The organism is Vibrio sp. R10-SF1-ISO8, assembly GCF_059833805.1.
The window spans coordinates 1,038,089-1,095,759 of record NZ_JCBDHL010000021.1 but is presented as its reverse complement, the minus strand read 5'-3'; the positions used below and the strand labels follow the sequence as shown (position 1 = coordinate 1,095,759).

The window sequence follows — 57,671 nt, the reverse complement described above, 5'->3', positions numbered from 1 at the left end:
ACATCTGCAAGTACTGCAAGTGCTTGTGGCGTTACTTCACCACCAGCCATACGTGGAATAACAGAGTACGTACCATCTTTTTGCATGTTACCAAGGAAGTTATCGTTGGTATCGTGCAGTTTAACCAGAGATGGCTTCAGGATATGGTCACCCCAGCAGGACGCAAGGATAGAACCTGCTAGTGGTTTACACACTTCACAGCCGTAACCTTTACCGTGTTTCTCTAGCAATTCTTCATACGATTTGATTTCGCCAATACGTACTAGATGGAAAAGCTCTTGGCGAGAGTAAGCAAAGTGCTCACATACATCCGCTTTAACTTCAACGCCTGCTTTTTCAAGCTCAGCGTTTAGCACTGACGTGACAAGTGGGATACAACCCCCACAACCCGTGCCCGCACCGGTTACTGCTTTGATGTCGCCAATAGTGTGGTGACCTTGTGCAACTGCTTCAGCGATTTTGCCTTTAGTTACATCAAAACAAGAACAGATAACTGCAGAATCAGGCAGAGCATCGGCGCCTAGCGTTGGTTTCTCAGCACCCGCGTGTGCAGGTAGGATAAGTGCATCTGGGTGTTCTGGTAGGTCAATTTCGTTAAGCATCAGCTGAAGAAGATCGCCATAATCAGACGTATCACCGACCATTACCGCACCAAGCAGCTTCTTGTTATCTTCAGATACGATCAAGCGTTTGTACACTTCCTGCTCTTCGTTCTGGTAAACGTAGCTCTTACAACCAGGAGTGCGGCCGTTAGCATCACCGATAGAACCAACTTTTACGCCTAGCAGCTTAAGCTTGGCAGACATGTCAGCACCTTCGAACTTGCTGTCGTTACCCACAATGTGGTCAACCGCTACCGTTGCCATCTTGTAACCTGGCGCTACTAATCCGTAGAAGGTTTCATTCCAAGAAGCACACTCACCAATAGCATAGATGTTATCATCAGAAGTCTGACAGAAGTCGTTGATGGCGATACCACCACGTGGTGCGACGTCTAGCTGCATGTCACGAGCAAGCTTATCTTGTGGACGAATACCCGCAGAAAATACGATGAAGTCTGTTTCTAGCTCAGTACCATCAGCAAAGCGCATCACGTTACGAGCATCTTTACCCTCAGGAGCGATTTCAAGTGTGTTTTTGCTGGTGTGAACCTTAACACCCATACTCTCGATTTTTTGGCGCAGTTGATTACCGCCCGCTTGATCGAGCTGTTCAGCCATTAGCTTAGGTGCAAACTCAACAACGTGAGTCTCAACACCGAGTGCTTTAAGTGCACCAGCGGCTTCCAGACCTAAAAGACCACCACCGATAACCACACCGATTTTGCTCTTTTTCGCACAAGCTTCGATAGCTTTGAGATCTTCGATGGTACGGTAGACAAAACAATCTTTACTTTCGCGGCCCTTAATAGGTGGAACAAATGGGAATGAGCCAGTCGCCATGATCAGCTTGTCGTATTGAATTTCACGACCCGTACTAGAATGGACAATGCGTTTCTCACGGTTAACGTTAATCGCACGTTCACCAATCAACATGTTTACACCATGCTTGTCGTAGAAACCTTCTTTAACCAAAGATAACTCGTCCGCTGTGTGGTGAGAAAAGTAAGAAGAGAGGTGGACACGGTCATAAGCGACACGCGGTTCTTCACAGAAAACAGTAATGTCATACTGGGATGCATCTGCCTTCTCTACTAGGTCTTCAATGTAACGGTGTCCTACCATACCGTTACCGATAACAACCAGCTTCAACTTGCTCATAATACTTCCTAAGGGTTAGGTTCTTTATCTGAGCCAATTGTTAATTGTGAAAGAAAATTAATACATGATGTAAATCAATTACAGTTTTAAACTACCCTAAAGGGGTAGGAACACAATTTAACCGATTGCAAAACGTAATTATTTTACACTCTTGATGAGGAGTGCTCATTTAAGTGCAATATTTGCACTCATCCTTTTATAGTTCTAAAAATTTTCAAATATGTGTCGCAACTTCAGCCTAAATTTTGGCTTCAAATCGAGACGTAGAGCCTCTATTTATACGAGGCTCTGATAATTTAATTAGACTTAAAAAAACTCAGCTTGCTCTGCTGCCTCTCAGACAATTCTGAAAGAAACGAGGCTGCTTCAGCACTTTGCTTAATACCCTGCGCATTTTGGCTAAGACTATCATCGACTTGATGGATACTATCGTTCATAGACGCGATCGCCTGATTCTGCTCGTTAGCAGCCAAGGACATTTCATTGTTTTGTTCGATGATCTTGGTTATTCCTTCAAGCAAGGAACGCATATCGTCTTCGCTTTGTTTCGCTAGCGTTGCGTTCTCAGTAACTTTTTCCAAACATACGCTCACTGAAGTCACCATATCTTGTGAGCCTTTCTGTAAAGAACGAACGAGTTCTTGAATAGATTCGGTATTGTTCGATGTTTTCTGAGCGAGCACTCGGACCTCATCGGCAACAACGGCAAAACCACGACCACTTTCACCTGCCCTTGCAGCCTCTATTGCAGCATTGAGTGCCAACAAATTGGTTTGTTCAGCCACATTCTCAATCAAGCTAACAAACTCTGTCACTCTGGTAGATAGTTGCTCTAAGCTTCTAGCAACTTCAGAGGTTTGATTCAGCTCTACAATAAGCTCATCTGACAGGCTCGCTCTAGTTTGAGCCGCCGCCGCTCCTTCTTTCGCAATTTCTATTCCCTGCATAGCGTAAGTTTCTGCATCGTTTGCAGTACTTGCCACTTGTTCCGAACTCGCTGCAAGCTCGGTGCTAGTTGAGGCGATTCTCTCTATTTGCGCCTTTTGCTCCAGAGCATTACCTTCAAGTTCAACCATAGTCGAAGCAAGTTCTGTCGCTGAAGAGGCAACATCTGAACCGACTCCCCTAAGTTCACTCACGGTTTGATCTAAGGTTTCGAGAGTTTTATCGGTATTCGCGCCCAGACGCCCAATTTCGTTGTTGCCACTTAAATTTGCCTTTTGGCTAAGCACGCCAGAAGACATACCATCAATGGTTTCACTCAGTGAACGTATGCTAAGGTTAAGGCGTTTGGCAATCCACACTGCTAATGTCAGCGCTATAAGTGCCGCTAATACTGAAGAGGATATGAGAGCCTTCTCCGAGGTATTGGTAAGAGAAATCCCCCTCTCAAGAGATTGTTTGTTCTGCTCTTCTAAATCGGTAGACAACGTTGCTAACATTTCTCGTAACAAAGTGCCCTGCTTACTAATTAAAGCCACCTCATTCGTCAGCGTTAGGTATTCATCTTCTAGTGTCGAAATTTGTTTCGCGTAACCGGTGAGTGTCTTTTTGAGCGTGATAGAGCTCTTCAAACCAAAAGACGCTAAGGATTGCTCAAACCTCTCTAAGTTAAGGCGGATTTTATTGAGATATTCCTTATTTGCACTGCGTTCTAAGCGAATAAGGTGTTGCTGGATTTGACTTGAAAATGAGTAAAGCTCTGACAACAAATTTAGCCACTCTTGGCGCTGCTCAAAACTGACCACTTTGTTTGAAGCATGAAACTCGTTGTTCGCCAGTGCTAAAGCTGAATTCAAATCAGGCAACGATTCCAACAATACCTGAATGGAGCTCAAACGTTCAGCCAAAGCCGTTTGTGTCAAACCATACTCACTAAGCTCATTGATTATGTTATCTTTCAGAGCTGTGTTGATCGTCAACTCGCCATCGCCACTATCTAGTTCTGCGAGTCTTCGATTAACTGTCTCGCTGCGTTGCTCAAATTGTTTTCGAGCATCATCCCATGTAATTTCGCCATAAAAAGCGCTAGCAGAAGCCATACGTATTCGGTAAACGTTGCGCTGTGCCGACATTAACTTAGACACATTGTCCGAACTCACCAGTGACACTTGACCACTCAACTTTGCTTCTCTAAGGAGAACGTCTGACAAGATAGTAGATGCGGCAAATAGAAAAACCGCGATTAGCACAGGTGCTACGATTTGAGCCATTATGGGTAGATTGTTGAACTTCATGACATCCACCACTGAGCTGTTTTACTTTTTAGCATCAAATCAGTCTCTCTCGCGATAACGGCGAGAAGCAAGTAGAGTTGGTTTTCTTGTTTTATCTTATCTAGGCTAGTGATTAGAGTCGTCAATCGGCACTGGAGCTTACTCATCGTAACAATTACATCATCCGGTGGCTGTTGCGGAAACATTAAGAATGCATTTCTAATCTGCATCTTTGCGCATTGCAGATTCCATATCGCTTCCTCTAGCTCATCACACTCTAAATCTGAGTGTGTTTTAAGGTAGCTATCGAGCACTGTTTGAACAGACAAGCATGATTCGCAAAAAGGAGTGCTACCCGATGAGGTTTGGCAAGTCCCTCTTGAACACCTACAGCCTATCTTCTCTTCTCTACTCCTTATCGGAATAATATTATCTTCGGTTTGACTATCTAATGTTGAATTAGATTCTCTGTACATGCTCATTCCAATTACCTCCAAAGCTATATTTTGCACGCTTGGTAATTGGTAGCTGTTAGCAAGAGATTGTTGTTAATTATTAATAGTTAAATTAGCGCTGGAAAATCGCATAGTCCCGCATTTTGAATGACATTTAGTTATAGAGAACATAGATAAGGTAAATTGAGACACCGGAGTTTTGACACTGCTAGCTTTAAAGCTCTTTACCAGATCACTTAAGCAAAGCATTACTTGCACGCGATTGGTCGTAATATTAAAACTTGATCCGATGACATATATGCTTGCATCTTTCGCTACCATTCAAAGGTTGAAAGACCCCACCGAAAACGAGAAGTTTTATAGCGATAAAGCTGGTAGTTCCAAGTTAATTGTTAGCACCAACAACATCCAAAACCCAACTCTCGTTATTTTTAAAAATCAATCCTTTCATTAACTTAGTTGAAACATTCCGCAATATTGTCGTTCACAATGTAAGCTATCATTTGAATAGCGTGATCTCTATTCAGATTTTACCTTGATTCCACCTATAAAAAGCATATGATGAAGGTCATATTCAAGCTTTGGCATATTTAATTTTTTACAAAGGCAACAAGGATGGAGCTAGACATTTTTAATCCTTCTCGGCAGTTACGTCGAGCAGTGTTATTTTGGCTAAGTACGCTGCTAGCATTCATCTCCAGCGCAACCACTGCATATAATCTTGTTATCCAGCAATACAGTCCTCACCATTACATAGAAACTGCATTTGGACTTTTGTCTCTTTATATTGCTTATCACACATACCATGAAAGCATCTCTAAACCTTTTACTGTTGCTTATGTTTTTAGCTTGATTGGAGTGACAAGTTTAGCGACCTATGAGTATCCGATTGAGTTTGGTGTATTTATTTGGGCCTGTTTGTTCCCCATGATGTTCTATTTAATTTTAGGCCGACGAGCCGGAATGTTCGCAACAAGCATTGGCTTCATCAATCAAATTGGGATTATTTCTTATAAACTATGGAACGACGGAATTGACGGTAATTCTCAGCTTGCAGTTAACTTTTCACTCGCATTTATGACCATTTGGCTAACCTCTCACGTACTCGAGGTCAAAAGACGATTATCAGAGGCGTCACTAGGCCAACTAGCTTCCCGCGATGCCCTAACGGGTGTCTATAATCGCCATGCCCTCACCCATAACTTTGAACGTTACCGGAATGAAAGTATTAAACTTCCCCTGTCACTTCTGATCTTAGACTTAGATTTCTTTAAAGCGGTAAATGATCAATATGGTCATGATGTGGGTGATACGGTATTAATCCAAACCGCTGCACTGATTGATGGATTGAGTGATGAGCACCTCGTCTACCGAATCGGAGGAGAAGAATTTTGTATCGCTCTCCACAACACCAATGTAAAGTCGGCGAAAGAGAAAGCGGAACAGATTCGCAATGCTATTGAAGACTACCAATTTAATGATAAATGCAGCCCAATTTCTCTTACGGCGAGTATAGGCGTTTACCAGTGCGATCATTACGCTAATCTTGAAAGTGTTCTTAAAGAGGCAGATAAAGAACTTTATCGCGCTAAACAAAACGGCCGCAACCAGGTCATGGTATGCAGCCACCCTTCTAAAGCCGAATTAAGTTTTAATTCAATCTAGATATCGCTGTCTTCGTCTTCAAACACCACATTGTAGTTTTCTGTATAGGTACATTGCGGCTGACGGCTACAAGTAAAGAATCTCCGGCCCTTATGTTCACCCTGACTTGCCGTTTTTATCGTCATTGGGCTGCCACAACGCTTACAAAAGCGAATTTCTTTGTCTGGTTCAATTAAGTCTATGTGCGCGGCTAGAAGGCGGCGTAAACGCCCGACTTGGTAACTGTGTTTGATGTTCGCGCCAATCAGAGGAATGCCCGCAGATTTACTTACGTGAATGAGTAGCTTTTGCCTATCGACTTTGCCTTTATTAAGCTCTTTGCCATCGTCAAGCTCAATCGCAACACGAACTTCAAATGTACGTGGGTCGCATACCACATAGTCATAGTAACTTTTAGAAATACGATTATTGGCAATGAACCACTGTTTCTTGTCTGTTGCGAGCGGAGTGATCACATTTGACAGGTTAACTTTACTCATTACAACACCATGCTGACCTACAGCAGTGATCAAAGCGTTGTAGAAAGCTGACTCTTGCGCATTGAGCAAAGGCCCTTTCTTTTTGTATGCACTATCTTTCAACTCATCTTGCTTCAGATAGCGCTTTTGAATTACAACAAAGAAAATGACCAGTATGGCGACGACGATAAAAACACTTTCCATTTACGTTTGACTAACCTTAAATGAGTTCAATTATTTGATTATTCGATATTATACGCTGAGGGCAATAGGACATTAACGTTTTTGAGATGTGTGATTCGGTAACTCTAATCTGATGACGACTCTTTGGTCTGGTTTTATCTTCTGGAAGCTTTCACCCCAGTGCTTTCTGACAAGTTGATCGAGCAAACCCGATGTTTTGGCTTTGTCTAACGCATTTTGTATCGCGGGCTGATATTTTGCCATTTTTGGTGACAAGTAGAATTTGAAATCGCGGTCGTAAACAAGCAAGAGCCTTTGCTCGATAGCCAAGTGTTTATTTTGCGCTGCTTCAGCGCTAATTTCATTCATTCCCCGAGGAAAATAATTAACGTTTCCATCCGTTGTGAGTTTATTGTAGAGCGTTCGCCACTCACCATCTTCTTCATAAACTTTCAGTCCATTTGCTTTCCAAACATCGACATCAAACCAGTTTATCCCTAACCCCGCTATGAGATTAGCCTCTTTAAGATCTTGAAGTGTATTAATGTTTTTTAATTTAGATTGCAGTTCGGGGGGGATAAGCATAACCCGCTTACCAATTAAGCCGTTGGTCAGGGGCATATCTATAGCCAGATATTTGCTGTCTCTTTCTGGTGTTGCAAGTAGCCAAGTTAAGCTTAACTGTCCGCTTTCAACCATTCTTATCACGCGTTTTTGAGGTATATGTTCACTTGGTACCATGATTTTGACGTCATAGCCGCTTCTCGATAGCGCTTCAAACAGCAGCTCGTGGTAAAAGCGATGTCCGCCATCCATCTGTGAAGCTAGAGTTAACGTAATTGATTGCTGAGCAAAACTTTGACATGTAATAACAAGTAGCAAAAGACCGCTAAATCTCATCAAATCTCCTTATTTGTACTTATGGAGTATTTCTTGATAAACGCTAGCTTCACCCTCATTTGTGGTTTGCTTGATGGCGTCTATACCTTGCTGAAGTTGTTGAACCAGTCTGCTATCTGTTTCCAAGTTAAAGGCAAAATATAGATCCCCTTCACTAAGTACATAGACCGCTTCAAACTCTTCCGTATTATAGCCGCCTCGTTTCAACCACCATTTGGCAACATTCTCTTCATATGCCCATAAGTCTATACGATCTTTGACAAACTGATTGGCGAGTGTTTCTGGTACTGAACTTTCAACCATAGAATCTCTTGGAACACCTAGCTCTAATAAAAGCTGTTCTCCCACGTCATCGCGAATCACACCTATGCGGTACTCCGCCAAGGCCATTGGTTGACTCACGCTGATGTTCTTGCTTTTTTTTGCCAGTACTACGATTCTAGTTTTACTAATTGGCCCCGCCCATTGAAAAATGTGCTCTCTCAATTGCGTACGAGTGGTTGAAAAAAGGACGGTGTTGGGCTTAATTAACGCGCTACGATAGGCACGTGGCCAAGGTTGAACCTGTATTGACTCAAGCGAAACTTGACTGCGAGCTTGTTCACTGGCCGATCTAAGGACATCAATGGCGATGCCTTCAACCCCGTTACCCTGATCGTAGTTATAAGGCGGGTATTGCTCTGTGAGATAACTCAGCTCACTTAGCTCTTCGCTATATGCTACGTGAACAAACGAGCTAGAGATGAAGAGTAGTAATATAAAAAGTCGCATGGGACGACCTCTAATAAATTCGTTTATAGCCTATAAACAAATGTAGAGGTCAATCACAATTACGTCTAGAACAGCTGACAGTTTAGTTACTAGATTTTCGATAGGTCCTTTCCGGGCGACCCACAGTTCCATAATTTAAGTCGGCTTCAAGCTCACCCGTGCTGATAAGATATTCCAAGTAACGTCGGGCGGTAGTGCGACTTGCACCAATTTGTTCCCCGGCCTCATCCGCCGTCATATGCTGATTATCAACAAATAGCGCTTTAATTTTCTCTAATGTCACACCATCTATGCCTTTAGGTAATCGATTTTTCGGTGAGTCATTGGTGTTCGCCGCTTGAAGCATTTTATCTACAATACTCTGATCGAGATCGTTTGCATGGTTTAGTTGATGCTTTTGTAGTACATATTTTTTTAATGCTGCTTCTAGTCTCGGAAAGACAACTGGCTTGAGTAAGTAGTCAACCACCCCACCACGCATTGCTTGTTGTAAGGTATCGACATCCCTCGCGGCGGTGATCAAAATGACGTCACAACTGAGATTCTTGGTTCGTAAATCTTGGAGTATTTCTAGACCGGTACCATCAGGCAGGTAAACATCTAATAACAGTAAATCAGGCTGAAGAATGTCTAACTGCAGGTTTGCCTCAAGTTTCGTCGTCGCGATACCTATCACTTCGTAACCACCGATTTGTTCAAGGTAGCGTTGATGTAATTGGGCGATAGCAAGATCATCTTCAATGATCATCACTCGAGTTACTGTCGTCATATCTGCTCATCCTTAGGTAGATATACTGTCATCCTTGCTCCATAGTTTTTGTTATTCATCATCTCAAGCTCGCCGTGATAACGGGAGGCGAGTTGATTGGTTAAATACAGGCCGACGCCACGAGTTGACGAGTCTTTACTCGATACGCCGCGCTCTACTAACGAGTCTACACTGACGTTGCCAGGTAAGCCGCAACCTTGATCAACCACTTCCAATATCACTTCGTTGCCATAATCACTGATTGAAACTTCAATCAGTCTCCGATCAGCAGGAAACAGAGGATCTCGTGTAATCGCATCTCGTGTCGCATCAAAAGCGTTATCTATCAAGTTACCTAAAATTGTGACTAAATCTTCAGGGTTAATGCGTTGTGGCAAGGGCTCAAGGCGCGATCCCTCTTCAACTACAAGCTGTAAGCCAAGCTCGCGCGCTCGTTCAGTCTTACCTAATAGCATGCCTGCAATCAGCGGCTCTTTGATTGTTTCTCTTAAGAACTCAATTAAAGCTTGGTAATGTGCGGTTTCTTGGCCAATTAAATACTGTACGGCTTCCAGTTCGCCCATTTGCACCATACCACTGATGGTATTGAGTTTATTGCGATGTTCATGGGTCTGCGAACGCAGCATTTCGGCATATTCTTTGGTTTTCGCTAGCTGTTCAGTCAGCTCGGTTAAATCATCGCGGCGGCGGAAACTTGAAACAGCGCCCACGACTTTGCCATCGACAATAATTGGGCTTCGGTTGGCAATTAATCGCTGCTTATTTAAATAGAGGTTGATATCGTGATCAGTACGCGCAGTTTGAATCACAGTGTGTAAGTCACTGTCAGGCAAAATCTCACTCAATGGTCGGTTGATACTTTGCTCTTTGTTTAGATTAAGTATTTGGCATGCACTTCGGTTAATTGAACGTAACTTCCCTTGATCATCAATAGTGATAATTCCTTCCTTAAGGGTTTCTAATGTTACATCCAGTTCAACGTATAATCGCCCTATCTCTTCTGGTTCAAAGCCTAGAATAGCTTTCTGAAAACGGCGTGACGCATAGCTAGACACAATTGCATTGGCACCAACGACAATAAAAGCCATCAGGACGAGGAAAATAATAAAAGGTTCGATACGATCTTGCAGGCGATCAATCAAATATCCGACAGAGACAACGCCAATAATTTCGCCCTGTTCATTGAATACAGCCGTTTTACCACGAACAGAATAACCAAGTGAGCCTTCTGCAACTGATATATAGGCTTCTCCACCCACGAGCGCACGATCATTGTCGCCACCTTTCATTGGCTTCCCAATACGTTCGTCGAGTGGGTGAACAAGGCGAATACCATCCTTGTCACCAATAACAATGAAGGCCGCGCCAATTAGGTTAGTCAAACTACGATAACGTTGCTGACTCTCACTATCAACGCCATTCTCAATAGCACTAATGACATAGGGTGATTTGGCCAGAAATGAAGCGACACCTAGAGCTTGATGCCCCATTTCGTCTTCCTGAGCTTGCTTAATATAGATAAATCCTGCCGCGACAAGAATTAACAGCTCGATCAAACCTGATAGTGTCATGATAATCAGCATTCTCTTACGAAAGCTGATACTGCTCCATTTCATACATTCTCCTTTGTGCATTTGCAGAATAACATTCGTCTAACATGACAACGATTGGTTGTTGAGTAATTTGTGAAGCTTACAGAGGTAATTTATTCCTATCGGTTATTAGGCGAGCACCGCTTATTCTTTAATCGATTACTTTTAGATCTAATTAGGTATTTCACATATAAAACCAGTGGAATAGTTGATTTGGATCACATGAGTTTTAGAACATTTTTTATACTAACTACTCACAAGTCTCGTATAATTATTGAGCACACAAAAATGTGTAGGGACGTTTAAATCGGCCGTCAAAGACAACATAACTATTCAACCATAATTATGACGGCTCACTTGTCAGAGGGAAAGACGATGAAACGGGACGTTTTTGGTATTTGTTTGTCAAAGGGTATGCTGTCAAATAACCTATCGAGTACGTTTACGCACGTGCGGGCTTACCAAAAGTCTGAAGAAAGCGAGGATGTAATGGTTTTACACGCATTCCCGCAAATGTCTGGTCAAGAGTTACTGACCAACATGAAAGAAACAAAAAGACTTTTGTGGCGTGCTGAATATATATGCTCAGGCATCAAATAGTTCTGCTTTATGTAAAACCAAGAGGGAAGCACATCTGCTTCCCTCTTTTTCGTTAGCTAGTCGTCTGGTTTTTCGATTGTCGTAATTGTGTTAAATACTTAATCCAACTCTTTGCTTGAGATGAGGGTTCAACATTATTGGCATGTTTAGCTTCGATTAAGGCTTTCTCTAGTTGATCCAATTTGTAAAACGCGCGAGTTTTGGCAAGAGCAACATCCGCCTTCCTACCCTTAACTTTTGATAAAACGCTCAGCGCAGGTTGGTAGTATCCTTGCTGAACCATCAGTTGGGCTACGTTCCAATGATATTTAGAGTCTTGCTTAGCGGCTAACTTCCAGATACCTAGAGCTTTATCCCACTCTTTGGCCAACTGCCAATACGTAGCTTGCTCAGAAAGCAGCTGTACGTCTGTGTCGGCACCATCAAGCTGACTAATCTCAATGGCTGCGCGTTCTGGCACACCACGTTTGGCATATAGCTGAGCGAGCATGCGGCGATCACTTTGACTTAAATCGAGCTTGTTTAGCTTAGCCAAAGACAAAGTGTCTAACGCATCACGGTCTTTGCCTATCCTTAACTGCAAGCCAACAAGCTGTCGCCACCAATTGATTTTGTCAGGTTGCAAAGCAATAAGCAGCTCCAAAGTCGGAATCGCCTGCTTCCATTTTTTAAGTTGCAGCTGGGCACCGAGCTTTAATGATAAAGGCTGAAGCGGGCTTTCTTTACTTACCTTCAGGTACTCATTAGCAGCAGGGATAACTTTTGACCATTGCTCTAGCTGATAATGAGACTGCGCGATACGAAGCCAAATATCATCAGCTTTCTGCGTGGTGGGTACTGTCTTTTGCAGCACATAATAGTGCTTTAAAGCTCGCTCAAACTGCTGTTCGTTCAGATAAAGATCAGCTAGCATTCGCTCAGTAATCCAACCTTGTTCATCTTGCAGAAGGCCACCGGTTACTGCTTTTTCTAAATGCTTGATCGCCTGTTTAGGCTTGCCGTCTTGCCAATAAAACACACCCAGCATACGAGCAACAAAAGCCTTATCGTATTCACGGGAGGTGTCTATCTCACTCAGCATGGTAATGGCTTGTTTCACCTGCTCTTCTTGTGCAAGTTCGTGCGCCTTTTGTACCCTGGTCGCGGTATATTGACTAAGCTCTTGTGCAAACGAAGTACTGGAAGCCAATATAAGAGGAACTAACAATAATCGTTTAATCATTTCGCTATCTTAAACTCCAATCTTACGGTTTGACCAAGCTGAGAAATGGCTCCCCCATCCACCACTTTTGGTTGGTACTTCCATTTTTTCAGTGCCCGGATTGCTTCACGTTCAAACATACGCTTAGGGTTGGCTTCCACCACTTCGACATCAATCGGTTTACCTGCTGGATCGATGGTAAATTTCATCACGACATACCCTTCGGCACCACGTTTTAACGCCTTTGTCGGATAGCGAGGTTCAACACGATACAATGGCATCGCCTGTTGATTGACACCGAAGTCACCGAACGTAGGAGCGCTAATAGCCAATCCATCTACCGCCGTATCTAAGCCTAGCATTGGTTGAGCGATAGGCGACACTTGAGTTAGCTGAGTATTCGCCTGTGACGTTGGCATCTGCTCTGGCACTTCTGGAGCTTGAGGCTGCTCAGGTACAGAGCGTTGACGCCTTTGAACGTCTTGTTCGTTTTCTACCATCACCATATTGAAACTTAGTGCTTCACTCGGTTCAGGCGCACGGCGGTGGCTAATATCGACCATCCACGCCATCAAGCTGAAAATAGCCACAACGCACGATAACGCAATTGGTGTGGCAATGAGCAATCGACCCACTAGATCTTCTCCGCAGCCAAAGCTATATTCTTCACCCCAGCCCCTTTTGCCGCATCCATCACCTTAACAACCGTACCGCTATAGGCGTGTTCGTCCGCTTGAATAACCAAGGAAGCATCGGGTTTATCGAGCATTAGGTGCTCTAACGTTGCTTCAACCCGCTCAACATCAACCATTCGTTTGTCGATATAGATATCATTTGCAGAGGTTATCGCAACGAAAATACCTGCTTCCTTTTGACTCACCACATTTGAAGCTGTTGGCCTGTTTACTTCTACACCAGATTCACGAACAAATGAGCTCGTCACGATGAAGAAGATCAACATAATAAATACAATATCAAGCATTGAAGTCAGGTCTACCTGAGCTTCATCTTGTTTATGGTGGCGTCGACCGAGTCTCATCGTTGACTCCTTAAAGATTTTTCCAATTTAATTTCTTTCATTTGGCATACTTTGACTAATCGCGCGTGGAAGAACATGCCAGTAAGTGCAGCAACCATACCCGCCATAGTCGGCAAGGTCGCCAGTGAAATACCCGATGCCATCAGTTTCGGATCGCTACTGCCTTGATTCGCCATTACATCAAATACTGAAATCATGCCTGTCACCGTGCCTAGCAGACCAAGCATTGGGCAGATCGCCACCAGCACTTTAATCACATTGAGATTCTGGTTTAGTAGCGAGTGCGCTTCCGATAACCAACCTTCGCGGATCGAACGTGCATACCAAGAGTGCTGATCACTGCGCTGCTTCCAAGCGTCTACCCACTGGTTACGTTGTTTAGGAAATTGAAACCACAGAAAGACGATGCGCTCAATGATTAGCAACCAGCAAACCAACACCACACCGGATAGCCACCAAAGCACCTGACCACCTTGTTGCATAAAGTATTGCAACGAAGTCATCCAATTACTGGTGGCAATCACCTCAGGAAATAGAGCGAATATCGCTTCCATTACGCCGCATTCTCCAAGCTGTTGTCGCTGATTAACGTCTCTTTCTCCGCTTGCTCAGCAACAAGCGCAATACCTTGTTTCTCTAGAATGTTGCGGATGCTTTCCGCTTGAGAGCTCAAAATATTGTGAGCAAGTAACAATGGCATCGCAGCGATAAGTCCTAAGACCGTTGTCACAAGTGCCATAGAAATACCACCCGCCATCACTTTAGGATCGCCGTTACCGAACTGGGTGATCACTTGGAATGTTTCAATCATCCCGGTTACCGTGCCCAAAAGACCTAGCATAGGCGCAAGCGCTGCCAATAACTTAAGCATAGAGAGACCTTTTTCTAGCCCTGCTTGCTCATCAACCACAGCTTCAAGAAGACGCAGTTCCAATGCTTCAACGGTCTGATTCTTTTCTTTACTATAAACAGCTAGTACACGACCAAGTGGGTTATCCGTTGGCGTTTGAGGCATTTTCAGTTGCTTGCGAATCTTTTGGCGTGCTACCGAAAGGCTAACACCTCTAACCAATGAAATAATTAGACCAATAACAAGCAGGCCCAGAATGACTTTACCAACGACACCACCAGCTTGGAGTCTGTCCATTAAGCTAGGAGTCAACGCTAGTTGTTCAAGCATAATGCCACGCGAAGGATCAACAATAAGGTTGGTGCGCTCACCAGCTAATAAGCCCGTCAAAGACGATGTCGTCGGCCCGTTTTCTGGCTGTTTAATGTAAGCCGTAGCGTCTTGTTTAGCACCGTTCCAATTTAGATAGCCTTGCTCGCCAACTAAACCGAAAGCACCAAGGCGTTGCGCTGTCACATCGTGAGAAAGGCCTTCACCGTCGACAAATTTAACTTGAGTCGGCTGTACCTGACCCGTCGCTTTAATTTGTTCTTCTAGCGCTGACCATAAACCTGTTAATTGCGGCATAGAAGGTAGCTTGGTTGCAGCAACAATGTCTTTAATAGTATCAGAATGGGTTTGAGCACCCGCGCCGGTTACTGAATGAGAAAGCTCAGTTTCAAGTTCCTTTGCATGCTGGCGAACTACACCAAACACCTCACCTAGGCTTCCCGTTTCGAGGCGAAGCTTTTCTTCGAGTCTAGCTAACGTGTCTTCGTTCTGGCTAAACTGGGCAGCAAGTCGATCGTTTGCTTTCTGTAACGTTTCTCTTTGTTGAACCAGTTGCGCTTTTAGTGCTGCCAGTTCACGCTCGGTTTGCTTAAAACCTGATTCGCGTTGAATATTGTGTTGCTTTTGAACCTTCGCGTCAGCTTTAGCCGGAGAAGCTAAATCAGCTGCAATGCTGTTAAACGATAGAGCGGTAAATGCAATTAAAGAGGCAATCAGTGTGCGTTTCATTATTTTGCCTCCGCCACTTTTAAAGAAATAGGAAGAGTAATTAGGCTTGGTGCTGTTTGTTTCGCCGCAATGCTAAACGCTTTATCTAGATCTGATTTAAGCGAAGAATCAATATCTAACCATTGACTGGATTTTTGATCCCAAGACCAAAATTTGCTGCCATTTAAGCTACGTGCAACTAACGAAATACGACCTAAGTAAAGCACATCCGCTTCTCTGCTCTCAGCATTAACGGTGATTTGACCTTGATACAAACCAAGTTTAGTACCGTAATCTAGCTCGATTTGATAAGCCTCTAAGATACGACGATACTTTTCCGCATCACTCACATCCGCTCTGGTCATCATAGACTCAAGCTTAGCGATTCGCTCTTGACGTTGATCCAATTTGATGGGGACATCATCAGCAACGATCTGTTTTAGACCGTCGACCATTTGATACATCAGCGGAACAATACCTTGACGTGTAGACTTAATCTCTTCTATCTGGCTATCTAAACTAGCTACCTCTTGCTCTTGGCTTGAAACCAAAGCATTCAGGTGATCGCGATACACTTTTAGATTTTTCACTTCTTCTTCAAGCTGTTCAATTTCAGCTTTTAGGGTCAACGTCTTTTCTGCACTGGCGTCGATACGTTTTTGACTTGAGGCAGAAGCCGCATTGGTTTTACTCTGGATAGATTGAGCGGAGTCAAGGCTATTCGCCAAGGTATTCGATGTTGACGTAGCAAGGATGAGCGCCAAGCTAGTTTTAAATAAATTCATAACGTCTATTATTCACTGATGCGATATACGATTGAGAAACACTCTCATTTTCACTCGCGACATAGTACCGCGATTGGGTAAAATTGCAATTGTCCTTACACTTTATACAAAAATAGGGGAAAGGCTATGCCTCTCCCCTATTAAAACTCAAGTCAGTTTATGACTCTTGTTATTAGTATTTGATTTGTAACGTCGCCATGTAGTTGCGGCCTTCACCAATCACTACGTCTTCTGCGTAGTTGTGCTTTGAAGATGTAGAACCACCGCCACCTAAGTATTCAGTATCGAACACATTTGCAACCGTTAAGCGCGCAATCATATCTAGGTTTTCATCGTACTTGTGAGTGTATGCCACACCCATGTCTACACGGGTGTAACCGTCTTTCTTAAATGTATTCGCGTCATCACCGTAGCGAGAGCCTTCATAAATCACACCTACATTTAGATCGACTTGATTAGTTGCGGCGTAATTTGACCATACACTTGCAGCAAATTCTGGCACATCAACAGGACGGTTACCTGCGTAGTTTTCATGGTTTTCAATTTTTGCATCTAAGTACATCGTCGAGCCCGTAAGAGACAACTTGTCTGTCACAAACCCTTGGGCTGTTAGCTCCACACCACGGTGCACTTGTTTACCGTTTTGCGTCTTCGTCCAGTTTCCAGATGCAGCATCTTCAACATCCATACTGATATTATCTTTGGTAATGTCGAACACAGCACCCGATACGAACAAACGACTGTCTAATAGCTCCCATTTGGTACCCAATTCATAGGATTTACCCAAAGCAGCATCAAGCAATGCCCCATCATTGGTGTACGTCCTGCTTCCACTTGAAACTGTGCCCTGCGGCTCAAAGCTTTCTGAGTATGAAGCATAAATGCTGCCATTGTCGGCTGGATGGAAAATGATGCCAAGCTTAGGCGATACGTTTTCTTCAGCAACACCGTTAGCTACCTTACGGTCAAAACGTAACCCAGCAAGTACCTGCCATTGCTCGCTAAGCGTTACCATATCTTGAGCATAGAATCCCCAAGTATCGTAGCTCGAGTGGCTAATTTTAGGGTCACCACTGCTGAATGTTGGTACGCCAACAGACTCACCAGGAGCAACATTTTGGCTGTTGAAGCTTCTTTGATAGCGATCGTAACTGTATCCTAGCCAATTAGAGCCAAACAATAGTTGGTGATTCATGCCAGCTAACTCTAGATTACCTACAAAATCTACATATGCAGTTCTAAAGCGCCACTTATCATGACGGTTGCTACCACCATGCTTTACCGTACCGTTAGAATCTAATGTAGAAAAATCCGGATAGCTTTCAACATCGGTACGTTCAAAATCTTGGTAGTTAAAGCCACTCTTTATCGCCCAAGCATCCGTCAGGTTGGCATTAACGTTGAAACCAACGTTTTCTACATCATTTTCAATTTTTGACCACTGCGCATCCCAGATATGTTCTTCACTACCTACACGCTGGCCATCTAATGTATAAAGTGCTCCTGAATCAACACTGCCATTATCGTTGGTCTTATCGTAGTGGAATGAAACCGTCACATCCTCATTGACGTCATAATCTACAAACAGACCCGCAACTAAACGTTCAGTTTGAGGCTTAGAGCCATCACCGTAGGTTCTCCATGAGTTATAACTCTCTTTGGAAACAACCGTGCGTGCTCTTAATGTTTGATCATCATTGAGCGAACCGCTTACATCGACCATTGTACGTGAACGGTCATTTGAGCCTACATCTTGGCTAACATTTACTTTAGTGTCGTAAGTTGGCTTTTTTGAGACCATATTGATCAAGCCACCCGGTGCAGAAACACCATAAAGTAGACCTGAAGGCCCTTTAACCACTTCTACGCGTTCTAGTAGTTCAACAGGCTGACGATAATGCGACCAGTGTTGATGTCCGTCACGAAGAAAACCAGATGAGCTTTGTACTTCGAAACCTCGTAGTGAGAAACGCTCACGATTTCGGCCCGTACCACCAGCACTGACACTTGCATCATTCTTTAGTACTTCACCAAGAGTGCTAGCACGTTGCTCGTCAATAAGTTGCTCGTCAAGAACAGTAATCTGTCCTGGAGTTTCCAATTGTGAAGCTTCCATACGCATCGCTGTTGAGTTTGTGTCAGCTTTGTAGCCATAGTCACGGCCTTCAACCACCATGTGTTCGTCAGTTTCAACACTTTCAGCAACCACTGCTGGAGCAGCTAATACAGCACCGATGACGAGTGCTAACTGGCTCTTTGTGAACATATTTTTCTCCGAATATTTCGTGCAGAGCTAACTTGCCCTGTTGAGTTATTTATAACGAAGCGAAATATAAGTGATAACCAATATCATTTGCATTAAATTTACAATCTTTGCATTCGTAAACAATTGTTATCATTCTTAAACCACAAAAAAAACGAACACCTATGATGTTCGCTTCCTCAAGAATCAAAAATGTAGAGCTAAATAGGCAGTGTCAACTGAACCCTTAATCCCTTCTCTTTACGGTTTGATGCTCTCACTTCCCCTCCAAGTAGTTTCATTGACTCTTTGACGATCGCAAGGCCTAAGCCATATCCCCCACTCTTTTTATCCCTTGCGGACTCAAGTCGCGTGAATGGTCGGAAGATATCTTCCAATTGAGCTTGCGCTATTCCGGGGCCGTCGTCAGCGACTTCGATACACACTGAATTTTTGGAATAGTTACGTAGCTCGTAAATAGAAATTTCAATCTGTGCATCTTCGCCAGCATACTTGATCGAATTTGAAAGTAAGTTACTGAGGCATCGCATTACCAATCGTTCGTCTGTCATCACGACTGGGATTGTCGAACCCATCGACAGGCATATGCTCTGCCCTTTCTTGAGTTGCAATCGGCTCTGCTCAATTTGAGTAGATGTTAGACTTTCCAAACAAACGGGATTGGCATCAGCCTCATAGCGGGAGTTCTCTAAGCGGCTATACTCTAGAATCTCACCAACCAGAGCGTCCATTTCATCGACTTCCTTTTCTAACCTTTCAACTAACGGAAGCTCATTTTCACTCGCTTTAGAACGCAGTAGATGCAGCGCAAGATTTTGCCTTGCCAAAGGGGTTCTTAACTCATGGGAGACATCACGAATGAGGCGACGCTGCCTCTCAGCCAATGCGTGAATTTCCTTAGTCATGTCGTCAAAGTCATGAGCCAGATCGTTAAACTCACGCGTGTTAGAGTTCAACTCTTCAACAACCTTTACTTTAAAATCACCTGAAGCCAGGCGTCGACTCGCTTCTCGAAGGCGATCGAGTGGCATCTGCAACTTTCGCGCAAAGATCAGAGAGAATAAAAACAATATAGCGATGACAATAATCACCTTGCTCACTGCAAAGTAAACAATGAATCTATGCGCGGGATGCAATTGACTTGGTAGCTGAACAACCAGCGTATTGCCTTTGTCCAAGCGGACACCAATTAATGGCTTATTGACTCTGTCGTCAAGTAACTCATCAATCTCTCTGAGAAACCTCAATTTAAATTCAAAGTGAGGATGCATCTGACGATGAGACAGTGGCTTGTTTTGTGGGTTGAGTACAAACAGATAATACGGCTGTGCGTTCGCCCAATCCGCCAACTCATCCATATCGCCATCTTCTATAAGCACATTCGCTTGGTGCGCTAGACTCTGGATGTCTTGCTTTACTTCCAGCGGTACTTTAAGCATGGTTTTGACTAAAGCTTGCTCCGCTACGGCCTGCACAACCAATATCGAAATGATCACACCAGACATATAGCTGAACAACTGAAAAACAAGCGAATCTTTTCTCTTCGCAAGGCTTTGGAAACGAGGCGGCCAAATCATTTGGCTACCCTGCACTTTCGACAAAGCTGTAACCTTTGCCTCTTACCGTTTTGATATGCTGTTTTGATAAACCCGCTTCAACAAACTTACGTCTTAGATTGCTGATGTGCATATCGAGGTTACGATCAAACGGGCTTAACTCTTTTTTGAGCACTTCGATTTGTAACTCCGCTTTCGAAACCACAATGCTTTCGCGGCTGATCAAATAATTGAGCAAGTCGGCTTCAGTACTTGTCAGTGGCAGGTTAGACACTTTTGAAGCGGGCCCAGAAACATCAATGCTTTGACTTTGCCGCTGCTTTTCTAATCCTACCCGACGGAAGATCGCTTTAATGCGAGTTAGAAGTTCAGGTACTTTGAACGGTTTGCCGATGTACTGATCCGCACCCGACTGATACCCATCCAACATGGATTCTTCATCATTAAGCGCTGTAAGCATAAGAATTGGCGTAGCAAAACGTTGGCATATTTTACGTGCCACCTGCATACCATTAAGTTTGGGCAGCATGACATCGAGTAACACCAAATCGACCGGTTTTTTCTCGATGTATTTAAGTGCGGTTTCACCACAGTGTACACACTCTACGCTGTACCCTTCTGTGATAAGTACATCTGCAAGTAATCCACACAACTCGATATCATCATCAACAACTAAAATTCGCGACATGAGAACAACAGTACAATTGAAAAGAGTTCGCATTCTAATCTGAACCCTAAAACAACACAATGTCCTGTTGCTAGATAATGTTCTTAAACGTCTTTATACCAACTAGCATAAGTAGATGTTCAGATATTGGTTCTGGTGGGTGCTATTTACGTTTTGAAACGCCCAATCGCCAGACTGCTCCCGTAAGACTTTTAAGTTTGACCTTAGTCGCTCGCCAGTGAGTCGAAGGTGTTCTAGGTGCGGTATCGACTAAATGTTGATAGACCTGTTCGTTCAGCTCGACTTGCCCACCGTGTGCCACCAAAAGCACTTTGGGGTTTAGATTATAAACGCGCTTTAACGACGCTTTGTATTTGTTCGGATGGAAAATGGGAAAGGGTGAAATCAGTCGTTGCTTCACTTCAACCATTAGGTCAGCGACGTAAAGGATGTCGCGTTCAACGTTGTGCAGCGAGAGATCTCTATCCGTATGTCCTGGCGTTTCTAATACTTTCCAGTCTTCAAAATTGGGAATCGCTTCCCCATCTCGAAGCTCTACATCTGCATTAAGCTTTCTCGAATACCATAAATTACGCTTTGGTTTACGCTTTCTATTGGCGACCCAGCGAGCCAAAGCAATATCCGTTAAGTGCATCAAGAAGCCGTCGATACCTGAATACCAATCTTTATCCCTTTTCGCGGAGACGATCGTACACCCTGTTATCTCGCGTAGTTTGTGTGCAGCACCAGCATGGTCTGGATGCATGTGCGTTACCACAACCGTTGTCAAATCAGTGAAAGGCCTTTGAAGTTCATGAGTGATGAACTTTTTAATATAGGAGATATCTGCTCTAGACGCTCCGTCGAGAAGCATTAGCTTGTCTGTATATTCGGCGAGGAAGATTTTTTGAATATACCCATCTAGAGCGTGAATTTTCATGACGCAAACCAATTAACAAATCATTTACATTTCAATGTAACAAGCTTTACAGCAAATGACAGAGTAAACACTCTAAACTGTGAACTTTGAAGACTTGTACTGAACTAAACGTCAGAAGATCTAATTCAATAGGATTAAAAACCGGTGGATTTAACACCACCCGCAAGATTAGGTTTATAGCATCGGCAGCCTAATTTTTGTGCATGGCAAGACCCGTCTTATCTGCTACTTGCTTCACGACCTTATTCACTTCAATCGCGATATTTGATAGCTCTTCCATCTCTTGCTGAGTAAATGGGTGGATAAGAATCGTCTCCGCGCCGTTTTTCCCTACCACGGTAGGTACGCTGAGCACGACATCTTTCAATCCATACTCTCCATCTAGCAAAGTAGCAACAGGTAGCACTGAGCGCTCATCAATCATAATCGATTGGATAATACGGAAAACACTTGCGGCAATACCGTGGGTGGTATTTTGCTTGCGCTTAAAGATCTCGTAGCCCGCTTGTTTTACCGACTCAAGTAACTCATCGGCACAAATTCGCTCGATATGGTGAGTATCACAATAGAAATCGGCCGGCTGCCCAGCGATGGATATTAAGCTCTTAGGCGTAAAGCAATGACTACCATGCTCCCCTAACACATAACCAAACACGTTCTTAGGATCCAGATTGACACGGCTAGCGACAATACTCATAAGGCGCGCCGTATCAATCACACAGCCACTACTGATGACTTTTGAGCGCGGAAAGCTGGTATTGGTGGCAATAAAGTGGGCGACTAAGTCACAAGGGTTACTGACAACAATCAGTGTGGCGTTAGGGGCCACTCGTTCAACTTGTTTTGCAATATCAACACCGATGCGGCTATTGATTTCTGCCAGATCGATACGAGTTTGACCTTGCTTGATTTGAGCACCCGCAGTAACAACCACGATGTCGGCACCAATCAGCGTTAGGTAATCATCGGTGGGTACTAGATGAGTATTTTTTGAAAACGTCAGTGCTGAGGTGTGCCTGAAGTCAAACACCTCTCCTTCTGCTCGTTGCAAGTCTTTATCAAGCAGCACCAATTCACTAATGCTACCCAGTGTCAGGAGGTAATTACACACCCCAACCCCGACTGAACCTGCTCCAATTACACCGATTTTCATTTAACTTTCCCTGTATTCGTTACCTCTTAACTGTGGATTGTACTAACAATTACATCAATTATTCCAATATAATTTTATGCTAAAAATAAATAACAGAATTTACGACTACAGATTAGATAATGATTAGGGTCTGTTGACCTTTTGCGGTTAAATTTTGTTCGAGATAAAAGCGTTTTAATCGCGGCGAGTGGCGGACGGCTAGTTGTTTGTGGCCTAGTCATTCTAAGCAAAACACCTCTCAACAAAGAGTAAAACGGTTTTTGCGGGGGCGCCCAGCTCGAACCCTTCGGGCAGCGTTTGTGGCTCCTTTCTACTGCGTTATCGGCTTATCAAGTAGGTTAACTACATCTCAAAGCCTCTGCCTTGTATAAAGAACCCACAAACTGCTGCAAAAATCAGCTCAAAAGGTCAACAGACCCTAGTTTCTTCCTTTAAACAGTCGACCATCAGTTCGGTAGAAGATCAGAGCAAGCAGAATTAAGCTGCATCCAATTAACTTGTTGCGTGAAAGCTGTTCTCCATACCAGAGAATACTCAGGATAACCGTCCAGATTGGTTCCAAAAGCATAATGAGCGCAGCGTTGGCTGGGTTACATCCCTTTTGCCCTAGAGTTTGCATCACGTACCTAAGACTCGTAGCTAGCAGTGCGCTAAGAGCAAACCAACCCCAAATAGACGCTTCAACACTTTCAGGTATCGTCTCAAATAATGACGAAGCAACCAGTGCTAGAACTCCGGTTACAAACAGTTGAATGCAAGTCAGCATCAAAACAGGCATTTTCTGCGCGAGCTTGCTGTTCACATTGAAGTGAAGCGCAAGAAGACAGGCATTGGCAAGAAACCACAATTGCCCTGCTGAGCTTTTCCACCCATCCGTTAATGACAGCATTGCTAAGCCAGCGATAGCAATCGGCATCGAAACCCAAAAGGCTCTTTTCGGTCTTTCTTTGTAAAGTACCCATGCAATGATTGGCACAATGATCATCGAAAGGCTGACAATAAATGCCCCTTCACCGAGCGTCTCACTGATAGAAATTGCATAAACCCAAGTCAGTAGCGCTAACGCCAGAATGCTACCTCCTCCTATGGCTTGAAGTAGCAATTGGGTTGTTAAGTCCCTAAAGCGCTTATAGCACAGTGGTAACAAGCAAATAGAAGCCACAACAAAGCGCAACCCAACAAAACCAAATGGGGGAAGACCTTGTATTGCTTCTTTGGAGAAGATCCAGCCTAAACCAGCGAGTGCAGTGGTGAAGAACAGAATCCAGGCAGCTTTACTTTCAGCGTTCAATTTACATCTCTCTAAGGTCGAACGACCTATCTATTTTATTATTAATATCCGACTGATAGTGTCAGATTTAGGCTGTAATGGCTATGAATTATCTATCCAAAATTTCAGCGAAGGAGTAATCTGTTCTCTTTCCATCATTGAGGAGAAAATATGATTATTGTTGGACATCGCGGAGTCGCTGGTCGCTACCCTGAAAATACTAAAGTCAGTATAGAAGCGGCCATTAACCTCGGGCTCGATTGGGTTGAGGTAGACGTGCAGCCCACAAAGGACGACCAACTTGTTATCTGTCACGATCATACAATTAATAGATGCAGTGACGGTTCCGGTCGTATCGATAAACTGACTCTGAAGCAACTGAAAGAATATGATTTTGGTGCTTGGTTTAATGCAGAGTTTGCCAACCAGACGCTTCTCACTCTAGAAGAACTTCTCACTCTGGCTAAAACACACAACTTAAAACTCAACCTTGAGATAAAAGTAGACCGCCATGATGTTCAAAAGGTGTGTGAGTTACTCAAAGCGCAATTAGCCAAAAATAATGTTGATCCTTGCGATGTAGTGCTTTCGAGTTTTAGTCATGCAGTTATACGTCAACTTAACCAATTGCTCCCGCAATATAGACTCGGTGTGTTGTGTAATCGTCTCGACAAGAAAACCAAAACTCTCCTTAAAGAAGTCGATGCGTTTAGTTGCAACATCAACTATCACAGGGCTAACAAGCAGCAGATTGAACAACTCAAGCATGACGGATATCAGGTATGGAGCTACACCGTCAACAACCCAAATTCACTGAAACACCTCCCTAACCTAGACGCGATTTTTAGCGACTTCCCCGAGCGATTCTTATAACGCTACTGACGTTCTGACATACAGTGTTATCCAGTACTACTGTATAACACTGTATAAGCCATAGTGACCTGCATCACTATTTATGAATTATTTGTCAAATCTCTCTCGCACCCAACAACTTTATATTTATTTTATATATCAACACTTTAAATAACACACCGAACTCACATCGTTCTAACTCTGTTTAAATGCTGCACAAAAATGCTTGCCAACACAGCCAATAAAAACTACTGTATAACCATACAGCATGTACAAAGGAACAGTAACTATGATTCAGGCACATACTCAAACTCACACGTTCTCTAAATACAATGTTTTGGCTCAACCTACAGCGCCAATGAACATCGATAACGATACGTTAAGTCGCCTAGCTGGTCTTTCTGGCCAGAAACAATGGATCTTATTTACTGCTGAATGTCCTCGCCCTGACTATGAGCAGTTCGCTGCCTTCAGTGTGAGCTGTAAGAAAATTATCCAGATGAAAGCTTCTCAAAAACAGTCTGAGTTTGAAATTGTTAAGAAAGCGATTGAATCAGGTAATGCGAGTGCTGTTGTTGCATCAAACAATATTCCTATGGTTGAGCAAAGCTTACTCCGCAACCATGCTATCCAATTCCAGTGTGAAGTCTTTTTCGTTGAGGGCAGAGTTAACCAGTATCACTAACAAGCTCAACAAATTCACTGTCTTTTTGCCCTACCTTGTGTGGGGCTTTTTCTTTTTTGCACCCTATTGAGCTGTTTTTCGCCATATAGAAAAAAACAAAGCAAACGTTTGCTTTTTCTCTGGCAGCACAAAATAGTTCTGGTATTATGCGAAGCAAATAAATTATCTGCGTGGATAATTTCACCACCTTGCTAAAGTATAGGAATGTCAAAATGAGTCTCGCTGATCAAGTTCTAGCTGTTAACGATGATCTTCCAATTCGTACCGATAAACCCGTCCACAGTGGAAAAGTTCGCTCTGTTTACTGGCTAACTGAAGAAGACAGCAAGCGTCTTATCCAAGAAAAAGGTTATGACGTTGCCCCTGATGCGCCTCTTGCTATCATGGTAATCAGTGACCGTATCTCAGCGTTTGACTGTATCTGGCATGCTGAAGGCGGCTTAAAAGGGGTTCCTGGAAAAGGCGCGGCACTCAATGCGATTTCCAACCACTGGTTTAAGCTGTTCAAAGACAACGGTTTGGCAGACAGCCACATCCTTGATATTCCCCACCCTTTCGTTTGGATCGTTCAAAAAGCGAAACCAATTATGATTGAAGCGATCTGCCGCCAGTACATTACTGGCTCAATGTGGCGCTCTTATGAGAAAGGCGAACGTGAGTTCTGTGGTATTGAGTTACCAGAAGGGCTAGAAAAGGATAAAGCGTTGCCAGAGCTGCTGATGACACCTTCAACGAAAGGCATTTTAAAAGGCATTCCGGGCGTGCCTGAAGCGGATGACGTCAACATTACTCGCCAAAACATCGTTGATAACTTCGAAGCGTTCAACTTCTCTAAAGCAGATGATATCGCTCAATATGAAAAACTGCTACGCGAAGGCTTTGTTGTCATTAGCAACGCTCTTGCAGAAATCGAGCAAATCTTTGTTGATACCAAATTTGAATTTGGCTACGTCAACGATGCAGCAGGTAACGAAAAGCTGATCTACATGGATGAAGTGGGCACTCCAGATTCATCACGCATTTGGGATGAGCGCGAATACGATGCAGGAAATATCGTAGAGAACTCGAAAGAAGGCTTCCGTCAGTTCTTGCTTAACCACTTCCCTGATCCAGACATTCTGCTTAACAAAGAGCGTATGGATGAGCGTGAAGCATTAGCGCGTGACAATGAACTACCTCTAGAAGCCTTGATGGATATTTCTAAGACTTACCTCGGCATTGCTGAGAAAATAACAGGCGCTGAGATTGAGCTAAGCGACAATCCAAAACAGGAAATCATAGATATCCTTAGTCGTGATTACGGTTTGGTTGACTAGCTCCAAACGCAATCGAATTAATGCCCTAACCACTGGTTGGGGCATTATTTTATCAAAAGTATATCGTGCTTGAAGCCGTGCTAGATATAGTCAAGTCGTTAAACAAAGTAATAAATGAAGAAAATTCGTGGGAGACGGTGACATCGACCTCACTGCCAGGTGAGTTATCCGGAGACCAAACCACTGAAGTGGTCACATTGTTTATCGGTGAACGTGACTGAACAAAGGCAGAAATAGTCGACTCAGTTGCTGGAGCATCACTAGACCTTAGAGGATCTTTAACAGCCTGGCTGCCTCTTACTGCAGCATAACGGGCTCCCTCTCTAGCTAAGTGAGACAAAGCGCCATTTGAATACACATACCTAGCCCCCTCTATAATAGAGAAAATCATAAACATAAAAAGTACCGACACTAGGGTGAATTCAACAATTGTCATCCCTTTTTGCGTACTTGAATATCTACTGAAGCGCTTCATTCCACTCTGTACCTCGCAGACCTATTCAAAGTGACGGTCCCAGGCATCGCATCATGGCCGCTGAAGGTTTTAAAGTTTCGTGAAACCGTTGTTTGTATGTACACTTCTTTGTTTTCAGGGCAGCTTTCGGAACATGCGCTCTCTGTTGGTTCAGGCAAAGAAACTGCGTCTGAGTCGTAGCAGCGACAAACTCTAACAGAAGTTACGTCTACGCGAGAAGATTCACCGGTATTCATGGATAAACCTTGCGCATCTTTTGAGGCAATCGCTAACATGCCCGCGGAATCTATTGCTTCATCAATATCGGTGCTGTGTATCGAGCCATATCCAGCGGCTGCATTGGCAGAACTATTGGTCACAATAACTTCGGACATGACTCTACCGAAGTCGACAGCGATATAAAGGAGCAACATAATGAACGGAGTGAGTATTGTCAGTTCAACGGCAGCGAGTCCAAGTTGGTTGTTAATGCGTTTCATTGCTTGATCTCCTTTTCACTCAACAAGCGAAATTCGAACATAAGGACCTGAACTTAGTCCACTTGGTGCACTCGAGTTATGGGTTATAACAAGAGAAGAATCACTTGCTACTTGTATATATCTGGTTATGAATACACCATTTGTTGCCGCCACATCCGTGTTACTTGATATTTCCAAGTACTGATTGCCCGCATAGAAAGTCCCTGCCAACTGTGCGCTAGCACTACTGTTAAGCTTATTAACAGGGTCTTGTTGCGGGCCGGACGTTTCCGGTGCATCTCTGTCGGTGTACCAAAAAATGTCTTCATACTCGTCTTCTACACCGCTCTCACACGCTGTAGTGCTTGCTTGACTACAAGCAGATAGATTTAAGGTTCCTGAAGATTTTACATCCAAAGGGTGAAACTCTTCTTCGCTATAGCTGCTGCCATAGTTGCTACAAGCCATCTTGGCGCAAGTGTTATATATAAAGACCCCATCTCCCTCCAACTTAGCGTCACTACCATCAACAACGAGCCCCCCTCCTTGCATTATGTATGTTCCGGGGCTCATAGTTACGTCAGCTGAACCCTTGATAAAAAGACCTCCGCAATAAGAGCCTGGGTTAATGGTTCGAGTTTGTGAATCAATCTCATAACGTTCATACAACCCACCACCCTTACTGTTTCCACTATAATCACAACCACCATATGCAACAGCTGGGGCGGCAAGGGAGCTAAGAGGGTCTGAAATTGCATCAGCACCTTCATTAGCGGATGGATCTATCGTACTGCCACTCTCATAGGCTCCTCCAACAACATCAACTTTGGATGTTTCCAATGTAGAACCACTATCGACATAAAGGCCCTTGCTATCTTCAGAGTTCGCATGCGCGCCACAATTTGCGCTGAGAGTAGAGCCACTTGAAACATGGAAAGCTTTTTCATGATCGTCACCTAGCGCGTAGACACAAGCACTGGACGAAATCACTCCATTAGCAACCGCCCTAGCTGAATAGTTGAAACTGTCAAAACCAATAAACTTTAGGAAGAAAGTAGACACATCCTTTGTGATGACAACCTCGACAAAATCGCTATCTCCAGCATAAGGTCCGGATGAAGGAGGGCTGTTGACAGATATTGAAACACCATTGACGCCGTTTTCAAAACCATGAGCCTGTACTTCTGAAGTACCATATTTTTGAATGTCACTGCTGCTATGACCATGATATTTTTCAAATGCAGCAGAAATGGCGCCAGCATCCGCTGCTATTTGGGCTTGTCTGAAGTCTCCATAGGCAAAACCTGAATCAACGGCTAATCCTATAAACCCAATTAGAACCGCTGAAGCTACCGTGAAAAATATCGTCACAAGCCCATTCTGCTTGCCAATACGTTGCTTCATCACTGACCATCCCCAGCTTGGAACTCATAGTAAAGTCTAGTTTATGATTACACTTTAATCTAATGTCATCTGACTCTCGCAACCAAATAGATAAAATGGTTAATCTGCTATTTCCAATCTTCTCGACAGCGGGTATAACATTAGTATTCCTACTGAATTAAATAGTTATGGATTACCTAGCCCTTTCTCGAATCAGCCTTAAACACCTTACCGTGTTACATGTCCTTCTTAGTACTCATAGCGTCACCAATGCCGCCAAGGTTCTATGCGTTACCCCGTCGAGTGTGAGTAAGACTCTCAACCAGCTGCGTGATCAACTTAAAGATGAGCTGTTCTACCGTGAGGGAGGCCAATTAATTCCAACGCCATTTGCGCTTAGTATTGGTTCTGAAGTTCATAAAATATTGTCGAGCATGAATGGTATTTTGCACCAAGGTGCTTTCAAACCAGCGGAATTTGAGGGGACGATTTCTCTCTCTATGCGCGAAAGTACCTTTGAACTGTTCGCGTCAAAAATCGCGCTCATCATAAACCAGCTCGCCAAAGCAAGAGCTATCAATGTTTATGCGAAAGAGCAGTTAAGTTTTGATGCCTTGGTGCGCGGGCAAGTCGATTTTATGATCTTACCGCATGATATTAGCCAACCGCCGACTCGGAGCCGAGAGCTAATGTGGAAACAGATTCATTCAGATGAGATGGTGTGCTTGATGTCAGAACTACACCCACTCGCAAAGAGTGAGTTGGATATACCCGGATACCTCTCGTATCAGCATATCGGTATTTTGGACAAAGATCTCGCTGAGCCCTACTTCGAGCAAAACCTGACACAAAAGTACGGCGCCCGTAAGGTGGCTATGTCAGTCGCGGATTTCGGCGCTGCCGCGATCATGTGCCACCATTCACAACACTTACTGACCTGCTCTAAAATGTGGGCTGAAAACGCAGCGCAAGCGAAAGGCTTAGTTTCTAAACCTCTTCCTTTTGAGTATGGTGAGGTTGCCTATAGCTTAGTGTGGAACCAAGCAAGCTTAAACAACCCAGCGCTACACTGGCTCCATCAGCAATTAATTACCGCTGATTAGGTATAAATAGCTGGGGTAAGTATCGGTTGGACAATTTTATCTGCAATAAGTGAACGAAACCGATTCATCTCATCTTCGCTACATTTTGCCCACTCTAGTGCTTGCCCACTCACCCCATGATGCTGAAACGCATTAAGCCGAACTATCACGTCGGCCGGCAGTGAGCGAATCAATTTAACAACCTCATCTATTTCACTGTCCAGATCGCTTTTACCAGGGATGTGTAACAGCCTTAGCTCATGCAGTTTCTTGGCGCTTGCTAGGTAGCGAATCGAATCTATTACTCTATGATTGTCTCTTCTGGTTAACCACTGATGCGTTTCACTCTGCCACGACTTTAAATCGAGCATAACACCGTCAAGAACAGGTATAACTTTTTCCCAAGCATGAATCGGTAAATAGCCGTTACTATCAATGAAACAGGTTAGATGTCCTAGTTCTCTGTCTGCTTTGATGGCACTAAATAACGCTATGATAAACGGAAACTGGAGAGTGGCTTCTCCACCCGAAACCGTGATGCCTGAAATGAAGAAGTGTTGTCTGCGGATGATACCCAAGATTTCAGTGACATTGTAACGCTTAATCTTGGGGCTCGATTTGTGACAACAGATATCTATACATTTATCGCAGTGAGTGCAAAGCCCTTCATCCCAAACCACTTTGTTATCAGTCATAGCTAATGCTTGCGTAGGACATAAATCAACACAATCGCCACAGTGATTACAATGATTGATCGTATGTGGGTTATGGCAATTTAAGCAATCGAAGTTACACCCCTGTAGGAAGATGACCAGGCGATTGCCCGGCCCATCAACACAAGAGAAATTAAGAATGCGGCTAACTAACGCTGACTTCTCATTCACTGCTGTGCCCTACTACTTGTAAACTGGCTCTGTTTCCATGCTGACCACGCGAGGTGAACGGTCTAGTATTCCAGTGTTCTTCGCCGCCTCAGCTCCCAAGAAAGTGGTGTTTTTACGTGAGCCTTCCTCGGCAAACTTGTTGATATCAGAAAGCTTAATCATGTAACCCGTGACACGGACTAAATCATTAGACGCAACGTTCGCGGTAAACTCCCTATAACCTTGCTTCAAAGCGCCTTTACACAAATTGAACATCGCTTCCGGGTTGGATTTTACCGTTTCATCAATGGTCAAAATATCACTGATGCCAGAGGTGTAATATTTGTGCTGCTCAGCCGTTGCTTGAACATAAGACACAGGATCTGGCTCGGTGCCATAAGGGATACGAACACCAGGTGTCACATCTTCATCCAAGCTGATCCCGCCCTGAGCATGAAGCAGTGCCTTGCCCTCTAAGCCATGTTTCACTGGGCTACTATCGACAAGATGAGCGAGCTTTTCAGAAATCGCTAACGCTAGCCCATTTGCCTGATGGCTATGCCCGTATTTTTCATTGGTGCCTTCTTTATCGAGCAAGATATTGACCGCTTCAGCCATACCATAAATGCCATACATAGGCGCAAATCGATTCTCTTCAACCAAGCCCTCAGTGGTTAAGAAGCCTTTGAAAAAGTTCGATTTCTCGTGCAGGTGGCTGCTTCGCGCATCCATAAGCTGAATCATTAATTCACTATAGGATGGCAAGACATAATCTAGAAAATCTGTTCTGTCTTTGGAACGTAATGCGACTTCTTTTAGGTTCATTCGCACTAAGGTATTCGACCCACCAGCAAGAGGCAGAGAATTGTAGCAACTAACAATGCCGAATTTCTTTTCACCATAAGCGGCTGCATGCATCGGATAATTAGCAATATGAGGTTTGCTACACTCACAGATATTGGTCGTCGCTTGTTTGAGTAGATCGTCTGGGGTGACGTTCGCATCGTACATAAAGGTTAAGTTCGGAGCGATCTGCTTTAACTCAGCGTCGACTTGTAAAATTGTTCGGCAAATGACATTGTCGGTAGGCCCAATGTTCACATGCATAAAGGCATCAGGCAGCGTTCTGTCAAGCATGATCCAAAAACGTTTAAGCTTAGTGTAAACCTCGGCTTCACTTAAATTGCCTACATATGGCAGTAACACATCATCGAGTTGACCTAGATAAACAGGGATGTTTGTGACAGAAGGGACATGGTGATAGATGATCGTCAGTAAATTCAACGCATCATCAAAATCAGTCGCGGGTTCTAGCTCTAGGTAATCTGAGCCTTGCTTAAGGAACTTTGCATAGTCAGGTAAAACATAGCGAGGTTTGAAAGGGGCATGGCCTTCAAACATGTCACAAATTACGCCCTCTTCCATCGCTTTTGAAACATCTATAGAAACCTTCATATAGGGAAGACTTGCCTCCGCTTCTAGGGCTAAAAATTGGTTTTTCTGTTTTGGAGAGAGCTTGGCGTCGGTAACGATATTGGTTACACGTTGCTGAAATGCGTTGTTAATATCAGACATAATTATTTCCCTTATTATTTATAAGGATTCTAACTAATATCCTCTATGTCCACTATTGAGATTATGTTGATGACTAATGTCCATTTTGGAAATTCATATTCAAAAAAAGCCCCGAACTTTCGGGGCTTTAAGAGTCATTGGATTACAGTTTAAATCGCTGAATCTCTTGCTCTAGTTCGTGAGATAGCTCAGACAACTGTGCGGCTTGTGCTGCTGCGTCGTGTGCTTCATCTGCAAGTTCATTCGAAACATCACGAATACCAACGGTGTTACGCGTGATTTCAGAAGTGACTGACGCTTGCTCTTCAGCAGCAGAGGCAATTTGGGTCGCCATATCGCTAATACGCTCTACCGCTGTTTGGATTTGAGTCAGGCTCACCGCAGCTGAATCAGCGTCCGCTACACTGGTATCGGCTAACTGACGGCTATCACCCATGATGCCCACAGCTTTACCCGTTGTGCCTTGCAGCGTTTCAATCATCTGCTGGATTTCTTGGGTTGAAGCGTGTGTACGTTGGCTTAGAACACGAACTTCATCAGCAACCACAGCGAAGCCACGACCTTGTTCACCCGCACGCGCTGCTTCAATAGCGGCATTAAGCGCAAGTAAGTTAGTTTGCTCTGCAATATCCTGAATCGTAGAAAGAATAGTACTGATACTATTACCATGAACTTCAAGCTCTTGAATTACTTCTGTCGCGACCTGAACTTCCGTTGCTAAGTTTTGAATCGAGCCTTGAGTCTGAACGACCTGCTCACCACCGTGAACACAAGCTGTTACCGCTTCAGTTGAATTCTGCGCTGTATTATCTGCGTTGCCAGCAATTTCTTGCGTTGCTGCCGCCATTTCATTGATCGCTGTTGCGACCATATTGATCTCATCTTGCTGCAAACGAATACGCGCACTGCGCTCTTCTGCTTGTTGCGCTGTTTGTTTTGACTGCTCTGACAGCGATGCAGACACAAGACTCAACTTAGAAACCATAGTATGCATATTGCCAACGAACGTATTGAAGTTCGTTGCCAACTGACCAACTTCATCGTCGCTACGTGGTTCAAGACGCTGAGTTAGATCGCCTTCACCGGAAGCAATTTCTTCAAGCGCATTTGAAACACGAACCAAATCTTGGAACAAGAAGCTCACTAACCAAGAAACCACAGCAATAACAATTAATGTAATGACGACTGCGGTAATAATTAGGCTTTGTAGCAGCTCTGTGTGTGCCGCTTCTTCTGTTGCGCGATCCATCTCAATAGCGAAGATCCACTGCGTATCTGGAACCTTAGTAAAGAAATACAACTTCTCTTGACCATTACGTTCAATCAACTTGATTGAGCCAGCGTTTGCAGCCTCTTCGATGGCACGTAGAGTGAACTCTTTTGAGAGTGTAGTAACAGGCTTAAGAGAAAGAGATTTATCTGGGTGGGCTAAGAAGCTGCCATTCTGAGTATCAATCAACATCGCGTAAGCATTTTTACCCGCATCTAAGTTGATCACATCGTTAATTAGTTGATCAATCAATACATCAGCGCCAACCACACCAACAAACTGACCGTTACGGCGAATTGGTTCAGCAATCGTCACTAACAAGGCATTAGTAATCGCATCTTTGTATGCCGTAGTGATGATTTGACGGCCTGCATTATTAGCATCGATATACCAAGGGCGAACACGTGGGTCGTAATCAGCTCGGTTACGCTCAGGGTGCGAACGGTACATACCACCTTCTGGCGTGCCTAAGAAGATGTCATCAAAGCCGCCAGCTTTTCTCGCTTGTTGTAGGTATGGAACAACGTCGATTTCATTGCTGTAGTCATTAAACGCAGAGGCAATATCCTTACGAATATTGATCCAGTCTTTGATACCAGCAGAAGCCGTCGTCGCTAGACTTTCTGCTCGCGCATAAACACCATTTTGCGTTTGTTGCTTAAGTTGATCGGCGGAAAGCCAAGTTAGCGCACTCGCCATTAGCACCACTGCTAACAGGCTTGCACCTATAAGTTTTTGTTTTAATGATAAGTTCATAATCGATTATTTTGGTTGTGGAACAGACAGAGATTGCGAATTTTATAGTCAATTTCTTCTATATGCACGCAAAATTATCGAGTTATTCACTTACACTAACTATTTGTAATATAGTTATTTTTCTGACGTCAGAGAGTCGTCACGTCGGCAGCTTTGTTACTCACCTTTTGAGGCTCTTCTCGTATCTGGGGATTATCTCTGTAGTACTTATCGATCAATTCTTTTCCATATATCACTTCAGTTTGCATATGAAACGCCAGCATTGTTGTAGCAATAAGTGCAGAGATAATATTAAACCATTTGGTCACTTTCTTTCGGCGGACTGGAGAATAGATAGCAATGTTCACTGCCACCAGTGCAAACGGATATATCAGTATTATTGCGATTAAAACAGCGAGATAGTTGGAAATCGCCATAGGCGTGTCGTAACCCATAAACACCTCCGATTTAGGTTTCAATACAATCTAACCTTGAAACATGTCTTAAGTCTCGGACTGCTATTGGCTCTGAGCGCTTTGATGCTCAGCACTTGAAGTCACTCGAAGAAATGAAAGTAGTGAATGATTAGCACAAAAATGCCAGACACTAGGTCTGGCATTTTGATGTTCAATTAACTGAATTACTCTTCAGCATCATCGCTTGCTGCTGGCGTCTCGTTAGAGTCAGTAGTTTCTTGTGCTACCTCACCATCAACGCCTTCTTCACCTTCGACGAGTTCCGCTTCTTCTACTTCATCGATACGTTGTAGACCCACAACGTTTTCATCTTCAGCAGTACGGATTAGTGTAACACCTTGCGTATTACGACCTACTTGGCTTACTTCAGCAACACGTGTACGAACTAGAGTACCAGCGTCGGTGATCATCATCATCTCGTCGCCTTCTTCTACTTGTACTGCGCCAACTACAGGGCCATTTCGCTCAGAAACTTTGATCGATACAACACCTTGTGTCGCACGGCCTTTGGTTGGGTATTCTGCAAGTTCAGTACGCTTACCGTAACCATTTTGCGTCACTGTTAGGATGTCACCTTCATTTGAAGGAACAATCAGCGAAACAACTTGATCATCATCAGCAAGCTTCATACCGCGAACACCTGCTGCGGTACGGCCCATTGCACGTACTTTATCTTCTGCAAAGCGAACGACTTTACCCGCTTTCGAGAACAGCATGATATCGCTTTCGCCGTTTGTGATATCAACACCGATTAGAGAGTCTTCATCACGTAGGTTTACAGCAATTAGACCGTTCGCACGAACATTTGCAAACTGATCTAGAGATGTCTTCTTAACGGTACCGTCACCTGTTGCCATGAAGATGAATTTCTCTGGTGAGAATTCATCAACAGGTAGAATCGCAGTGATACGCTCACCTTCTTCTAGTGGAAGAATGTTAACAATTGGCTTACCGCGAGCGGTACGACTTGCTTGAGGTAGTTGGTAAACTTTCAGACGGTAAGTCTTACCACGAGTAGAGAAACATAAGATGTTGTCGTGGGTATTCGCCACTAGAAGACGTTCAATATAGTCTTCATCTTTCATCTTAGTTGCACTCTTACCTTTACCACCACGACGCTGAGCTTCGTAGTCGCTTAGGATTTGGTACTTAACGTAACCTTCGTGAGATAGCGTAACAACAACATCTTCACGAGCAATCAGCTCTTCCATGTCGATATCGTGGCTTGCCGCTGTAATCTCAGTACGACGTGCATCACCGAAGCCATCACGTACTGCTTCGAGTTCTTCACGAATCACTTCCATCAAACGCTCAGTGCTTGCAAGAATGTGCATTAGCTCAGCGATCTCATCTAGAAGTGCTTTGTACTCATCTAGAATCTTCTCGTGCTCTAAACCCGTTAGGCGGTGTAGGCGAAGCTCTAGAATAGCTTGTGCTTGAGTTTCAGTCAGGAAGTACTGACCGTCACGGATGCCGTATTGATCTTCTAACCACTCTGGACGTGCAGCATCAGTACCGGCACGTTCAAGCATTGAAGCAACGTTACCAAGATCCCAACCACGCGAAACCAAGCCCACTTTTGCATCAGCTGGTGTTGGTGCGTTCTTGATCAGTTCTATAACTTCATCAATGTTTGCTAGTGCAAGAGAGAGTGCTTCAAGGATATGTGCACGCTCACGCGCTTTACGCAATTCGAAGATAGTACGGCGAGTCACCACTTCACGGCGGTGATCAACAAAGCACTTCAACATATCTTTCAAGTTGAATAGCTGTGGTTGACCATTATTCAGTGCCACCATGTTGATGCCGAATGTGGTTTGAAGCTGAGTTTGTGCGTAAAGGTTGTTTAGAACCACTTCGCCAACTGCATCACGCTTACATTCGATAACAATACGCATACCGTCTTTGTCAGACTCATCGCGTAGCGCACTGATACCTTCAACTTTCTTATCTTTAACTAGCTCAGCGATCTTTTCGATCAAGCGTGCTTTGTTAACCTGATAAGGAATTTCGGTAACAATAATGGTTTCTTTACCATTCTTGTCTGTTTCGATATCCGCTTTCGAGCGCATGTAAATCTTACCGCGGCCCGTCTTATAAGCATCGACGATACCTTTACGGCCACTGATTAGCGCTGCTGTTGGGAAGTCTGGACCAGGAATGTAGTCCATTAGCTCATCAATAGTGATCGCTTCATTATTGATGTACGCAAGACAACCATCAATTACCTCTGTCAGGTTGTGCGGAGGAATGTTGGTTGCCATACCTACTGCGATACCAGAAGCACCGTTTACCAATAGGTTAGGAATTTTTGTAGGTAGAACAGCAGGGATCTGCTCAGTGCCATCGTAGTTAGGCACGTAGTCTACTGTTTCTTTATCTAGGTCAGCCAAAAGTTCGTGGGCAATTTTTGCCATGCGAACTTCGGTGTAACGCATTGCTGCCGCTGAGTCACCATCGATCGAACCGAAGTTACCTTGACCGTCGACCAGCATGTAACGAAGTGAGAACGGCTGAGCCATACGTACGATTGTATCGTACACAGCGCTATCACCGTGTGGGTGATATTTACCGATTACGTCGCCAACAACACGGGCAGATTTTTTATATGGTTTATTCCAATCATTACCTAGTACATTCATCGCGAACAAAACGCGGCGGTGTACAGGCTTTAGGCCATCACGCACATCTGGAAGAGCACGACCCACGATTACTGACATCGCGTAGTCTAGGTATGAACCTCGAAGCTCATCTTCAATGTTTACGGGCGTGATCTCTTTCGCTAGATCGCTCATAGAGCCATTATCCCTCTATTTATAGATCGTATGTACAATACGCTTAAGGTGCAAAAATATAACATACATTTCAGTGGTTCGGCATTACTTTCCCTCTCCTTTTATCAGGTTGTGAGCTTGGTTGTGAATCAAACGCCGAGAATTTGCACACTCATCTGATATCTTGCTGATAAATGGTTATATTTTATCCACCCGTAGAGAAAAGTGATCCCGTCTATGGAGTGTATGTGGTTAACAGGTATAATGCCTGTCATTCAAGGAAGCGGTTAAATTAGTAGAGTTGTTATGACCCAATCACAAAACGTCGATCCAAACGAAATTAAGAAGTTTGAGGATATGGCCTCACGCTGGTGGGATTTAGAAGGTGAATTTAAGCCTTTGCATCAGATCAATCCTTTGCGCCTCAACTATGTTTTGGACAATTGTGATGGCTTGTTTGGCAAAGAAGTTTTAGACGTCGGCTGTGGCGGCGGAATTTTAGCAGAAAGCATGGCCAAAGAAGGCGCGATTGTCACCGGTCTTGATATGGGTAAAGAGCCATTAGAAGTGGCGAGACTGCACGCTCTAGAAACGGGCACTAAGCTCACCTACATCCAGAGTACAATTGAAGATCATGCGACTGAAAATCAAAGTAAGTATGACGTTGTGACCTGTATGGAAATGCTTGAGCACGTCCCGGACCCACAATCAGTGATTCGTTCATGTGCCGCTTTGGTGAAACCTGGTGGTCACGTATTCTTTTCAACACTTAACCGCAACCTTAAATCTTATCTGTTCGCGATTGTCGGCGCAGAAAAGCTGTTGAAGATTGTCCCTGAAGGCACTCATGATCATGATAAGTTCATCCGCCCTGCTGAGATGATTAAAATGATTGATCAAACTGACTTAACCGAAACCGGGATTACTGGCCTGCACTACAACCCTCTGACAGACACCTACAAGCTAGGTCAAAATGTTGATGTAAATTACATCGTTCATACTCAGAAATTTTAACATTTGTCACATACTAGATGTAGTGGTCAAGATTAAGGCGATAGCACATGCTCATCGCCTTTTTTAGTGCCAATTGAAGCAATTTTTGTCGGTTTGATTCCAAAATAATCAAAGCAAAAATCGAAGACAACTTTGACCAAAGATCAAGGAATTTTTTTTTGTTTGTGGTTACTTCTAAACCGATCTAAAAACGGTAATTAATTACAATCTTACCCGCTCTAACTTCATCGGTTAGTAGTCACTTACTGTTTTTTTTAATTTTGTTAGTTATCCACAAGTCATCCAAGATCTGTAACTTGAAAAGCCATGGGGATAGCACTATCTTGTAACTCGCACCTTGGTGCACCCCTATATGTTGTGTTTGTACTACAATATATAGATAGACTTTGATCACAAAGCCGGAACGATTTTTACAAGAATTACACAAAAATACGGCTTTTATCAGTTTTGTTAGGGAAATGAAGCAGAATGAACCAACAACTTACCGTTACTAAGCGTGACGGACGCAAAGAAAGTATTGATCTCGAAAAGATCCATCGCGTTATCACCTGGGCTGCCGAAGGTCTAGACAACGTCTCTGTATCTCAAGTAGAACTACGCGCTCACATTCAGTTCTATGACGGTATCACTACATCTGATATCCATGAAACCATCATCAAGTCTGCAGCAGATTTGATTTCTGAAGAGACGCCTGATTACCAATATCTAGCGGCACGTTTGGCTGTATTCCATCTACGTAAAAAAGCGTATGACCAGTATGAGCCACCAACGCTATACGATCACGTCGCTCGCCTTGTGGATATGGGTAAATACGACCAGCACATTCTGGAAGACTACACCAAAGCAGAACTTGATGAGCTAGATGCCTACATCGATCACAAGCGCGATCTCGATTTTTCTTATGCAGCCGTAAAACAGCTTGAAGGTAAGTACTTTGTTCAAAACCGTGTATCCGGTGAAATCTACGAAAGTGCGCAGTTCCTTTACATCCTAGTTTCTGCTTGTCTATTCGCGAAATACCCGAAAGAGACACGTCTTGATTACATCAAGCGCTTCTACGATGCGACATCGACATTCAAAATTTCTCTACCTACGCCGATCATGTCTGGCGTACGTACCCCTACTCGTCAGTTCAGCTCATGTGTACTTATCGAGTGTGGCGATAGCCTAGATTCAATCAATGCGACAGCAAGCTCTATTGTTCGTTACGTTTCTCAACGTGCTGGTATTGGTATCAACGCTGGCCGTATCCGTGCTCTAGGTTCAGAGATCCGTGGTGGTGAAGCATTCCACACGGGTTGTATCCCTTTCTACAAATACTTCCAAACAGCGGTTAAATGTTGTTCTCAAGGTGGTGTTCGTGGCGGTGCAGCGACTGTGTTCTACCCACTATGGCATGGTGAATCTCAAGCACTGATGGTTCTTAAGAACAATCGTGGTGTTGAAGAGAACCGTGTTCGTCACATGGACTACGGTGTACAGCTAAACCGCTTGATGTATCAACGTCTAGTTGAAGGTGGCAACATTACTTTGTTCTCACCATCAGATGTGCCAGGCCTGTACGATGCGTTCTTCGAGAACCAAGACGAGTTCGAACGTCTATACGTTCAGTACGAAAACGATCCATCAATCAAGAAAGAAACCGTTAAAGCTATCGAGATGTTCTCTATCTTGATGCAAGAGCGTGCTTCTACTGGTCGCATCTACATTCAGAACGTTGACCACTGTAATACGCACAGCCCGTTCGACTCAGAAGTTGCACCTGTTCGTCAATCTAACCTATGTTTGGAAATCGCGCTGCCAACTAAGCCGCTAACAAACGTTGAAGATGACTCTGGTGAGATTGCTCTGTGTACTCTATCTGCATTCAACCTTGGTGCGATTAAGTCTCTTGATGACTTTGAAGAGCTGTCAGATCTTGTTGTTCGTGCACTAGACGCACTACTGGATTACCAAGACTACCCGCTACCAGCTGCGTACAAGTCAACGATGAACCGCCGTACTCTAGGTGTTGGTGTGATCAACTACGCTTACTACTTAGCGAAGAACGGTGTGAAGTACTCAGATGGCAGCGCAAATGGTCTAACACACCGTACATTCGAAGCGATGCAGTACTACTTGCTGAAAGCTTCAGTCGCGCTTGCGAAAGAGCAAGGTAAGTGTCCTTTATTCGAAGAAACAAACTACGCTAAAGGCCTGATGCCAATCGACACTTACAAAAAAGATGTCGACCTAATTTGTGACGAGAAACTGCACTACGATTGGGATGGTCTACGTGAAGAAATCATGACGCACGGCCTGCGTAACTCTACCCTAACCGCGCTAATGCCTTCTGAGACATCTTCTCAGATCTCTAACGCGACAAACGGTATTGAGCCACCACGTGGTTACGTTTCAGTGAAGGCGTCTAAAGACGGTATCCTGAAGCAAGTAGTGCCAGATTTCCTTGAGTACAAAGACAACTACGAACTGCTATGGAACATCGGTTCAAACGATGGTTACCTGCACCTAGTGGGTATCATGCAGAAGTTTGTCGACCAAGCGATTTCAGCAAATACTAACTACGACCCAACGCGTTTTGAAAGTGGCAAAGTGCCAATGAAGAAACTGCTTCAAGATCTGCTAACTGCGTATAAGTTTGGTGTGAAGACACTTTACTACCACAACACACGTGATGGCGCGAGCGACGATCAGAAAGACGCAGTACAACCACAAGATGACGATTGTGCAGGCGGCGGTTGTAAGATTTAAACCATAATCCTGACTAAAGGGTTATCAAGGCTTAACAAATTATTCGCCCCTCAGACATGAGGGGCTTAAAAGGAATTGAGGCACCATGGCTTACAGTACTTTTAACAGAAAAAAAAATGACCAGCTAAAAGAACCAATGTTCTTAGGTCAATCAGTAAACGTTGCTCGTTACGACCAGCAGAAGTTTGAAATCTTCGAAAAGCTCATCGAGAAGCAATTGTCTTTCTTCTGGCGTCCTGAAGAAGTGGACGTTTCAAGCGATCGTATCGACTACAACAAGCTGCCAGAGCATGAAAAGCATATCTTCATCTCAAACCTTAAGTACCAAACACTGCTCGATTCTATCCAAGGTCGCAGTCCAAACGTTGCCCTGCTGCCGTTGGTATCGCTACCAGAAGTAGAAACTTGGATTGAAACTTGGTCTTTCTCAGAGACAATTCACTCACGCTCTTACACGCACATCATCCGTAACATCGTGAATGATCCGGGTCTAGTGTTTGACGACATCGTAGAAAATGAGCACATCCTTAAGCGTGCAGAAGACATTTCTCGCTACTACGACGATCTGATTCAAATGACCAATGATTACCATCGTTACGGTGAAGGTACTCATAACATCAACGGCGAAGAAGTGAAGATTACCCTTCACGACCTGAAGAAGAAGCTCTACGTTTGTTTGATGTCAGTTAACGCACTAGAAGCGATTCGTTTCTACGTGAGTTTTGCGTGTTCATTTGCTTTTGCTGAGCGTGAGCTAATGGAAGGTAACGCTAAAATCATCAAGCTTATCGCTCGTGATGAGGCGCTGCACCTAACGGGTACACAGCACATGATTAACCTGCTACGTAACGGCCAAGACGATTTCTCATTCATGCAAATCGCGGAAGAGTGTAAGCAAGAGTGTTTTGAGCTGTTTAAAGACGCTGCTGAGCAAGAAAAAGAGTGGGCAGAATACCTATTCAAAGATGGGTCAATGATCGGTCTGAACAAAGACATTCTTTGCCAGTACGTTGAATACATTACGAACATTCGTATGCAAGCTGTTGGCCTAGACGCCGCTTACCCTGAAGCAACTTCTAACCCAATTCCTTGGATTAATGCATGGTTGTCTTCAGATAACGTGCAGGTTGCGCCTCAGGAAGCAGAAATTTCATCTTACCTGGTTGGTCAGATCGACAGCGACGTACGTGCAGACGACTTCAAGGATTTCGAACTGTAATGCCTAATATCAAAATCAACGCTATTACATCGGTTCAGTCTCACCCTTCTAATACCATTCTCGAAACTATGGAGAATGCAGGGTTAGAGCCTGAATATAACTGTAGAGATGGGCACTGTGGCGCTTGCCGCTGCAAACTGGTCTCAGGTGAAGTTGAATACGTTGGTTTTGCAATGGCGTACACACAAGAAAAAGAAATTTTGCCGTGTATTTGTAAAGCGAAGACAGACATTGAAATTGAAGGTGTCAATTACTCGCTTAAAGAAAAACGCGCATAAGTATGCACAAATAGAAAACGGCCAGCAAAACGCTGGCCGTTTTTACATCTGAACACGTACTCCGGATAGGAATTCATCGGCGGTCAGCACAGAAACAGGCTTATCTGCGATCTCCCTTCCATCATCATCAAATAACGAAAGTCGATACCCTAAACGTTCACCACTTGGTTTGTCTTCTGGCGCTTGCAACCACAAAGAGATAACATCTTGATGCTTTCCATTAAGTGCTTCACCTAGAAAGACTTTTTGGCTCGCCACTTGATACCAAACAAGGATCTTGGACTGATTAAACATGCTAACCTCCCTGAGCAATTAGAATCCTGAATTGTCATTTTAAAGGTTATTTTGCCGAATGCACGTTGCAAATCTAAGACAATTTCCACTTCTATTGAAAATCATCCAGTTAAACGATATTCGAATTTGGCATATAAAAATAATATGAGCGTGAATGAGTAATAAGAAATAGGATCATCCACTTATTACAGAACACTAGACTGAGCCAATTTGACAAAATTGACTCACTATCCTAGTTGAATAATTATGCTTCTATTGCGCTTCGTGGCACAAACATTTCTTTGTTCCTGCTCAGTGAACTGTACTGGACAAACATAGGTTTCGTGTTGAGGTAGCGTCGCAACATATCCGCTGCAACGGTTGTGATCACCAGAGTACGTTCTTCACGCGTATAATTGCGATTGAAGGTTAACGTCTGTCCCCACTCTCCTTCCGGTGCGGCCAAGGCGACTGAAAACGTCTTCTCTGTTACCTTACCCGTTACAATGGCGATGTCCGTAGCACATTTATCTTTCGTTGCTCCAGCAAGGGCAAAAGCAGCTGCGAGTTGGTCGTCACTCTCATCACCAACATTAACGCGCTCACCCAACACCCATCCATGACCACAATATTGGGCTGCCACCTCTTTAGACTGTAACCAGTGTGATAACGAACCATAAGTCGATTGCTCCGCCGTCGCGATAGATTGTTTTCGCTCTTGGATTAGGTAGGCAACATGGTCCTGCATAGATTCATCAACACTCACCACATTGCTTTCAATCAAATTGAAGATAATCTGCAGCAGTTTCACTCGGTTATCTAAATCATTCTTAGGGCCAAACAACTTCACTTCGATGTAAGGCAGGTATGAACGATAACCTAGTGTGTAGCCATCAGGAAGTTGTACCTTGTCGAGCTTATCTGACAAAGCCGACTCCGAAGTACCAAAGGTATAAAGCTTACTGCATTCCTGCCCTAACACATCACGATGCGTGGTCTTCATATCGGGTAGAATCTGTTGCTCTACCATCAGCTTAAATTCGCTCGGTACACCCGGTGTGAAGTAGAAATCACAGTCATTAAAGCGAACTTTAAAGCCACAAGCAGTTCCAATTGGGTTATCAAGTAGAACCGAATCTTTTGGCAACATGGCTTGTTTACGGTTACTTTCTGGCATAGCTAACCCACGAGAGGTAAAAAACTTCTCTAGCCTTGCTAACCATTCTGGATACAGAACAAGCTCAGTCTCTGAAGCGACAGCCACCGCCTCAGCGCTCAAGTCGTCACTTGTTGGGCCTAACCCACCGTTAACAACGACGACGTCACAGTTAAAACTTAGCATCATCAGCTCTTCGACAAGAGCTGACATCTCGTCACCAACTGTTGAGCGCTTAGTTACGCTAAAGCCTTGTTCGAAAAACCTTTGAGATAACCACGCTGCATTCGTATCGACGATGTCTCCGTGGAGGACTTCTTCCCCAGTGCTCAGCATTGCGATTTTCAACATTATTTTATCCTTAGTGGGAAAACGTCACATATTTTATGAGTTTAACTGATATTTATTATGGCATTAGGCCAAAAAACAACTAAGTTTCTTATTTAGGACAATTTCAGATTCCCAATACGCCAACTTTGTTGGATACTTGTGACCCTGATCATTAAAATAATAACGATGGAGTGCTCAGTGTTGAAAAAAAGCATCACCGCTTTAGTTTTGTCAGCTTCTGCCCAGGCCAGTGCCAATGTATATGATTCTAATCAACATATTGAGTTTTCATACACTGTAGATCAAGCTGAATCCGACACGTTTTTCTATCATTCTTATCAATATCAATCGTCAGACCCGTTTTCACTCAGTTTGACAGAAAATGACCTAAAACTCGAAGGCCCGGCGTTACCTAAATATCTCACGGTTTCCGATGGCAAAGATTGGGATTACTTGATGGGGCAAACCTACACGATTCTAGGACTGAGTGTTGCCACGGTCGGCTTGATGACGCTTCTACCAGAATCAATCACAAAATGGGATGAAGAAGATCGTGACCTTAGCGGTCTAGGTTCTAAATGGAAGGACAATGTCACTTCGGGCCCTACATGGGATCGCGATGAACACTTCCTAAACTATGTCATGCATCCTTATTTTGGTGGCGTGTACTACACAGCGGCGCGACACGCAGGCTTTAATGAGTTTGAGTCTTTCTTGTACTCCGCAACAATGTCGACTTTCTTCTGGGAATACGGTGTTGAAGCCTTCGCAGAAGTACCTTCTTGGCAAGACATCTTTATTACCCCATTCTTTGGTGCAGTGGTTGGTGAGATGATGTTTGAAGCAGAGCAAAACATTGTCGCATCCGGTGGCGAAGTCTTAGGTTCTGAAACCGTAGGTGATGTATCTCTGTTCTTCCTCAATCCCGTCGGTCATATCCACGGCTGGGTAAGCGGAGCTTGGGGTGGCAGCGCAGAATTCCAATACAGCAGTAAGCCTTGGTTCGGCAACCAAGATGCCGCTAAATTCGCTATGGATGCAGGAGCAAGTTACGATAACGTTTTCTATGGTGTAGAAATGAAAGTGAGCTTCTAAACCACATCAAATCTTGCTGAAAAAGCGATGTTGTTCATCGCTTTTTTTGTGCTCGCGGTTAAAGATTCGTAGTAGAGACAAGGATTTAGGTTTAAAACTTGACGCAGGTCAAACCTAACCTACCTTTCCATTCTAAACTGAAGTTAGGCATCAGAACTCTTTCAACCTCAATAAGCATTGAAAGCCACATGCCTTACTCAGCGTTTGGAGGCCCAATATGAACAGCACATTTATTGTTAACTTCGTTGGCAAAGCTACCCCTGCAACAATCAAGCAACTTGCCGCTATCACCCACGAAAACGGAGGCAAGTGGCTCATCAGTAAAGTCAATTTTATTGAAGACCAAGTTGCAGCGGTGATTAAAGTTGAACTTCCAAGCGTCAATGAACAACTCGTGAAAGACGCCTTTGCCTCCCATCCCGATTTACTAGTACAGGTTACAGATTCCGATCAACTGGCACACGATGTTGATACTATCTACCAACTCAGACTTGATTCCAATGATCGGGCGGGTATCGTCAATGAGATTACTCACGTACTCGATGGACAAGGTATCAATATTCTTGATATGGATTGCCAGAGAGTCTTCATCGCTGGTGGAGGTGGAGTGAGCTCGAGCTTATTTACGGCAAACTTGTCGATAAGATTGCCTAAGCAGATCAATATCAACGACGTGGCTAATGAACTTGAGTCTTTAAGTGAAGACACAAGGGTCATGGTGGAAAACTAAACCTTGAGTCAAATGAAAAAGAGAGCGACGAATCGCTCTCTTTTTATTTGCTATTTCACAGACCATTGTGACAGTGAGCGCTTGAAGTCAGAATAATCAAACTCATTCAATTTCTGAACCTCTCCCGAGCTTCTCTCACAATAGACTGAAGGCATACGTAATCCGTTGAACCAGTTAAGCTTAACCATAGTATAACCTGCACTATCCATGATATGCAGTCGCTGACCGATTTCTAGCGGCTTGTCAAAGTTGGCCACACAGAATTGATCCCCGGCAAGGCATGAGCAAGAGCCGATCACATATTCATGTTCGCCGCTATCTGATGCTTCTAGAATAGATGCCGGCTCATCATAGATTAACGTATCTAAGCGATGAGCCTCCGTTGCTGAATCTACAATCGCTGTCTTCTTTACGTTCTCAACAATATCAACCACAGTCACAACAAGATCTGTGGTTTTGGTAATAATAGCTTCGCCCGGCTCAAGGTACATTTGTACCGCGTGTTTTTCTGAAAATGCCTTTAGCGCCAAGCCCAGCTTCTCTATATCGTAACCCGGCCACGTAAAGAACACGCCGCCGCCCATGCTTACCCAATCAAGCTTGTTTAAGTAGTCACCAAACTGCTCAGAGATCGAGTCAAGTAAACCAATGAACGCATCAACATCTTTGTTTTCGCAGTTCATATGGAACATCACACCATCAATGTTCTCAAACACTTCAGGGTCAATATGATCCGCTTGTACTCCAAGGCGAGAAAATTGGCGCGCCGGATTCGCTAGATCTTGACCCGCATAGCTAACTCCTGGATTTAAACGTAAACCAATTGACGCTTTGTCTTCAACGATATGGCGGTAGGCCGCGAGCTGAGACTGTGAGTTAAAGATCATCTTGTCACAAATGTCAGCCACTTCACGTACGTCATCTTCGCTGTAACCAACACTGTATGCGTGCGTTTCTCCGCCAAACGTTTCGTGGCCAAGCTTTACTTCAAAAGGACCAGAGCTTGTAGTGCCATCTAAGTAAGGCTTAATAATGTCAAACACGCCCCACGTAGAGAAACATTTGAGTGCTAACACCAGTTTCACACCAGAGATTTCTTTCAGCTGTTTTGCTTTCTCTAGATTATCAATCAACTTATCTTCGTTGATCATAAAGTAAGGGGTTTTGAGTTGTTCTTTATTCGATGTCATCTATATGTACTCAAGCTCTAGCTAAAGGTGAAAGAGTAAAACCAAATGGGTTGGCATTGGTAATTTTCAATTTTGTCCTGTCTGAACGAAGTGAGTTACAAAATTAAAATTACTAATGCCCACTTCCTATACCTAAAAAAGGGAACACTGCAGTCCCCTTTTGATACCAAACTAAAAAATTCAGTCGTTACTTTTTAAGTTCGTGAATGACTGGCAGACCTTGACCCGCTTCAAGCTCTTGAACATGCCAATCAAGGCCGATGCTTGGCATTGTTTCTAGGAATGGGTCTGGGTTTAGCTGTTCCATGTTGAACACACCCTTATCCGCCCACTCACCACGGAAGAACTGTAGCGCTGCCGTAATAGCAGGAACACCCGTAGTGTAAGAGATCGCTTGGTGTTCTACATCTTCGTAAGCCACTTCGTGGTCAGCGTTGTTGTAGATAAATACGCTGCGCTCTTTGCCGTCCTTCTTACCTTGTACCCAAGTACCGATACAAGTTAAGCCAGTGTAACCCGGAGCAAGTGAAGTTGGATCTGGAAGCAGTGCCTTCAAAACGTGTAGAGGTTGAACAACCGTACCATCATGCAGTGTTAGTGGGTCTGGGCTAAGCAGACCGATATCACGCATACAGTTAAAGTAGTTTAGGTACTTGTCACCAAAGCCCATCCAAAACTCAATACGTTTCGCAGGGATAAACTCTTTCATCGAACGAACTTCATCGTGCGCCATTGAGTAAACTTTGTGTGTACCACAGTTAGGGAAATCAAACTCAAGCATACGCGAGTGACAAGGCACTTGTTTCCACTCTTCGTTTTCCCAGTAGAAAGAGTCACCCTGAATTTCCAGCATGTTAGTTTCTGGGTCAAAGTTGGTTGCAAACTTCTTACCGTGATCGCCTGCGTTAACGTCCATTACGTCAATCGTATCGATCTCATCAAACAGATGCTTCACCGCGTAAGCAGCAAATACAGATACTACGCCCGGATCGAAACCTGCGCCAAGAATACCGGTAATGCCCGCTTCAGCAAACTTCTCGCGGTAACCCCACTGCCAGTCGTAAGCTTGTGGAACCTGCTGACCTTCAGAACATAGGTCAACCGCCACTGATGTATCTAGGTAGTTTACCTTCGCTTGGTAACACGCTTCCATAATCGCCATGTTTACCCACGGAGGACCCGCGTTGATAACCAGATCAGGTTGCACTTCTTTGATTAGAGCAACTAACGCTTCCACATCATCCGCGTTGACGGCGCGAGCTTCAAGCTTCTTCGAGCTGTCTTTAAGGTTGTTTTTCTTCTGGATAGATTCGATGATCTTTTCACATTTACCGATTGTGCGAGACGCAATAGTAATGTCGCCTAGTACATCGTTGTTTTGCGCTGCTTTGTGCGCTACAACCCAACCGACACCACCTGCACCAATTTGTAAAATAGCCATAGTATTACGTTACCTTTATTTCGCTAGCTCAGAAGCTAAATTTTTGATTTTGTTTAATAGAGACTCAAAGTCAGAAATCTTCAAGCAAGGGTTTAGAATAGTAAATTTAAGCGCCGACTTATCATTCACTACTGTTTCTCCAAGTACGGCAATGCCACGAGTCAGGGCCTGCAGTCTTAAAGTCTTATTCAGTTCATCTAAATCGTTGGTTTGTGAGCCGCAAACTCTAAACAGCACAGTCGATAGTGAAGGCTTTGCGAGTAACTCGAACGCTGAATCACTTTTAATCAGATCTGCCACTTGTTGTGTCTGCTCAAGAAGATGATCATACATTTTGCCCAACGTATCTGGACCCACGCTTTGCATCGTCATAAAAACTTTCAATGCATCAAAACGCTTGGTCGTCGCAATCGACTTATCAACCAAGTTAGGCAGTTCATCATGTTCGCGGTTGAGGTAATCGGCATGATGGAGAAGGAACTTAAAGTTCGCTTTGTCTTTCAGCAGTACTGCGCCACAACTGATTGTTTGATAGAACAACTTATGGAAGTCGACGCTAACTGAATCTGCACGCTCAATACCCTCTAAACGTGACTTATGGCTGCTTAAAATCAACGCGCCGCCGTAGGCACTGTCAACGTGGAACCACAAGGTGTTTTGCTCAGCGATATCAGCAATAGATGTTAAGTCATCAATCGCACCATGATCGGTTGTGCCCGCCGTACCCACTACAGCAAACGGTATTAGGCCCTGCGATTTCAATGCCTCGATTTCAACCTTTAAGGCATCAACCTTGATGGTTCCATTCGGATTGGCATCGACACAACAGACTGAGCTTTCACCCAAGCCAAGCAGTGATGCGGATTTTTGCACGGTAAAGTGAGATTTCTTCGAGCACAGGATACGCAACTTACTCGCGTACTCTGGTAGACCTAGCTTTTGAATCGAATGTGAATCAAGCTTATCGGCAACCCAATCGCGTGCGAGCAGTAAGCCCATCAGGTTACTCTGGGTTCCACCACTGGTGAAAATACCGTCTGCTTGAGCTCCCAACTCATACTTCTCGCACATCCAGTCAATCACTTTCTGTTCAACGTAAGTGGCTGCGGATGCTTGATCCCAAGAGTCCATTGATTGGTTTAGCGCAGCGATCATCGCCTCAGCGACAATCGAAGGCATCAATGGTGGCGTGTGAAGATGCGCAATACAGTCAGGGTGCTGTACGATGATTGAATTCTTGGCAACTAAGTCTGCCGTCTCACCAATCACGTCAATCAACGAAGCGTTTTTATTATCGAGATCAACAGCGTTGATTGCCTGCTCAAGCTGCTTAGGTTCTAAACCAGAATATGGCGCACCAATTTGCTCAAACACCGCTTTCATTTTAGCCGTTGTATGATTCATGACTTTGGCGAACTCGTCGCTGCCAGACTCACCAGTTTGAACGAAATGTTGCTTCCACGCAGCATTGCTCTCTTGTGAATCAAGGTGGCTACCACCCGCGACAATAATCGCTTCTTCAAGTACGCGCAGAGCAAAATCAATTTGCTCGAAAGAGATAATCAATGGCGGTAGGAAACGGATCACGGAACCATCACGTCCACCTTTTTCAACCATCAGACCACGTTCTAAAGCAGCGCGTTGGATTTTCAATGTGAGTTCACCGTCCGAGACAGGCTCACCAAACTTATTCAGGTCATTACCCGGCTTGCGAATTTCAACACCAAGCATCAAACCCTTGCCACGTACTTCTGCGATACAGTTTACACGTGACTGAATCGCTTCGAGACCGTGACGTAGATACTGGCCAGCAATATTGGCGTGCTCAACTAAGTTATCGCGTTGGATAATTTCTAGCGCTTTAGCACCAGAGACCATCGCTAACTGGTTACCACGGAACGTGCCTGTATGCTCGCCCGGTTTCCAGGTGTCGTGCTGCTTGTTAATCACTAGCAACGACATTGGCATACCGCCGCCAATCGCTTTCGACAGACATAGAATATCGGGAACAATGCCTGCTTCTTCGAATGCGAAGTTATAGCCTGATTTACCGACACCACATTGAATCTCATCAAAAATCAGCAAGATTCCATGCTCATCACAGATACGACGTAGTTCTTTCAACCAGAAAGCCGGAGCTGGAACAACCCCACCCTCACCTTGTACAGGTTCAACAACAATCGCCGCAGGCTTCATGATACCCGCTTCGTCATCGTGCAATAGACGTTCAATATAGCGAATGCTTGCTTTTGCCCCTTCGTCGCCACCAAGTCCAAATGGGCAGCGTAAGTTATATGGGAACGGCATAAAGTGAACGTCAGACATTAGGCCAGTTCGACGTTCCTTAGTCCCTAGGTTACCCATCATTCCCATGGTGCCATTTGTCATACCGTGGTATGCACCACGGAAAGCAAACATGGTGTTTCTGCCTGTAGTTTGCTTAGCAAGCTTAATGGCTGCTTCAACGGCGTCTGCACCTGATGGTCCACAAAACTGAATGACACAATCACCGGCCAACTCTTGTGGCAAAAACTCTTTTACGGTTTTGATGAAGTGTGTTTTTGCTTGGGTCGCGATATCAAGCGTTTGGTACGGTAAGCCACTGTCTAGCTGAGCTTTTAGCGCTTGATTGATTTCTGGGTGGTTGTATCCCAACGCCAGAGTGCCTGCGCCAGCGAGACAGTCTAGAAATAACTGACCACGCGTGTCTTCAACAAGCGCACCGTAAGCCTGTTTAATGGCAATTGGCAAACGTCGAGGATAAGAGCGAACTTCAGATTCATGTTGCTCTTGGTCTAGTAGAATCTGATCTGGAGTTAGATCGTAGGTTCCTTCCAAAACTGGAATCTGAGTTGAAAAAGGAGTTGCGATAGCAGTGCTGATCACTGTGTTATCGACTTCAAAGGCTGTGCTCATGATTTAATCCCTTGAAATGTAATTCTTTCCCCTCGTAAGAACAGATTCTAAACTGAGGGTATAGCAAGCCGTAGCGCGAAATATTTAAAAAGCGCATACGAGAAAACGATCCATCATGGATGGATTACATATCGAGAAATTAGATCAAGGTTCAGTAATGCAACTGTCCTGTAAAACAGGGCATTGAGGAAGAACTAAGCTGATTAATGTAGTTTTATTATGTGAGTTCAATGTTGGGTTTCCCATTCACATGCCGCTTAACGACATTAGTATCCCGTCTATCGACAAAAGGACTTGCCGATACCTACCCTACGTGATGCTCACTCAGCCCGAATGTCATCACGCGTATCCCCCAGAATGTCCTTATTGAGACTCCTCTCCGAGATTGCGGCGAAAATTATCATAAATTGAAATCATCTGGCAATAAGTTTTCACACTTGAGTTGAAATAACTTGTACTATTTGCAGATATCATCACCTCATGGAGTGTTGATATAAAAAGAGAGCGAGGTTTTAAGCTCACTCTCTCAATTAAAGCCGATCGGTTAATCTTGTCGCATTACGAGAATGTCATCTAGATTATCCATTAGGTGCGCTGCAGAAATGCCTTCAAACTCTATCGTCACAGAGCGTCCACTATCAGAAGGTGACGTCACCACCATGGTAGCGCTTGACGCATCGCCAGTTATCTCTATTTCATCGTCAATGAAATCAGAAATCTCTAGTTCAGACGGGCTATCGAGTAGATCAGAGAAGTCCAGCTTGTCATCCTCAACGCTAAAGTCTTTAACGGTATCGGTTGAACCATCAATATCTTCATCCAACCATTTGAAGGTATCTTCACCGGCTCCACCCATTAGGGTATCGCTTCCTTGGCCTCCCATTAATACGTCATTACCACCTTGACCATAAAGAACATCATCTCCCATCAACCCACTGAGTACATCATCACCGCCTCGAGGTTCATCATACAAGCGGTACACATCGTGGTTTTCAGAGATAAACTCATTGATCAATTCTTGGCTTGGCTCGCTACCATTCACTAATGTCAGCAACTCGATCAGTCCACCTAGATTCTCCAGACCATCTATGGAGTCAGGCTGCTCTGGGTAATCGCCTTCGCCCCAAGGAAGGTTTGCGGTATTAATTGCATCACCGATAATGATGTCTGCGCCACAACCGCCTTCTAAATGATCGTCGGTCATCTCTCTAAACTCGGAGTGAGTCGTTTCACCGATTAGCGCAGCGGTTAACTCACTACCAGAGGTAACCACATCGACTTCCCCTAAAGGTACGTCATACTCTTCAGTAATTTGAATTCTCGCATCGAGATCGATAGCATCTCTTCGGTCATTCGTGACGTTATCTAATGTCATTGTAATACGATAAGTACCCGGTTCTGAAAGTTCTAGCGAGGTATCAGACCGTGAGCTGTTTGGCCCATTGACGACTGACCAACCGGGGCCATCTTGTTTCTCAATTGACCACGAGAACTCATCTCGACTTCCAAGCCCAGCTACAACGGTAAAGTCCATATCGATATCAGCAGTTTGCCCACTTGTCAGTGTTACCGGTTCTCCTCTTACGGTTTCTGCTGCCTCATTTCTTCGGACATCAACAGATAGCTCTTGAGTAACATCTGAAATCGGTTTGGTTTGCGTTGAAAACTCGCCTGAAACCACATCTGAGTTATCAAACATTCTTAAAAGCTCAGTCTCACTGCTGCCAGTGGCAATACCAATCGCCCTAACATGAGAGATGTCAGCAACTGGCCCATAGGCATCCAGCGCCTTGCTGATGTCCAATGGGTCAGTACTGCCGCCACTACTGGAGTCATCACCAATATAGGTCGTCGGTTTACCATCAGATAGGAACAAGGTGATGTTTTCAGCATCAGGTTCACTATCTAAGCCTGAGAACCAGTCTGAGGCACGAGTAAACGCTGCTTCATAGTTTGTTGAGCCACCTGCATCCAATGCAAGAATCGCGGACTCTAATCCGCCCCAATTGTCAGCGGTAAGATCCTCAATTGGCACCGCAAGTGACGCACTAGACGAAAAGCTGATGAAGTTGAGATTAATCGTTCCTTCGTGATTCTCTATACCTTCGATAAAGTTGATTATCGAGTCTTTCATCACTTCTAAGCGGCTCTTACCGTCATCAAACAATGACCTCATACTACCTGACACGTCGGCTAATATGGCAATATTGTAATCGACTGCTGGGACAACGGTTGTTAGTCGTCCGCCAATGTCGCCATACATGACTTGGTCTTCATCCTCACAAACGTCTTTCTCTTTAAGAACAACTTCAACATCGGTGGTTTTCACCCTACCTAACCCCGTAACTTCAGTGGCAGTAACCACGAGGTTGTGCATATTCGCTTCAAGTTCAAAGTCATTGGTATAGGCGTTGACACCTGCTGGCGTAAGACTTATATCACCGCTATTCGGATCTATCTCAAACAGTGGCTTATCGGCATCATTAAACACATTTGCCTTAATGCTGTAAGTGACGTTTTCGCCATCTGCGTCAGTGGCATTGACCTTGCCTATCACATGGCTGTCGGTGGAATTTTCTTCGTATTCGAAGTTGTAAGAGCCATCATCCGTATCATTAAAGATCGGCTTGTTATCATCGACGTTGATTTCATCAAGGTGTACAGTTACAAAACTCGATTTGGTAGGCCCAAATCCAGGTTCCTCTGTTGCCCTAACCACAATAGTGTGCTTATTGCTAGCTAACTCGAAATCATTGGTAAAAGCCTCAACCCCTTCTTCAGTCAACGTGATTTCACCAGTATTAGGATCAATTTCAAAAAGTGGTTCTCTTTCATCATTGAACACATTTCTCGCTATTGCATAGGTAACCCGCTCACCATCGGCATCCCTTGCTCTAACCTGGCCTAACACGTCGTCACCATCGCGATTTTCACGGTACGAGAACTCGTATTCACCATCTCTGTTGGTATCTTTAAAGTCAGGGCGGTTATCATCTCGGTTCAACTCGCGAAGGTTAACCGTCACCTCAGTTGATTTAACGGGACCAAAACCTGGGTCTTCTGTCGCGGTGACCTTAATTTCATGGCGATTGCTTCGCCACTCATAATCATTGGCAAAAGAGAAAACACCTGCGCGAGTTAAAGTAATCTCTCCGCTATTTGGATCAATCTCAAACAGTGGACGACCAAAACGGTTATGTATGTTTTCACTAATGCTGTATGTAACGTTTTCACCATCAGCATCACTCGCTTTCACTGTACCTAAAACGTCATCCCAATCCCTATTTTCTCTATATTCAAAGTCATACTCGCCTCTGCGGTTAGTCTCTTCAAAAATAGGTTTATTATCATCCCTGTTCTTTTCGCTAAGGTTGACCACGACATTAGTCGATTTTTGTGGCCCTAAACCCGGTTCTTCTGTTGCGGTAACGACAATTTCGTGGTCATTACTACGTTGCTCGTAATCATTAGCAAATGAACGAACACCCGCTCGGGTAAGGGTAATTTCCCCCGTACTAGAGTCTATTTCATAGATTGCGCGACCATCCGGATCAGTAATGTTTCTGCTAATGCTGTAAGTCACTGCCTCACCATCGGCATCGCTTGCCGAGACCCTGCCAAGAACGTGGTTACCACCCCTATTTTCGAAATAAGAGAAGTTATATTCTCCATCTTTCCCGGTGTCTTCGAACTCAGGGCGGTTATCATCACGATTCACTTCTTTGAGCGTCACATTGACGTCTGTGGTTTTAACCGGACCAAGTCCTTCATCTTCAGTCGCTCGGACAATAATGCGATGTACATTGGCGTCTCGCTCAAAATCATTAGCAAATGATCGTGCTCCCGCTTCAGTGAGACTTATCTCGCCGCTTATTGGGTCTATTTCAAACAAAGAGTCAAAGTTTCGATTGTAGACATTATCCACAATACTATAGGTAACCCGCTCTCCATCCGCATCGGAGGCGAAAACCGTACCTAACACATCGTCTTCAGAGGCATTCTCACGGTAACGGAATCGGTATTCGCCATCCCACTCTCTTTCATCAACAGTGAGTATATTAATGTCAGGTTGTTGGGGTGTTTCTTCTTGAGGTGGTTCAGGGTAGAAGATTGGCGCGTTATCATCGAGGTTTATTTCACTTAGCTGAACGTTGACGTCAGTGGTCTTAACCGGACCTAATCCTTCGACTTCTGTCGCTCTTACCACTAAGTTATGAACATTGGCAGCAAGCTCAAAGTCATTGGTAAACGCAGCCACGCCTGCTGCGGTTAAGCTAATTTCACCGGTAGTAGGATTGATTTCGAAATAGTCGCCACCTTCTCCAGAAACGTTAGTTTCAATGCTATAAGTGACACTTTCTCCATCAGCATCGGTCGCCGATACCGTGCCTATGACATAGGCATCGGTAGAATTTTCATCGTAGCTAAACGCATAGCCGCCTTCTTCGCCATTTTGGTCTTGGAAGATTGGCGCATTATCATCAAGGTTTATTTCACTTAGCTGAACGTTAACGTCAGTGGTCTTAACCGGACCTAATCCTTCGACTTCCGTCGCTCTCACCACTAAATTATGTATATTCGCAGCAAGCTCAAAGTCATTGGTAAACGCAGCCACACCTGCTGCGGTTAAGCTAATCTCACCGCTAGTAGGGTTGATTTCAAAGTAATCCTCACCCTCGCCAGAAACATTAGTTTCAATGCTATAGGTGACACTTTCTCCATCAGCATCCGTCGCCGATACCGTACCTATGACATAGGCATCGGTGGAGTTTTCATCGTAGCTGAACGCATAACCGCCTTCTTTTCCATTTTGCTCTTGGAAGATAGGGGCATTATCATCGAGGTTTATTTCACTTAGCTGGACGTTGACGTCAGTGGTCTTAACCGGACCTAATCCTTCGACTTCTGTCGCTCTTACCACCAAGTTGTGAACATTCGCAGCGAGCTCAAAGTCATTGGTAAACGCAGCCACGCCTGCTGCGGTTAAGCTAATTTCACCAGTCGTCGGGTTAATTTCGAAATATTCGCCTCCCTCGCCAGAAACGTTAGTTTCAATGCTATAAGTGACACTTTCTCCATCAGCATCCGTTGCCGATACCGTACCTATAACATAGGCATCGGTAGAATTTTCATCGTAGCTAAACGTATAGCCGCCTTCTTCGCCATTCTGATCTTGGAAGATTGGCGCATTATCATCCGCATT

46 protein-coding genes (2 of these 46 running past the window's edge) are annotated in these 57,671 nt (G+C 44.2%); 12 read left to right on the top strand and 34 right to left on the bottom strand.

The annotated features are described in order from the left end of the window. The 3 genes from nirB to AC6R00_RS23040 form a co-directional block, all read right to left on the bottom strand. Positions 1 to 1,760: the 5' portion of a nitrite reductase large subunit NirB gene (gene nirB, locus AC6R00_RS23050; protein WP_500642100.1), read on the bottom strand. Its footprint begins 799 nt before the window's first position; 1,760 of the gene's 2,559 nt are visible here — the first part of the coding sequence; its start codon is at positions 1,758 to 1,760; its stop codon lies beyond the left edge, outside the window. Between the two features lie 296 nt (positions 1,761 to 2,056). Further along, a complete protein-coding gene (locus AC6R00_RS23045; RefSeq protein ID WP_500642099.1) occupies positions 2,057 to 3,997 on the bottom strand; it encodes a methyl-accepting chemotaxis protein in 1,941 nt (646 codons plus the stop codon). Then, positions 3,994 to 4,305, bottom strand: coding sequence for a hypothetical protein (locus AC6R00_RS23040; RefSeq protein ID WP_500642098.1), 312 nt, complete (start codon positions 4,303 to 4,305; stop codon positions 3,994 to 3,996). The genes AC6R00_RS23045 and AC6R00_RS23040 overlap by 4 nt, the downstream gene beginning before the upstream one ends. A gap of 741 nt (positions 4,306 to 5,046) precedes the next feature. Between AC6R00_RS23040 and AC6R00_RS23035 the strand changes: the two genes are divergently transcribed. Further along, positions 5,047 to 6,096: a GGDEF domain-containing protein gene (locus AC6R00_RS23035; RefSeq protein ID WP_500642097.1), complete on the top strand. Its 1,050-nt coding sequence runs from the start codon at positions 5,047 to 5,049 to the stop codon at positions 6,094 to 6,096. Here AC6R00_RS23035 and AC6R00_RS23030 read toward each other — a convergent pair. From AC6R00_RS23030 to AC6R00_RS23010, 5 genes are all read right to left on the bottom strand, one after another. Continuing rightward, positions 6,093 to 6,758, bottom strand: a complete 666-nt coding sequence (locus tag AC6R00_RS23030; RefSeq protein WP_500642096.1) for a DUF2726 domain-containing protein — start codon at positions 6,756 to 6,758, stop codon at positions 6,093 to 6,095. The two genes, AC6R00_RS23035 and AC6R00_RS23030, sit on opposite strands and share 4 nt — an antisense overlap. Positions 6,759 to 6,830: 72 nt before the next feature. Further along, positions 6,831 to 7,637: a transporter substrate-binding domain-containing protein gene (locus AC6R00_RS23025; RefSeq protein WP_500642095.1), complete on the bottom strand. Its 807-nt coding sequence runs from the start codon at positions 7,635 to 7,637 to the stop codon at positions 6,831 to 6,833. A gap of 9 nt (positions 7,638 to 7,646) precedes the next feature. Then, the gene (locus AC6R00_RS23020) at positions 7,647 to 8,408 is read right to left on the bottom strand and encodes a substrate-binding periplasmic protein (protein WP_500642094.1); all 762 of its coding nucleotides are present in this window, start codon (positions 8,406 to 8,408) and stop codon (positions 7,647 to 7,649) included. Between the two features lie 82 nt (positions 8,409 to 8,490). After that, positions 8,491 to 9,177 (bottom strand): response regulator, encoded by a 687-nt coding sequence (locus AC6R00_RS23015; RefSeq protein ID WP_500642093.1) that lies wholly within the window; start codon positions 9,175 to 9,177, stop codon positions 8,491 to 8,493. Continuing rightward, positions 9,174 to 10,793 carry an ATP-binding protein gene (locus tag AC6R00_RS23010; RefSeq protein ID WP_500642092.1) on the bottom strand — a complete coding sequence of 540 codons (1,620 nt, stop codon included), beginning with the start codon at positions 10,791 to 10,793 and terminating at the stop codon, positions 9,174 to 9,176. Before AC6R00_RS23010 ends, AC6R00_RS23015 begins: the two co-directional genes overlap by 4 nt. Positions 10,794 to 11,144: 351 nt before the next feature. Between AC6R00_RS23010 and AC6R00_RS23005 the strand changes: the two genes are divergently transcribed. Further along, on the top strand, positions 11,145 to 11,369 hold the full coding sequence (locus AC6R00_RS23005; protein WP_500642091.1) for a hypothetical protein: 225 nt from the start codon (positions 11,145 to 11,147) through the stop codon (positions 11,367 to 11,369). Between the two features lie 52 nt (positions 11,370 to 11,421). Here the strand turns inward: AC6R00_RS23005 and AC6R00_RS23000 are convergent, their stop codons facing one another. The 12 genes from AC6R00_RS23000 to AC6R00_RS22945 all read right to left on the bottom strand — a co-directional run bounded on the left by AC6R00_RS23000 (position 11,422) and on the right by AC6R00_RS22945 (position 24,152). Continuing rightward, a complete protein-coding gene (locus AC6R00_RS23000; RefSeq protein ID WP_500642090.1) occupies positions 11,422 to 12,591 on the bottom strand; it encodes a tetratricopeptide repeat protein in 1,170 nt (389 codons plus the stop codon). After that, entirely contained in the window at positions 12,588 to 13,205 is a 618-nt protein-coding gene (locus AC6R00_RS22995; protein WP_500642089.1) for an energy transducer TonB, read from the bottom strand. The genes AC6R00_RS23000 and AC6R00_RS22995 overlap by 4 nt, the downstream gene beginning before the upstream one ends. Further along, complete coding sequence (locus AC6R00_RS22990; protein ID WP_500642088.1) at positions 13,205 to 13,609, bottom strand: ExbD/TolR family protein; 405 nt, start codon at positions 13,607 to 13,609, stop codon at positions 13,205 to 13,207. Before AC6R00_RS22990 ends, AC6R00_RS22995 begins: the two co-directional genes overlap by 1 nt. Beyond that, on the bottom strand, positions 13,606 to 14,163 hold the full coding sequence (locus tag AC6R00_RS22985) for a MotA/TolQ/ExbB proton channel family protein (protein WP_500642087.1): 558 nt from the start codon (positions 14,161 to 14,163) through the stop codon (positions 13,606 to 13,608). The genes AC6R00_RS22990 and AC6R00_RS22985 overlap by 4 nt, the downstream gene beginning before the upstream one ends. Next, positions 14,163 to 15,518, bottom strand: a complete 1,356-nt coding sequence (locus AC6R00_RS22980; protein WP_500642086.1) for a MotA/TolQ/ExbB proton channel family protein — start codon at positions 15,516 to 15,518, stop codon at positions 14,163 to 14,165. Before AC6R00_RS22980 ends, AC6R00_RS22985 begins: the two co-directional genes overlap by 1 nt. Then, entirely contained in the window at positions 15,518 to 16,282 is a 765-nt protein-coding gene (locus AC6R00_RS22975; RefSeq protein WP_500642085.1) for a DUF3450 domain-containing protein, read from the bottom strand. The genes AC6R00_RS22980 and AC6R00_RS22975 overlap by 1 nt, the downstream gene beginning before the upstream one ends. Before the next feature lie 172 nt (positions 16,283 to 16,454). Continuing rightward, positions 16,455 to 18,548 carry a TonB-dependent siderophore receptor gene (locus AC6R00_RS22970; protein WP_500642084.1) on the bottom strand — a complete coding sequence of 698 codons (2,094 nt, stop codon included), beginning with the start codon at positions 18,546 to 18,548 and terminating at the stop codon, positions 16,455 to 16,457. A gap of 197 nt (positions 18,549 to 18,745) precedes the next feature. Then, positions 18,746 to 20,122 carry an ATP-binding protein gene (locus AC6R00_RS22965; protein ID WP_500642083.1) on the bottom strand — a complete coding sequence of 459 codons (1,377 nt, stop codon included), beginning with the start codon at positions 20,120 to 20,122 and terminating at the stop codon, positions 18,746 to 18,748. A 4-nt stretch (positions 20,123 to 20,126) separates the two neighbouring features. Then, positions 20,127 to 20,789 carry a response regulator transcription factor gene (locus AC6R00_RS22960; protein ID WP_500642082.1) on the bottom strand — a complete coding sequence of 221 codons (663 nt, stop codon included), beginning with the start codon at positions 20,787 to 20,789 and terminating at the stop codon, positions 20,127 to 20,129. Positions 20,790 to 20,931: 142 nt separating this feature from the next. Further along, entirely contained in the window at positions 20,932 to 21,708 is a 777-nt protein-coding gene (locus AC6R00_RS22955) for an MBL fold metallo-hydrolase (RefSeq protein WP_500642081.1), read from the bottom strand. 190 nt (positions 21,709 to 21,898) lie between these two features. Beyond that, complete coding sequence (locus tag AC6R00_RS22950) at positions 21,899 to 22,861, bottom strand: lactate/malate family dehydrogenase (protein ID WP_500642080.1); 963 nt, start codon at positions 22,859 to 22,861, stop codon at positions 21,899 to 21,901. Between the two features lie 418 nt (positions 22,862 to 23,279). Next, positions 23,280 to 24,152 (bottom strand): DMT family transporter, encoded by an 873-nt coding sequence (locus AC6R00_RS22945; protein WP_171801666.1) that lies wholly within the window; start codon positions 24,150 to 24,152, stop codon positions 23,280 to 23,282. Between the two features lie 150 nt (positions 24,153 to 24,302). Between AC6R00_RS22945 and AC6R00_RS22940 the strand changes: the two genes are divergently transcribed. From AC6R00_RS22940 to AC6R00_RS22930, 3 genes are all read left to right on the top strand, one after another. After that, on the top strand, positions 24,303 to 25,004 hold the full coding sequence (locus AC6R00_RS22940; RefSeq protein WP_500642079.1) for a glycerophosphodiester phosphodiesterase family protein: 702 nt from the start codon (positions 24,303 to 24,305) through the stop codon (positions 25,002 to 25,004). Between the two features lie 268 nt (positions 25,005 to 25,272). Next, complete coding sequence (locus AC6R00_RS22935; protein ID WP_004742824.1) at positions 25,273 to 25,668, top strand: hypothetical protein; 396 nt, start codon at positions 25,273 to 25,275, stop codon at positions 25,666 to 25,668. Between the two features lie 212 nt (positions 25,669 to 25,880). Then, on the top strand, positions 25,881 to 26,984 hold the full coding sequence (locus tag AC6R00_RS22930; protein WP_500642078.1) for a phosphoribosylaminoimidazolesuccinocarboxamide synthase: 1,104 nt from the start codon (positions 25,881 to 25,883) through the stop codon (positions 26,982 to 26,984). Positions 26,985 to 27,036: 52 nt separating this feature from the next. Here the strand turns inward: AC6R00_RS22930 and AC6R00_RS22925 are convergent, their stop codons facing one another. The 3 genes from AC6R00_RS22925 to AC6R00_RS22915 are packed head-to-tail and all read right to left on the bottom strand — an operon-like array spanning position 27,037 to position 29,321. Continuing rightward, positions 27,037 to 27,420, bottom strand: a complete 384-nt coding sequence (locus AC6R00_RS22925; protein WP_500642077.1) for a TadE family protein — start codon at positions 27,418 to 27,420, stop codon at positions 27,037 to 27,039. A 35-nt stretch (positions 27,421 to 27,455) separates the two neighbouring features. Next, positions 27,456 to 27,938, bottom strand: a complete 483-nt coding sequence (locus AC6R00_RS22920; protein ID WP_500642076.1) for a TadE family protein — start codon at positions 27,936 to 27,938, stop codon at positions 27,456 to 27,458. Positions 27,939 to 27,953: 15 nt separating this feature from the next. Next, a complete protein-coding gene (locus AC6R00_RS22915; protein ID WP_500642075.1) occupies positions 27,954 to 29,321 on the bottom strand; it encodes a TadG family pilus assembly protein in 1,368 nt (455 codons plus the stop codon). 167 nt (positions 29,322 to 29,488) lie between these two features. Between AC6R00_RS22915 and AC6R00_RS22910 the strand changes: the two genes are divergently transcribed. Next, on the top strand, positions 29,489 to 30,403 hold the full coding sequence (locus AC6R00_RS22910) for a LysR family transcriptional regulator (protein ID WP_500642074.1): 915 nt from the start codon (positions 29,489 to 29,491) through the stop codon (positions 30,401 to 30,403). On the opposite strand, the gene AC6R00_RS22905 is transcribed toward AC6R00_RS22910, so the two are convergent. From AC6R00_RS22905 to gyrA, 5 genes are all read right to left on the bottom strand, one after another. Next, on the bottom strand, positions 30,400 to 31,266 hold the full coding sequence (locus AC6R00_RS22905) for a YjjW family glycine radical enzyme activase (protein WP_500642073.1): 867 nt from the start codon (positions 31,264 to 31,266) through the stop codon (positions 30,400 to 30,402). The genes AC6R00_RS22910 and AC6R00_RS22905 overlap by 4 nt on opposite strands. A 12-nt stretch (positions 31,267 to 31,278) precedes the next feature. Beyond that, the gene (locus AC6R00_RS22900; RefSeq protein ID WP_500642072.1) at positions 31,279 to 32,820 is read right to left on the bottom strand and encodes a YjjI family glycine radical enzyme; all 1,542 of its coding nucleotides are present in this window, start codon (positions 32,818 to 32,820) and stop codon (positions 31,279 to 31,281) included. A 142-nt stretch (positions 32,821 to 32,962) separates the two neighbouring features. After that, a complete protein-coding gene (locus tag AC6R00_RS22895; RefSeq protein WP_500642071.1) occupies positions 32,963 to 34,846 on the bottom strand; it encodes a methyl-accepting chemotaxis protein in 1,884 nt (627 codons plus the stop codon). Between the two features lie 128 nt (positions 34,847 to 34,974). Next, complete coding sequence (locus tag AC6R00_RS22890) at positions 34,975 to 35,280, bottom strand: hypothetical protein (RefSeq protein ID WP_500642070.1); 306 nt, start codon at positions 35,278 to 35,280, stop codon at positions 34,975 to 34,977. Between the two features lie 185 nt (positions 35,281 to 35,465). Continuing rightward, entirely contained in the window at positions 35,466 to 38,096 is a 2,631-nt protein-coding gene (gyrA, locus tag AC6R00_RS22885) for a DNA topoisomerase (ATP-hydrolyzing) subunit A (protein WP_500642069.1), read from the bottom strand. A gap of 285 nt (positions 38,097 to 38,381) precedes the next feature. On the opposite strand from gyrA, the gene ubiG reads away from it, so the two are divergent. From ubiG to yfaE, 4 genes are all read left to right on the top strand, one after another. After that, positions 38,382 to 39,089, top strand: a complete 708-nt coding sequence (ubiG, locus tag AC6R00_RS22880; RefSeq protein ID WP_500642068.1) for a bifunctional 2-polyprenyl-6-hydroxyphenol methylase/3-demethylubiquinol 3-O-methyltransferase UbiG — start codon at positions 38,382 to 38,384, stop codon at positions 39,087 to 39,089. A gap of 468 nt (positions 39,090 to 39,557) precedes the next feature. Then, a complete protein-coding gene (gene nrdA / locus AC6R00_RS22875) occupies positions 39,558 to 41,840 on the top strand; it encodes a class 1a ribonucleoside-diphosphate reductase subunit alpha (RefSeq protein WP_500642067.1) in 2,283 nt (760 codons plus the stop codon). An 85-nt stretch (positions 41,841 to 41,925) separates the two neighbouring features. Further along, positions 41,926 to 43,059, top strand: coding sequence for a class Ia ribonucleoside-diphosphate reductase subunit beta (gene nrdB / locus AC6R00_RS22870; protein ID WP_500642066.1), 1,134 nt, complete (start codon positions 41,926 to 41,928; stop codon positions 43,057 to 43,059). Next, a complete protein-coding gene (yfaE, locus tag AC6R00_RS22865) occupies positions 43,059 to 43,337 on the top strand; it encodes a class I ribonucleotide reductase maintenance protein YfaE (protein ID WP_500642065.1) in 279 nt (92 codons plus the stop codon). The genes nrdB and yfaE overlap by 1 nt, the downstream gene beginning before the upstream one ends. A gap of 42 nt (positions 43,338 to 43,379) precedes the next feature. Here yfaE and AC6R00_RS22860 read toward each other — a convergent pair whose 3' ends face one another. Next, on the bottom strand, positions 43,380 to 43,631 hold the full coding sequence (locus AC6R00_RS22860; protein ID WP_500642064.1) for a hypothetical protein: 252 nt from the start codon (positions 43,629 to 43,631) through the stop codon (positions 43,380 to 43,382). A 244-nt stretch (positions 43,632 to 43,875) separates the two neighbouring features. Next, the gene (locus AC6R00_RS22855; protein ID WP_500642063.1) at positions 43,876 to 45,117 is read right to left on the bottom strand and encodes a CinA family nicotinamide mononucleotide deamidase-related protein; all 1,242 of its coding nucleotides are present in this window, start codon (positions 45,115 to 45,117) and stop codon (positions 43,876 to 43,878) included. A gap of 177 nt (positions 45,118 to 45,294) precedes the next feature. On the opposite strand from AC6R00_RS22855, the gene AC6R00_RS22850 reads away from it, so the two are divergent. Both AC6R00_RS22850 and AC6R00_RS22845 read left to right on the top strand, forming a co-directional pair. Then, the gene (locus AC6R00_RS22850; protein WP_500642062.1) at positions 45,295 to 46,191 is read left to right on the top strand and encodes a DUF3943 domain-containing protein; all 897 of its coding nucleotides are present in this window, start codon (positions 45,295 to 45,297) and stop codon (positions 46,189 to 46,191) included. Between the two features lie 217 nt (positions 46,192 to 46,408). Next, entirely contained in the window at positions 46,409 to 46,921 is a 513-nt protein-coding gene (locus AC6R00_RS22845) for a glycine cleavage system transcriptional repressor (protein WP_500642061.1), read from the top strand. 50 nt (positions 46,922 to 46,971) lie between these two features. Here AC6R00_RS22845 and nspC read toward each other — a convergent pair whose 3' ends face one another. The 4 genes from nspC to AC6R00_RS22825 form a co-directional block, all read right to left on the bottom strand. Then, entirely contained in the window at positions 46,972 to 48,111 is a 1,140-nt protein-coding gene (gene nspC, locus AC6R00_RS22840; protein WP_500642060.1) for a carboxynorspermidine decarboxylase, read from the bottom strand. 187 nt (positions 48,112 to 48,298) lie between these two features. Continuing rightward, positions 48,299 to 49,552, bottom strand: coding sequence for a carboxynorspermidine synthase (locus AC6R00_RS22835; protein ID WP_004748715.1), 1,254 nt, complete (start codon positions 49,550 to 49,552; stop codon positions 48,299 to 48,301). A gap of 15 nt (positions 49,553 to 49,567) precedes the next feature. Continuing rightward, entirely contained in the window at positions 49,568 to 52,468 is a 2,901-nt protein-coding gene (locus AC6R00_RS22830) for a pyridoxal phosphate-dependent class III aminotransferase (RefSeq protein WP_500642059.1), read from the bottom strand. Positions 52,469 to 53,012: 544 nt separating this feature from the next. Further along, on the bottom strand, positions 53,013 to 57,671 hold the 3' portion of the coding sequence (locus tag AC6R00_RS22825; RefSeq protein WP_500642058.1) for a VCBS domain-containing protein. It continues 1,131 nt past the right edge of the window; the window shows 4,659 of its 5,790 coding nt (coding positions 1,132–5,790); its start codon lies off the right edge, out of view; the stop codon is at positions 53,013 to 53,015.

What these genes read in the sequence shown, in the direction of transcription:
- AC6R00_RS23045 (WP_500642099.1), bottom strand. Translation starts at nt 3,997, where the DNA reads ATGAAGTTCAACAATCTACCCATAATGGCTCAAATCGTAGCACCTGTG.
- AC6R00_RS23035 (WP_500642097.1), top strand. Translation starts at nt 5,047, where the DNA reads ATGGAGCTAGACATTTTTAATCCTTCTCGGCAGTTACGTCGAGCAGTG.
- AC6R00_RS23030 (WP_500642096.1), bottom strand. Translation starts at nt 6,758, where the DNA reads ATGGAAAGTGTTTTTATCGTCGTCGCCATACTGGTCATTTTCTTTGTT.
- AC6R00_RS23025 (WP_500642095.1), bottom strand. Translation starts at nt 7,637, where the DNA reads ATGAGATTTAGCGGTCTTTTGCTACTTGTTATTACATGTCAAAGTTTT.
- AC6R00_RS23020 (WP_500642094.1), bottom strand. Translation starts at nt 8,408, where the DNA reads ATGCGACTTTTTATATTACTACTCTTCATCTCTAGCTCGTTTGTTCAC.
- AC6R00_RS23015 (WP_500642093.1), bottom strand. Translation starts at nt 9,177, where the DNA reads ATGACGACAGTAACTCGAGTGATGATCATTGAAGATGATCTTGCTATC.
- AC6R00_RS23010 (WP_500642092.1), bottom strand. Translation starts at nt 10,793, where the DNA reads ATGAAATGGAGCAGTATCAGCTTTCGTAAGAGAATGCTGATTATCATG.
- AC6R00_RS23005 (WP_500642091.1), top strand. Translation starts at nt 11,145, where the DNA reads ATGAAACGGGACGTTTTTGGTATTTGTTTGTCAAAGGGTATGCTGTCA.
- AC6R00_RS23000 (WP_500642090.1), bottom strand. Translation starts at nt 12,591, where the DNA reads ATGATTAAACGATTATTGTTAGTTCCTCTTATATTGGCTTCCAGTACT.
- AC6R00_RS22990 (WP_500642088.1), bottom strand. Translation starts at nt 13,609, where the DNA reads ATGAGACTCGGTCGACGCCACCATAAACAAGATGAAGCTCAGGTAGAC.
- AC6R00_RS22985 (WP_500642087.1), bottom strand. Translation starts at nt 14,163, where the DNA reads ATGGAAGCGATATTCGCTCTATTTCCTGAGGTGATTGCCACCAGTAAT.
- AC6R00_RS22980 (WP_500642086.1), bottom strand. Translation starts at nt 15,518, where the DNA reads ATGAAACGCACACTGATTGCCTCTTTAATTGCATTTACCGCTCTATCG.
- AC6R00_RS22975 (WP_500642085.1), bottom strand. Translation starts at nt 16,282, where the DNA reads ATGAATTTATTTAAAACTAGCTTGGCGCTCATCCTTGCTACGTCAACA.
- AC6R00_RS22970 (WP_500642084.1), bottom strand. Translation starts at nt 18,548, where the DNA reads ATGTTCACAAAGAGCCAGTTAGCACTCGTCATCGGTGCTGTATTAGCT.
- AC6R00_RS22965 (WP_500642083.1), bottom strand. Translation starts at nt 20,122, where the DNA reads ATGATTTGGCCGCCTCGTTTCCAAAGCCTTGCGAAGAGAAAAGATTCG.
- AC6R00_RS22960 (WP_500642082.1), bottom strand. Translation starts at nt 20,789, where the DNA reads ATGTCGCGAATTTTAGTTGTTGATGATGATATCGAGTTGTGTGGATTA.
- AC6R00_RS22955 (WP_500642081.1), bottom strand. Translation starts at nt 21,708, where the DNA reads ATGAAAATTCACGCTCTAGATGGGTATATTCAAAAAATCTTCCTCGCC.
- AC6R00_RS22950 (WP_500642080.1), bottom strand. Translation starts at nt 22,861, where the DNA reads ATGAAAATCGGTGTAATTGGAGCAGGTTCAGTCGGGGTTGGGGTGTGT.
- AC6R00_RS22940 (WP_500642079.1), top strand. Translation starts at nt 24,303, where the DNA reads ATGATTATTGTTGGACATCGCGGAGTCGCTGGTCGCTACCCTGAAAAT.
- AC6R00_RS22935 (WP_004742824.1), top strand. Translation starts at nt 25,273, where the DNA reads ATGATTCAGGCACATACTCAAACTCACACGTTCTCTAAATACAATGTT.
- AC6R00_RS22930 (WP_500642078.1), top strand. Translation starts at nt 25,881, where the DNA reads ATGAGTCTCGCTGATCAAGTTCTAGCTGTTAACGATGATCTTCCAATT.
- AC6R00_RS22925 (WP_500642077.1), bottom strand. Translation starts at nt 27,420, where the DNA reads ATGACAATTGTTGAATTCACCCTAGTGTCGGTACTTTTTATGTTTATG.
- AC6R00_RS22920 (WP_500642076.1), bottom strand. Translation starts at nt 27,938, where the DNA reads ATGAAACGCATTAACAACCAACTTGGACTCGCTGCCGTTGAACTGACA.
- AC6R00_RS22915 (WP_500642075.1), bottom strand. Translation starts at nt 29,321, where the DNA reads ATGAAGCAACGTATTGGCAAGCAGAATGGGCTTGTGACGATATTTTTC.
- AC6R00_RS22910 (WP_500642074.1), top strand. Translation starts at nt 29,489, where the DNA reads ATGGATTACCTAGCCCTTTCTCGAATCAGCCTTAAACACCTTACCGTG.
- AC6R00_RS22900 (WP_500642072.1), bottom strand. Translation starts at nt 32,820, where the DNA reads ATGTCTGATATTAACAACGCATTTCAGCAACGTGTAACCAATATCGTT.
- AC6R00_RS22895 (WP_500642071.1), bottom strand. Translation starts at nt 34,846, where the DNA reads ATGAACTTATCATTAAAACAAAAACTTATAGGTGCAAGCCTGTTAGCA.
- AC6R00_RS22890 (WP_500642070.1), bottom strand. Translation starts at nt 35,280, where the DNA reads ATGGGTTACGACACGCCTATGGCGATTTCCAACTATCTCGCTGTTTTA.
- gyrA (WP_500642069.1), bottom strand. Translation starts at nt 38,096, where the DNA reads ATGAGCGATCTAGCGAAAGAGATCACGCCCGTAAACATTGAAGATGAG.
- ubiG (WP_500642068.1), top strand. Translation starts at nt 38,382, where the DNA reads ATGACCCAATCACAAAACGTCGATCCAAACGAAATTAAGAAGTTTGAG.
- nrdA (WP_500642067.1), top strand. Translation starts at nt 39,558, where the DNA reads ATGAACCAACAACTTACCGTTACTAAGCGTGACGGACGCAAAGAAAGT.
- nrdB (WP_500642066.1), top strand. Translation starts at nt 41,926, where the DNA reads ATGGCTTACAGTACTTTTAACAGAAAAAAAAATGACCAGCTAAAAGAA.
- yfaE (WP_500642065.1), top strand. Translation starts at nt 43,059, where the DNA reads ATGCCTAATATCAAAATCAACGCTATTACATCGGTTCAGTCTCACCCT.
- AC6R00_RS22860 (WP_500642064.1), bottom strand. Translation starts at nt 43,631, where the DNA reads ATGTTTAATCAGTCCAAGATCCTTGTTTGGTATCAAGTGGCGAGCCAA.
- AC6R00_RS22855 (WP_500642063.1), bottom strand. Translation starts at nt 45,117, where the DNA reads ATGTTGAAAATCGCAATGCTGAGCACTGGGGAAGAAGTCCTCCACGGA.
- AC6R00_RS22845 (WP_500642061.1), top strand. Translation starts at nt 46,409, where the DNA reads ATGAACAGCACATTTATTGTTAACTTCGTTGGCAAAGCTACCCCTGCA.
- nspC (WP_500642060.1), bottom strand. Translation starts at nt 48,111, where the DNA reads ATGACATCGAATAAAGAACAACTCAAAACCCCTTACTTTATGATCAAC.
- AC6R00_RS22835 (WP_004748715.1), bottom strand. Translation starts at nt 49,552, where the DNA reads ATGGCTATTTTACAAATTGGTGCAGGTGGTGTCGGTTGGGTTGTAGCG.
- AC6R00_RS22830 (WP_500642059.1), bottom strand. Translation starts at nt 52,468, where the DNA reads ATGAGCACAGCCTTTGAAGTCGATAACACAGTGATCAGCACTGCTATC.